Here is a 57,671-nt window from a genome sequence, read left to right as displayed (position 1 = left end):
CGGCCTGGCCGGCGAGACCATGCTCGTGCGCCACATGCACGACACGGTCCAGGAGCTGGTCGCCGAGAACCTCGCCGACTCCCCCGTCGCCGTGGTCTGGGCCGGGCCCATGGTCACCAACGCGACACTGTCGATGACGACCGAGCTCGCCGAGCAGCTCGGCCCGCCCCAGGACATCAGCCTGGACGGGCCCCGGGACGTCCACGACCGGGTGCGCTTCTACACCGGTGGCCGCGGCGGCACGTACGACCACGTGCGTTCCGTGCTCGACCAGGTGCTGGCCCGCCACCCCGACATGGGGGTCTCGGCCGTCCTCACCGCGTACTGCACCGACTTCGTATCGATCTTCCGCCACCTCTTCGAGGACGTCGGTGCGCGCAACATCTACATGAAGCCGGTCAACGCCACCCACGACAAGGACTACACGCTCAACGCCGAGACTCTGCCGGCCTTCCGCCAGGGCTACGCCGACCTCGTCGAGCACATCCTCGCCCAGCCCCCGGAGGGCATCCTCGCCCGGCTGCTGGCGCTGAACTCCGAGGACTTCTTCATGCGGTTCTTCTACCGCGTGAAGGACCGCGCGGCCCAGGTCTACCGGTGCGGGGCTGGCAAGAGCGGCACCTACCTGGACACCAACGGCAACCTCTACCCGTGCGCGCACTTCATCGGCAAGTCCGGCTGGCACATCGGCCACGCCTCCACCGGCGTCGAGGACACTGAGCGCCGCAAGTACCTCGACCTGGTCGTCGACCAACGGGACGAGTGCTCCTCCTGCCCGTCGCGGTACGTGTGCGGCGGCGGCTGCTACTACCAGGCGGTCCTCGCGAACGGCGACATCACCAAGCCCGACGGCGTGAAGTGCGACCTGATCCGGTTCCTCACTGACCTGTCGATCCGTCTGGTCGTCACCCTGCGCGAGCGGCATCCAGAGGTGCTGGACGCCCTGCCCTTGCCGTACGGACTCACCGCCGAGGCGCTCGCCTCCGCCCCTGAAGCCGCCTACCTCCCGGCGGCCCGCCTCGATGCCACGGCCGACGATCAGCGTGTGCCCATCCCGCTGGCCGGTCCGGGCCGGGTGCGAGGCGGACTGGCCAACCCTGCTGGACTCACCGTCACGCTCACCCGACGTGCCGAAGGGCTCGCAGCTCAGCTGGAGTTGGGCAGCATGCCGGATGCCTGCCAGGCAGTCCGCATCCGCCTGCAGCCGTTGGGCGAGGGCGTCTTCACCCTGCATGATCTTGCCGCCGGGCAGTGGCCCGGCGAGCGGTACCTGCGGTGCACCCGCGACGGTGCCTGGTGGCTCGCAGCACCCTCCGCCCGGTTCCGCCATGTTCCGCATCCCGATCCCGTCTGGGAGAACGCCCACGACGTCCGCCTCTCCTGGAAGGCCGATCACCTGGAGCTCCTGCTGCCTCTTCCCGAACCGGTCGGTTCCGGCCAGGGGCTTGGTGTGAACGTGTTCGCGGACTTCGCGGACGGCGGGTGGACGGCTTTGACGTTGCACGAGCCGTTCGCGGTCCTGGCTCCCGCAGCGGCGGGTCCGCTCCGTCTGTCCGGACCGGAAGCACCAGAGCGGCCGGAGCCGACGGGAGTCAACGGCCGCATGCCCGTTGAACTCACGCCGCTCGGTCGCTGGGCCGGGCTCCAGGGCAACACCTGCTGACGGGAGGCGAGGTGCGCATTCTTCTGGTCACCCACCGCTTCGCGGGCGAGCAGGCCGGCGGGACGGAGATCCTGGCCGACGACCTCGCCCGGGCCCTGACGGCGCGAGGCCTGGACGTCACGTGGCTGGCAGCCGGCGACCCGCCGTCGCCGCCGCGACGCACAGCGGCCGAGTACATCAGCGTGCCCGCGGTCTTCGCACACGACTACCCGGTCGGCTGGCGCGCCCAGGAGGTCCAGCAGGCAGCGCGCATCGAGCTGTTGCTCAATGGGCGACCTGCCGTTGACCTCGTCCACGTCCTGCACTTCAGCCGCATCGGCCTGGCGTTCCTCGACTCCGCGCCGCTGCGCGACGTGCCGGTCGTCGCAACGCTCACCGACTACACCGCCGTCTGTCCCGACCACCAGCTCCTCGTACGCTCCACCGGTGCGCAGTGCACCAGCACCGCGCCCTCCACCAGCTGTGTGGGATGCCTGGGCGCGCCGACCGTGGCGGCGGGGGACGTGGAGTCGTGGCGGGCCCGCAATGTCGCGTGGCTGAACGGGCGGGTGCGGGCGCTGTGGACGCAGACCCCGCACCAGGCCGCGGAGCTGGCGAAGGCCGGCGTCACGGTGGACAAGGTGGTCCGGGACCGGGCCTGCTACGGGCTGCCCGACAGCTGGCAGTCGCCGGCCGGGAGCGGCGGTGGTGGCGAGTACCTGCTGTTCCTGGGCCGGTGCTCACCCGAGAAGGGCCTCCAGGTCCTGCTCGACGCGCTCGCGCACAGCCCGACGACGCTGCCGCTCCTGGTCGCGACGGTGCCGGACGACGCCGCCTACGAGGAGCGGATGCGCCTGGTCGCCGCGGCCGATCCGCGGGTGCGCTGGCTTCCACCGCTCTCCCGCGCCGACGTGGGGCCGGTGCTGGCTGGCGCTCGGGCGCTGCTGGCGCCTTCGCAGTGGTGGGAGAACCATCCGATCGTGGCGCACGAGGCCCGGGCGCTCGGCGTGCCGGTGTGGTCCTCGGCGGTGCCGTCCATGCGCCACCTCGCGGACGACGACGGCGGCGTCCACCTCGTCGAGCAGTACACCGACCCGGCCTCGTGGAGGCAGGCGATCGATGCCGCGGCCGCATGCCAGGAGCCGCGAGTGCCGTCGTTCGGCCGCCGGGCATCCGCGTTCGAGGCGTTCGTCGACGAGATGGTCGGCGTCTACCGGAAGGAGGTGACCGGCTGATGGCCGAACAGGTGCCTGTGATCGTGGTGCCGGAGCGCTTCCAGCGGTTCCTCGTCACCGACGACTTCGACCGCTACGGGCTCGAACCGGGCCGGCCGACCCCGACTCCCCAGTACCTGCAGGTGGAACTCACCGACCTGTGCAACCTCGCCTGCGCCGGATGCGTACGGGCGGTGCACGAGAGCAGCGGCGGGCACCTGCCGCTGGACGCCTTCCTCACCCTGCTCGAGCAGCTGCCCGATCTCGGTCACGTCTCCTTCGTCGGCGCCGGTGAGGCGCTGATCGTCCGCGACTTCGCCGCCTACGTCCGGGCGTGCACCGACCGGTCCGTGTTCACCTCGACGAACACCAACGGCCTGCTCGTGCGCCGTCGCCTCCAGCCGGTCCTCGACGCGGGCCTGGGCCTGCTCGCCATCAGCGTCGACGGCGCCGACGATGCCACGCTGGGGCGTATGCGCTCCGGCCTGCGCCGATCCCAGCTGTCCACCGCACTGCGCGAGGCTGCGGAGATGACGCGACAGCGCGACACCGCGCTGTCGGCCGCGGTGACGCTCTCCACCGCCAACATGGACCAGTTCCCGGCGATCGTCGACTTCGTCGCCGACCACGGCGTCACGCGGATCAGTGTGGAGAGCCTGCACCACTGGGGCGACGACAAGGCCCTCAACGCCGAGTCCCTGTTCGCCGCGCCACCCTCGCAGGTCGTGCCACACCTGGAAGCCGGCCTCACCCGCGCCGACGAGCTGGGTCTGCAGCTGTCGATCTTCGACTACTCCCGGCTGGCCTCCCCGGCCGCCGCGGGTCAGGCCGTGTGCCCGTGGCCGTGGGACGCCGGCTACATCACCAAGGACGGCGACGTCACGCCGTGCTGCGTCCACATGGAGTCCACGCCCGGCAACGTGCTCGGCAACATCCACCAGGCGCCGATGGCCGAGATCTGGACCTCGGAGCCGTACGGGGCACTGCGGGACTCCTTCCTCTCCCGCAACCCTGCCTGGTCCTCGTGCGAAGGCTGCGTGTACCGAATGGAGTTCGGACGTGTCTGACACTCATCTACCCGCCCTCCTGGGCGACCGGCCGGCCGAGGACAGCTGGCGGCTGCTGCACCGGGCGGTCGATCTCGGACTCGACTTCACCTCCGGAGCGTTGCGTGACGGCCTGGTCCTGCGGCACGCGACGGTGAGCGAGCTCATCGACCGCTTCGCCGGCCCGCTCCCGCAGGACGGCGGGAGCGACGGGCAACTTCTGGAGGACCTGGCCGAGATCGCCAGGTGGTCGATCTCCCAGGCCGACCCGCGCTATCTCGCGTTCCCCGACACAGGCGACAGCATCGCCGCCCTTGCGGCCGACATCGTCGCCTCCTTCCTCAACCAGAATCTGATCGCCTTCGACCGCAGCGCTCCCGCAGCCAGCGTGATCGAGGCCCAGCTGATCACCTGGCTCCGGGAGATTGTCGGCTACCCGGTCACGCCCCTGGCCGACTACCGGGGACTCGCATCGCTCGGCGGCATGTGGACCTCCGGCGGCAACATGAGCAACCACATCGCCATCGCCGCGGCCCTCGCCCACACCTACCCCGAGATCCGCACCACCGGACTGCGGGCCCTGCCCGAGCAGCCCCTGATCCTGCTGGCCGGCGGCGTCGAGCACTTCTCCTACCTCGCCGCCGCCCAGGCCCTCGGCCTCGGCAGCGACGGACTCCTGTGGGCGGACGCCACCGCGGACTTCACCAGCGACCCCGACTCCGTCGCCCGCCTGCTGGCGTCGCCGCCTCCCGGAAAGCGGATCTTCATGGTCGTCGGCGTCGCCGGCAACTGCCGGACCACCGGCATCGACGACCTGCAGGCCCTCGCCGAGCTCAGCGGGCAGCACAACGTGTGGTTCCACGTGGACGCCTGCCACGGCGGCAGCCTGCTGTTCTCCGAGAAGCTCAAGGTGCAGCTCGCCGGCATCGAGCACGCCGACTCCGTCGCCCTCGATCCACACAAGGGCCTGTTCGTCAGCTACCCCTCCAGCTACGTCCTCTTCCGCGACCCCGCCGCGCTCGGCCGTTTCGCCCGATACCCGGACCGCGCCGATGCCCCCGACTGCCTCGACCTCGGACTGATCACCCCGTTCTACGGCTCCCGCGGCTTCGAATCGCTCAAGCTCTGGGCGCTGATGAAGCATCAAGGCACCAGTGGCATCGGCCGGCTCGTCGAGGACCGCCAGGCCACCTTCCAGGCGATGGTCGACCTGCTGGAGCGCACCGGCTGCTTCCGGATGCTCGGCACCTCCGACTTCTACCGGTGCGCCTTCGTTTTCTTCCCCACTCCGGTCGCCGAAGTCCTCGACCAGGCCACCCTGCCGGCCGCGCGCCACGCCGCGGTGCGCGACCTCATCTCCTGCTACACCGCCGCGTTCGCCGACCGCCTGTACCGCGCCGGCACGGTCGTCTTCGACCTGTTCGCGCTGCAGGACCTCGCCGACCGGATCGGTCTCGGAATCGGCGCCAAGTACCAGGTCATGGGGATGTGCGTCGGTCACCCCCACATCCCCGACCACGTCGAGCACGGAATCGAGCAGGACATCACCGAAGCCGCCCGCGACCTCACCGGCCGCATGCTGGACGACCTCCAGGCCCTACTCGCGTCCGCGGACCCGGCCGCCGGCACCTCCGGGCCGGACGTGACTGGACCAGCGGGGTGGTGACCGCCGTGACCTACCCGCCCGCGTTCACGATCGCCTACCTCGTCCACAGCGACGTCGAACTCCTTCGCCGCACCATCCCCACCACCCTGGACGCCCTGACCCGCGGCACCCGCCACCTGTACGACCTGGTCCTCGTCGTGGACGGCGCCGAGAGCGCCCCGACCGCAGAGATCCTCGAACTCGCCCACACCACCTGGGGGTTCGACGAGGTTCGGCTGCGCCGGCGTACCCGCCACCGGGCTTCCGGTGACCAGGCGAACAACATCCACACCCACTTCGTCAGCGACAAGAGCCGCTTCCTGATCACCATCGAAGGCGACGTCGTCGCCTTCCGCGACCCCAACGCCGACGATGTCCTCGGCGAGATCGCCGAGACGTTCGACCGCTGCCCGCAGCTCGCGCTCGCCCAGCGCATCGACGACCACGACTGCTGGCAGTGGAAGCTCGAAGAGGCCGGCCCTCCGCTGAGCGACCAGGCCCGCTCGGTCAACCGCGTCTCCTCGCACTTCCTGATCTACGACACCCACCGGGCCCGCCCCGTCATGGCCGATGCTGGCGGCATCCCCGGCGACGGGTTCCACGACGACGGCCAGAGCTGGATGAACTACGAGGACTGGCTCTCCCACACCTTCGCCCAGCCCGTCGGCCCCGGCATCGGCTACCTGCACCGTCTCCCTCTCCGCGTCTTCCACTGCGACGAGAAGACCGCCCCCGGTTCTGCCCACTACCGCCGCGACCGCGCCACCCGCCTGCGTGTCTTCGCCGAACGCGAGCACGCCGTGAAGGAGGATTTCGGTGCCTGACCACCGTCTTGTCCCCTCGCCCGTGTTCCTCCTCTCCCCGATCCGCTCCGGATCGACCCTGCTGCGCTGCCTGCTCGGCTCCCATCCCGAGGTCCACGCCCCGCACGAACTCCACCTCGCCGGCTATACCGTGACCGTCGACGACGAGTTCACCGACCTGTCCATGCGCACCCTCGGCCTCGAACCCACCGGCCTCGAACACCTCCTCTGGGACCGCCTCCTGCACCGCCAACTCGCCGAAGCCGGCAAGAGCGTGCTCGTCGAGAAGTCCCCGGGCAACGTCTTCATCTGGCAACGCCTCGCAGCCTGCTGGCCCCAGGCCCGCTACATCGTCCTGCGCCGGCACCCGGTCGCCATCGCCGACTCCATCCGCCGCGCCGGCGACGCCAACGACCTCGCCGAAGCCGCCGTCACCGTCGACAAGTTCGCCACCGCCCTCGACGAAGCCGCCGCCAACCTCCCAGACGCCATCCACGTCACCTACGAGCAGCTCACCGCCGATCCGGAAACCACCTGCAAAGCCCTGTGCGAGCACATCGCCATCCCCTGGGAACCGAGCATGCTCGACTACGGCCGCCACGACCACGGCCCGTTCGTCTACGGCATCGGCGACTGGTCACCCCAAATCGCCTCCGGACAGGTCCAAGCCGCCACCCCACCGCCCGCAGACCCAGACATCCCGCCGCTGCTCAACTCCTGGTGCCAGAAGTGGGGCTACGCCCCGTGAACCAGCCGCAATCATCGACCGTCTTCTGGCTCCTCGGGCTGCCGGCCTCCGGCAAGACCACCCTCGGCCGCCACCTCCTCGACCACCTCCGCACCGAGCACGGCGCCGACTGCGGGCTCTACGACGCGGACGAGCAGCGCGCCACCGGCGTCCTCCAAGATCTCGGCTGGTCACCCTCCGACCGCATCGCCACGATCCACGCCCTCGCACACGCCGCCAGCAGGCACCAGGTCGGCATCGTCACCCTCGTGACCTCCACCGAGGCGGAACGGCAGCTCGCAGCAGACCTCCTCGGAGAACGCCTCCACCTCATCCACGTCCACGCACCCGAACCACTGCGCCATGCCCGCGACGCCCTCCGCACCAATCGCGCCTACCGAACCAACCCGGCACCGGACGCGCCGGAACTGTCCTGGTCCGCCCCCGACCAGCCCGCACTGTCACTGGACACCACGGCCCCACTCAGCACCACGATGGGTGCCCTGTGCGCTTTCGCCGCTACCGCTCTCGGAAACGACGCCGGACCGTAGGCCGTCCCAGCGAGTCGGGCCAGGACCTCACCTTCTACTACTGCACGCGCCACTTCCGATAGATGCGGACGATGTCGGTGCCCGCGCCCAGACGGCCAAGAGCCGGCTCGCAGTGAATACCGTTCTCTTCGAGTGCGAGCTGAAGCTCCATGGCGTGCCCCTTGCTCAGGCGAGTCCGGGCCACCGTCATCAGCTCGGCCAATGGATCGGCCCCGGCGTCGGGCGTGCTCCTCTCGACAGAGCTGGAAGCAGTCCAGTCTTCCGCCAGTCTCTTGAAGCCCGCCGCCCGCCAGTTATTCGTCAAATCTCGGCGGGTCACCAGTACGGAATCGTTCTCGGCGAGGCGCCCACGAAGCACCTCCACCACATGATCAACCCGGACGTCGACAGACATGGCTCTCCCCATGAAGAATTTCCCCTGCGCCTTTCTGTAATTACAGGGCACTGCCTACAGGCCCGTCAACCGACTCGACGCAAAGCGTGAACCCGACCACATCCGAGCAGGTAGGAGCCTTCCCCGCCGACATGCCCATGTCCGATTTAACTCCACCGACGAAGGTTGCAATTCGTTTCCACAATTAGAGGAACGGCTTTTTTCTTCGTCAACAATTCGGGGAGGATTTAAGTCGGGCGCACGGCACCGGTCGATCACCGCCCCTGCCCTACTGCCGTCCCACGGCGAGGCAGCGAGAGGCCCCACCGCACCCACGCGCCCCATCGTCGCAGCGGGGCGCCCGACGTACCGGCTTCATGCTGCGACCGAGCCGCCTGGCACCCGGCTCCCGAGCTCCAGCGACATACCCGCCTCAGCCTGGCGCCGCCCAGTACCGCCGCCACGGTGCGCCCTTGAGCGCTCCGCAACTGCGATGAACGCCAGCTCGGAGAAGAAGAAACCGCCGGAGCGATCCGCCTCTCCCACTGCGGCGTACCACTCTTCAATCTCCTCGGGGCTGACGGAGCCGCGGCCGTGCCTGGCCGCGGACAACAGCGCCTTCCGGATCTGGCCGAGCCGGTCCTTCGCGTGCCCCGTGAACGCGGTCGACCACACCAGCAGCGGCTCCACATGGAGAAGACTTAGCGGACTGCCGGCCACAAGCAGCCCGAGCTTGCGGCCAATCCGGCCGTCCGCGTGGTCCATCCAGCTCTGCGCGTCGTCCGCGAACGCGTGGCAGACCCGCCGGTCGAGCTCGGCGTCCGCGCCGGCAATGACCATGGAGTCGAAGTCGACGTGCGCGATAATCGCCCGACCGCCCGGCCGCAGGACTCGTGCGACCTCCGCCAGCATCGCCTGCGGGTCCGGCAGGCACTCGATGGTGTTGTACGACAGGACGACATCCACGCTGCCGTCGGTGCACGGCAGGGGGGCGCGGAGATCGGCAACGATCGTCGCCGCCGCTCCGGCGTGATCCTTCAGGGCAGCGCCCGTCTGGAGCAGGAACTCTGGGGACCGGTCGAGTCCAATGAGAGCAGCTTCCGGCGCTATTCGACTGACGGCTTGCAGCGTCGGCCCCGCGCCGCACCCGAGGTCGACGACCTGCTCACCCGGCTGCGGGCGAGCCAGTTCCGCAATGCGCGCATGGATGGGTTCGGCACGGTCCGACACGGCATAGCCCTCCTCTGTGATTCGCGCCAGAGCCCGAGGTGGCGGTACCGATGGTTCAGTTTTGCACTATATGGCACATTTCAAGGTGATTCATCCCGAGGGTGAAGATGCCGATCACGGTGGCGGCCTTTGCGGACTGCCAAGGGAATACCCCTGGTCAGAGCCCTGGAACGACCCTGACGGTCGCGTGGTGGTCGCGAGCCATCGTCGGGAGACTGGAGATCGGACGAGCTCCGTTCCGGGAGGCGATCAGCATGCATTCCTCACCCGACCACGGTCGCGTCTACCGGCGCTGCGGCTGCCGCGACGACCACCGCCGCCAGTTCGGCACCCGCTGCCCCCACCTCGCCACCGACCCCCACCACGGCACCTGGGCCTTCGCCGTCGGCGCGCCCACCGCCGACGGCCGCCGCCGCCGAACCATCCGCCGCTCCGGCTTCCCCGACGAGACCGACGCCCGCATCGCACTGAGGCGCTTCAACGAGTCCCTGCCCCTCGGCGTCGTCACCGACCCAAGGCAGAGCACCGCCGACTACCTCACCAGCTGGCTCACCGAGAAGGAGCTCCACCTCAAGCCCACCACGATCGCCCGTTACCGCGACTACATCACCCAGGACCTCATCCCCGCCCTCGGCGCCATCCCCCTCGACGACCTCACCCGTCAGCACCTGGCCGCATTCGTCACCGACCAGCTGCGCCGGCACCGGGGCAGAGTCACCGTCCACCGGATCGTGTCCACGCTCTCCAGCGCCCTCGCCACCGCCGTCGACACTGAACGCCTGGCCCGCAACCCCGCAAAGCCCCCGCTCATCTCCAGGCCCGCCGCGGCCGAACGGCACCTGTGGACCGAGGAGCAGGCGGCTCGCTTCCTGCGCTTCACCCATCTCGTCGACCCGCTGTATGCCGACCTCGCCGAGCTGATGATCGGCACCGGCATGCGCAAGGGCGAGGTCCTGGCCCTGCGCTGGGACGACGTCCACCTGCCCGAGCGCACCCTGTTCATCCGCGCGACGCTCTCCGCGATCGACAACAACCAGCTCCTACTCACCGCCCCGAAGACCAAAGGCAGTCGCGCCTGGGTCGCCCTGTCCGATCGTGTCGTCGAGGCCCTCGAGGAGCAGACAGGGTCACGCGCGTTCGGCCAGATCACCCATGCCGGCGGCTACGTCTTCCACCGCCACGGCCGCCCCCTGCACCCCAAGACCGCCCTCGACCGTTTCCACCTGCTCTGCGACAAGGCCGGCGTCCCCCGGATCGCCCTCCACGACCTGCGCCACCTCGCCGCCAGCTTCGCCCTGGCCGCCGGCACGCCGCTCCCGGTCGTCTCCAAGACCCTGCGCCACCGCACCCTGTCGACCACCGCGAACATCTACGCCGAACTCACCCACCTCGCGGCGCGGGCGGCGGTCGACGCCATCTCTTGGACCCTCAACACAGCGGACCGCGCGGTTCGCGGCGAGGCCGCCTGCCGCGCCCGCCGCCCGTGGCACCAGAACCCGCGCCCCCACCAGCGCCTGGCAGCCCATCAGACGTCGCAAGAGATCGAACCGCCTACCGCGTGGCCGATGTGGCCTGGCGACCACACTGCGACCACCAGCCGACAGAACATCAAAAAGGCCGCTCCCGCCAGAAGCGGAAACGGCCTACGACCTGCGGTTAAGCAAGTCGGGACGACAGGATTTGAACCTGCGACCCCTTGACCCCCAGTCAAGTGCGCTACCAAGCTGCGCCACGTCCCGTGGTCTCGGTGCCGGGCGGCGGGGCCTGGGGGGCTCTGCCGGTCGGCTTCTCGACCTTGTCTCCGGTTGTCCCGGCGACGTGGAAAACAATACAGCACGTGGAGGGGTGCTCGCTGCCAGGTTTCGAGGTGGGATGGGTCGGGGGCGCGGGACAGGGCGTGGGTCAGGGAGTGGGGTGGCGGGCGTCGTACGTGAGGAAGGCGGGGCGGCGGGCGGCGAGGAGGAGGACGGCGGCGACGCACGCGAGGCCGCCGGTGATCACGGAGGTCGCGGGGCTGGTGAGGGCGGCGACGGCGCCGGACTCGAAGTCGCCGAGGCGGGGGCCGCCCACCACGACGACCATGAAGATGCCCTGGAGGCGTCCGCGCATCTCGTCCGGGGCCGCGACCTGCATCATCGTGCTGCGGAAGATCATGCTGACGGTGTCGGCGCAGCCGGCGAGGGCGAGCAGGAGGAGGCCGAGCCAGAGGTTGTGGAGCAGGCCGAAGGTGGCGATGGCGAGGCCCCAGGCAGCGACGGCGGCGAGGACGGCGACGCCCTGGCGGTGGATGCGGGAGACCCACCCGGAGAAGAGGGCGCCGATCAGGGCGCCGACGGCGGGGGCGGAGACGAGGAGGCCGACGGTGCGGGCGTCGCCGCCGTAGAACGTGACGGCGATGGCGGGGAAGAGGGAGCGCGGCAGGCCGAAGATCATCGCGGCGAGGTCGGCGAGGAAGCTGGTGCGCAGGTTGGGCTGCTCGCGCAGGAAGCGGAGGCCGTCGAGGACGGAGGCGCGGGCCTTGCCCTCGCCGCCGAGCGGGCGCATCGCGGGCAGGCGCCACATCGCGTAGAGGGTGCCGGTGAAGGCGACGGTGTCGACGAGGAAGGCCGACTGGGCCCCGTAGGCGCCGATGAGGAGTCCGCCGAGCATGGGGCCCACGGTCATGCCGAGGTTCATGCTGACGGTGTTCAGGGCGTTGGCCGCGGGGAGTTGGTGGGACGGGACGAGGCGCGGGATCATCGCCGAGCGTGCGGGCGAGCTGAGGGCGAAGAAGCAGGCCTGGGCGGCCACGGCGGCGTAGAGGACGGCGACCTGGCCGGGGCCTGCGATGGCCTGGACGGCGAGGACGGCGGAGACGACGGCCAGGCCGGCGGCGCCGATCAGGCCGAGCTTGCGCCGGTCGACGCGGTCGGCGATCACGCCGCCGTAGAGGCCGAAGGCGATCAGCGGGACGAACGAGAAGAGGCCGACCACGCCGGTGGCGAAGGCGGAGCGGGTCAGGTCGTAGACCTGGACGGAGACGGCGACGGCCGTCATCTGCTGGCCTATGGACGAGACTGCCTGGCCGACCCAGACCCGCCGGTAGTCGGCGTGGTCGCGCAGCGGGCTGAGATCGGCGAAGGCCCTCCGGTACCAGGGGGCGGCGGCCTCCGGGGCCGACGGAGCGGGGTCGGCGGGCGGCGAGGCCGCTGAAGGACGCGTTGGGGAATGGTGGTCGTTCGGCACAACCGTCCATGTTCCGCCCCGCCGTCCGCACACTCCCCACCGGGGCCCGAAACTCCCCACCGGGGCCGCAAGCGCCACCCGGACCGGCCCTCGCCACGGCTACCGGGTCAGGACCTGCTTCTCCCCCGCCTCCACCGCGAAGTCGAGCCGGTTGCCGGGCGGCGGGAACGGGCAGATGAAGTGGTCCGCGAAGGCGCACGGCGGCAGGTAGGCCCGGTTGAGGTCGAGCACGGTGCGGCCGTCTGCGTCCGGTGCGGGGAGGGTGATGAAGCGGAAGCGGTAGGTGTCGATGCCGCTCGTCGCGTCGGCGATGACGCCGCTGAGGCGGTCGCCCGCGCTGCTCACGGTCAGCGTGCGGTGCTCGCCGGCGACGGTGAACGCGATCCGCCCGGTGACGGCCAGCGGGCGCTCCTTGCCGTCCGCGTTCGGGACGACGACGGACTGCGCGTCGGCGGCATCGAACGGGGTGAAGACGGCGGGGACGGCCCACTCCGGCGAGTAGGGGTAGGCGGAGATGCCGGCGAAGGAGGCTCGGCGGGGCGCAGCGGGGTCGAAGACCCGCAGGGCGAGCTCGCCCTCGCGTTCGATCGGGACGAGCAGGACGTCGCCGAGGGTGGCGGTGGAGGCGGCCGGATCGGTGTCGGGGCGGAGCAGGACCTCGCCGTCGACGGGGGAGGCGGCGCCGCCGACCGTGATGCCGTCGGCCGCCGCCGCGCGCAGCCGGACGCCCTCAGCGTCGGTCCACCAGAGCCCGGGCAGGCCGGGGACCTCACCGGGCTCGGGCTCCAGCCAGTGCGTGCCGGTGAGTGCGAGCGGCCCGTGCGGCGAGCTCACCGACGCCGCCCGGTGCTCGCTCCAGTGCTTCCAGTCCTCCGCGGCCGTCTCCGTCATCGGCAGACCTTCCCAATCCGGTCCGGGGTCCGCCGCCCGGCGGACCGCCCGTCTCGGCGACCAGCCGTTCCGCGGGCCGCCCTTCTCGATCGCCCGGCGCGACACCGGTCTCGATCACCCAGCACAACACCGGCCACGCGGCCGGTTCATTCCCGTCTCCGCCGGCCGACCGGAAACGGAAACGCCACCGCAACGGAACGCAATCCGGCCTCCGCCCACCGGCCCCGCGCCAACCTCCTGACTCCCCTCACCCCTTCAGCCGCCGGAACAGGCCCTCCTGCACGACGGAGACGACGAGTTGCCCGTTCCGGTCGAAGATCTCCCCGCGGGCGAGCCCGCGCGCACCGTGGGCGATCGGGGATTCCTGCTGGTAGAGCAGCCAGTCGTCGGTCCGGAACGGGCGGTGGAACCACATCGCGTGGTCGAGCGAGGCCATGTCGAAGTGTCTGGTGCCCCAGAGCGGCTCGACGGGGGCCCGCACGGCGTCGAGGAGCGTCATGTCGCTCGCGTACGTCAGGGCGCAGACGTGTATCAGCGGGTTGTCGGGCAGGGCGCCGTTCGTCCGCAGCCAGACGCCGCTGCGCGCCTCGACGCCCGTCAGCTCCTCCTTCGTCCAGCGCAGGCGGTCGACGTAGCGGATGTCGAAGGGCTGTCGGCGGCTGATGAACGGGGGCAGTTCGCCGAGCCGGGCGCCGACCTCCTCCAGGGCGCTGGGCAGTTCCTCCGGGGCGGGGACGCCCGGCATGGGGAACTGGTGCTCGATGCCACCCTCCTCGGGCTGGTGGAAGTCGGCGGTGAGGGCGAAGATCGAGCGCCCGCCCTGGATGGCGAGCACCCGGCGGGTGGTGAAGGAACGCCCGTCGCGGATGCGGTCGACCTGGTAGACGATCGGCACGCCGGGCACCCCGGGGCGCAGGAAGTAGGCGTGCAGCGAGTGCACGGGCCGGTCGTCGTCGACCGTGCGCCCCGCCGCGACCAGCGCCTGGCCGGCGACCTGGCCGCCGAACGTGCGCTGCAGCGCCTCCTCGGGGCTGCGGCCGCGGAAGATGTTCAGCTCGATCTGCTCCAGGTCGAGCAGATCGACGAGGTCGTCGACGGGGGTACCCATGGCTGCGCTCCCTTTCCAGGCTCTCCGGGACGGCGGCCCGGACGGAGGTCTTCCGCCCGCCTGCCGGCGCCCGTTCCTCTCGAATTCTCCAGCTCACTCGAAGCCCCCGGCGACCGCTGGAATTCCCGCTCCCCGGGCCCGACCCCCCGATTCACTCGAACGAGTGCCCGACTGTCGCCCGCCACCCACTCCGGGCACCGCCACCCACTCCCCCGCACCGCACGCCGTCCGCCCCTGGCGCCGGGGCCGACCCGCCGGCCCCGCCCTACACCAGCCCCGACTCCCGGACGGTGATGTTGAGCCGCCCGACCAGCCCCAGCGCCGGATCCGCCGTCCCCGCGAGCGTCCGCACCACCCCGTGGTACGCGAACCGGGCCGGCCCGCCGAAGACGAGCAGGTCGCCGCTGCGCAGCTCCAGGTCGGTCCAGGGACGGGTCCTGGTCTCGGCGTTCCCGAGCCGGAAGACGCACGTGTCGCCGAGCGAGAGCGACACGACGGGGGCGTCCGTCCGCTCGTCGCGATCCTGGTGGAGGCCCATCTTGGCGCCGTGCGCGTAGTGGTTGACGATCGCGGTGTCCGGCTCGTACGACGCGGCGCCCGCGATCTGCGCGGTCCGCTCCCCGTACGCGTCCGCCACCGCGCGCCGGGCGAGGTCCCGGAGGAGCGGCGGGAAGGGCTTGACCGGCGCGCCGTCGGCGGTGGTCCGCCGGTAGCCGTAGGGGTACCAGTGCCAGCCGAGGCTCACCATCCGGACGGACATCAGCCCGCCGGTGGGCATCCGGACGGCGTGCAGGCCGGCCGGGCCGCGGGCCCACTCCCGGCAGGCGGTGACGAGGCGCAGTTGGGCGTCGGGATCCAGCCAGTCGGGGAGGAGGACGGCGCCGGGCGCCGGTTCGGAGCGCTCGCGCGGGGCGGGAGGCTCCGAAGGGTCACCGAACAGCTCGCCCTGGATCACGCCCCCATCCTCGCGCACCATCAGCCGGAAACCGACCGGAACCCGACCGACCGGAACCCGACCGACCGAACCCGACCGACCGGAACCCGACCGACCAGAGACCCCAACCAGAAACCCCAGCCAGAGACCCCCTCCGAAACCGGAGACGGACGCCTCACCCCACCAGCCCCAGCTCCCGCGCGCAGTCCGGCCACGCCTCCCACCCCTGCCGCCGGAGGATCTCCTCCCCCACCGTGGTCTGCTCGCGCCGGGTGGCGTGGTCCGGCCGGTCGGCGAAGCGGAGACCGCCCGCCTCCGTCCAGGTGGGTGCCCAGATCTGCAGGCCGCCGTAGTAGCCGTTGCCGGTGTCGGCCCGCCAGTCGCCGCCGCTCTCGCAGTCGGCGAGCTCGTCCCAGATGACGTCCGCGACCCGCACGGCCGACCAGGCGCGTCCCCCGGCCGGCACCAGCACCCCCGCGCAGAGCGCCGTCACGGCCAGCACCACCGCGACCGGCAGCGCAGCCATCGCCACACCCCACCCGGAATGCTCGTCACACGAATGCGGCACGGCAGCCGACCCTAGGCGCGCCGCGGCGACCCCCGCCCCGACACGCCGGACACGCCGACGGCCGCTCCCCCGCGCAGCGGAGAAGCGGCCGTGACGATGACGCAGGAACAGAAGCCGACGCGGGCGAAGCAGCGGACACCCTCAGAGACCGTCGCCGTCACCCGCCGTCGGACGACGTCAGATGCTCAGGACCTGGCCCGGGAAGATCAGGTCCGGGTTGCCGCCGACGACCTTGGCGTTGTTCTTGTACAGGTCGTGCCAGTCGAGGCCCTGCGCGGCGGCGATGGTGCTCAGCGTGTCACCGGACTTGACGGTGTAGCTGCCACCCTTGGCCGGAGCAGCCGGAGCAGCCGGAGCGGCCGGAGCGACGGGCTTGGCGTCGTTCGAACGGTTCCAGGACTGCGCGCCCTTGTCGGCCTTCGGCGCGGCGTCGGCCTTCGGGGCCTGGGTGGGCTTCGCGGCCGGAGCAACCGGCTTGGCGGCCGGGGCGGTGGGCTTCGCGGCCGGAGCAGCCGGCTTGGCGGTGTTCGCGCCCGCCGAGGTGTCGACGGCGGCCGGGGCACCGCCCTTGGTCAGGCCGGCCTTGACGGAGCACACGGGCCAGGCGCCCGGGCCCTGCGAGGCGAGGACCTTCTCGGCGACGGCGATCTGCTGCGCCTTGGTGGCCTGGTTGGCCTGCGAGGCGTAGGCGGTGCCACCGAAGGCGGCCCAGGTGCTGGAGGTGAACTGCAGGCCGCCGTAGAAGCCGTTGCCCGTGTTGATGGCCCAGTTGCCGCCGCTCTCGCACTGGGCGACGGCGTCCCAGGTGGAGACGGAGGCGGCGGAGGCCGAGGTGGCCGTGACGAGGCCGGCCACCGGCAGGGCCGCGACGGCGGCGCCCGCGACGACCGCCATGCGCACGCGGTTGCGCTTGGTGGCGGTGGAGGTGGTGGCAGCGGCGGTCTCGTGACGGAAGGTCATGGGGTTCCTCTCGACAGCCCCGGGCGGGCAGGCGGAACCAGGCCCCGGAGGGGGCCGCGTTCCTTGCCGCGTCCGTCGGACGGCCGTGCACGTGTCGGACGTGCCGCTGCCGCCCCGGCCACCCGGCCGCTCGCCGACGACCTGTTCGAGCGGTCCTGTCGGCGGGCACGTGCCACTGCCGGTGCGGGACCGGCGGGCTGTGCGTCGGGGGTGAACCCGGGTGGCGCTCGTTGCGCCGTCCAAGAAGCTACGAGTCGGTCGGCGGGGAAACCAAAACCCGAACGGTCTGCCCAGCTCACGCCCGGGTTACCAGCGGTAATGGCACCACAATTCTGCCCGAATTGCCCGTTTTGGCCACTAAATCCAAGATCAAACATCCTGGCCGGGTGACCCACCTCACGGTTTCATTCCGGCAGGCCCGCCCATGACATCGACACATTGCGACCACAGGAACACGTGCTGCGGTCGGATCCGGGGCAATTCCCGTCAGCCTCGGCGCCCACCCGTGACGCCTGGCACAGGGGTCCGTTGGTTATGGCGATCTCCCCGTAACCGCAATCAAGACCCACTCCAGGAGACCCTGTGCCGCGCATGCTCGACGTCAGCGACGAGGTCCGGTCCGAGATCGGCGACGACGAGGCCGACCGCCTCCTCGGCGGCGATCGCGCCCCGGACAGTTACGAGTGCACCTCCTGCCGCACTCCCGGTGACACGTACTCGGACCCCACCAGCACGGTGCTGTTCGTGGGCGACGAGACCGCCGTGCTCGCCTTCGCCCACGCCCGCTGCATCCCGTCGCAGGTGGTGCCGGTGGCGGAGGAGCAGCTGGCCGGGGCCGTCCGCAGCATCAACCAGGCCCAGACCGACACCCCGGGCTTCCCCGCCGTCGCCGCGCCCGCGCCACCCGCCGTCGTCACGCCGACCGCCCCCGCCCCCGTCTCCGCCTCCACGGCGACCTCCCCCTCCCCCGCCCTGGCGGCGACCGCCCCGGCGCTCGGCGCCCCGGTCGCCGACGAGCGGCCCGGCACCCCCGGCCAGGCCGCCATCCTCGGCATCACCTGCGGCCTGGTGCTGCACGGCAAGGTCGGCCACGCGTCGCTCGTGGTCGAACCGACCGGACCGGTCGGCCGGCCGGGCAACACCACCGGCGAGGACGAGTTCCTCGACCTGCTCCAGGACGCCGGCTTCCAGCCCGTCACGGACCTCGACGAGACGCCCGATCAGCTCCCGGGCTGGTCGGTCCTGGTGGCCATGGGCAAGCTGCACGCGATCCTCCAGCCCGCGGCGGCCGGCGGCAGCACCGGCTGGTGGCAGGCGCACCAGCCGCTCCAGGTGACGGACGCGTGGCGGATGGCCGCGAGCCAGCTCTCCGAGGTGACGATGTACGCCGTGCCGGTCGGGACGGTCGGCCGGCAGCCGCGCGAGGACCTGCTGCGCCAGGCGCTGGAGCGCGCGGTGGCGATGGGCCAGGTCGTCGCCGCGTCCCTCCCGCTCGCCGGCACCTGAGCCCTACGGCGCCGCGCCCCCGCCGTACCCCCGCCGCGCCCGGCCTGACCCCGGCCACGCCCGGCCCGCACCCACGCCGTCCACACGCACAACGCCCCCAGCCCGACGCCCCCACGGCCGGAAGGCGGCCCTCCGATCGGCATAGGCCACCTTCCGGCCGGGTCCCCGCACCCGCATCCCCTGACGACTTCGCTCGTTGGCCCCTGTGTGTACAGCTACGACGTCTCCGCGACCCCCGGCAGGACCGCCACCGTCCCCCGCTCGATCCCGGGCATGCGCCCGTCGTACGACGCCGAGCACCCCCACTCGACGACGCCGATCTACGACGAGCTGTACTCCGAGTACCGGCGGCTGTTCCGCGCGCTGCCGGGCGACCGGTCGGGCGAGGAGGACCTGAAGTTCACCGGCTTCGCGATCCGGGAGGGGTACCCGATGCCGGTGGACCCTCGGTCGTACCCGCAGCAGCAGGCGTTCCAGACGTACGGGGGCCAGGCGGCGGCCCTGTCGCCCTTCATGCCCGCCCAGCAGGCGAACCCGCACCCCGCCAACCCCACGAGCGACGGCTACGGCCAGGCGATGCAGCACCCCACGGGCCACCACCCGACCGGTCCGCACACCACCGGTGCGCACACCACCGGCCACCACCACATCACGAACCACCAGCCGAACGGCCACCACCCGAACGGTAACCAGCCGAGCGGTAACCAGCCGAACGGCCACCAGGCCCCGCCCGCACCGCAGTTCACCAACGGCCAGGGCTGGGTGGCCGCCGGCTTCCTGGGCGCGCCGGGCCCGATCCCCCACCCGATGCCCGCGCCGCCCCCGGTCCCGTCCCCCGTGATGGGCACGGCCCCGTCGGCCGCCGCCGGCGGACGGCACCGCCAGATGCTGTCCCTCCCCCCGGGCCGCACGGGCGACCACCACTGAGTGGGACGACCGAGGGTGAGTGGAACGACCGAGGGCCTCGCCGCCGAAGCGACGAGGCCCTCACCCGTGCAGGGCGCAGCCACCTGCCCCCTGCCCATGAGCCGTACTGCTACTGCTACTTCTTCTTGCGCTTCTCCCGAACACGCACCGAGATCGAGATCGGCGTCCCGACGAAGCCGAACTCCTCGCGCAGCCGGCGCTCGATGAAGCGGCGGTAGCCCGCCTCCAGGAAGCCCGAGGCGAACAGCACGAAGCGCGGCGGGCGGGTGCCCGCCTGGGTGCCGAACAGGATGCGCGGCTGCTTGCCGCCGCGGATCGGGTGCGGGTGGGCGGCGACGAGCTCGCCGAGGAAGGCGTTCAGGCGGGCGGTCGGGATGCGGGTCTCCCAGCCGTCCAGCGCGGTCTCGATCGCCGGGACGAGCTTCTCCATGTGCCGGCCGGTCTTGGCCGAGACGTTGACGCGCGGGGCCCACTGCACCTGGACGAGGTCGCGCTCGATCTCGCGCTCCAGGTAGTAGCGGCGCTCCTCGTCGAGCTGGTCCCACTTGTTGTAGGCGATGACGACGGCGCGCCCGGCCTCGACGGCCATCGAGATGATGCGGGTGTCCTGCTCGGCCAGGGTCTCGCTGGCGTCGATCAGGACGACCGCGACCTCGGCCTTCTCCAGCGCGGAGGCGGTGCGCAGCGAGGCGTAGAAGTCGGCGCCGGCGGTGAGGTGGACGCGGCGGCGGATGCCGGCCGTGTCGACGAACTTCCAGGTCTTGCCGCCGAGTTCGATCATCTCGTCGACCGGGTCACGGGTGGTGCCGGCCAGCTCGTTGACGACGACGCGCTCCTCGCCGGCGACCTTGTTGAGCAGGCTGGACTTTCCGACGTTCGGACGCCCGATCAGCGCGACGCGGCGCGGGCCGCCGGGGGCGGCGCCGCCGAAGGTCTGCGGCGGGGCCTCGGGCAGGGCGGCCATGACGGCGTCGAGCAGGTCGCCGGAGCCACGGCCGTGGAGGGCCGAGACGGGGTACGGCTCGCCCAGGCCGAGGGACCACAGGTAGGCGGCCTCGGCCTCGGTGGACTGGCCGTCGACCTTGTTGGCGCACAGGACGGTCGGCTTGCCGGCCCGGCGGATGATCTTGATCAGGGCCTCGTCGGTGTCGGTGGCGCCGACGGTGGCGTCGACGACGAACAGCACCGCGTCGGCCTGCTCGATGCCGAGCTCGGCCTGGGCGGCCACCATGGCATCGATGCCGAGGACGTCGATCTCCCAGCCGCCGGTGTCGACGACCTTGAAGCGGCGGCCGTTCCAGGTCGCCTCGTAGCTGACCCGGTCGCGGGTGACGCCGGGCTTGTCCTCGACGACGGCCTCACGGCGGCCGATGATGCGGTTCACGAGGGTCGACTTGCCGACGTTCGGGCGGCCGACGATGGCCAGCACCGGCAGCCGGACGTGCTCGGCGGCGTCGAGGCCGTCCACGTCGTCGAGGTCGAAGCCCTCTTCGGCGGCGAGGGCCATGAACTCGGCGTACTCGGCGTCGTCCAGCTCACCGTGGCCGGTGGCGTGCTCTGCGGTCATGTTCGTCTGTTCCGTTTCCCGGCCCGGCCCTTCCCAGGGGCGCGCCGTGCGTACCTGCCCCGCTCGGGGCAGCGCTAGTACTACTTCTCCTGCGGCACCTCGGCGGTGCCACAGGTCGTTCAAGGCCGGAGCCCGGCGGGGTCACCCCCCGGGGAGGATCACACCGACGACAGGCCGGCCCGCTCCTCCACCAGGGCGGCGATGCGCCCGATCACCTGCTCCAGCGTGAGGTCGCTGGTGTCGACCAGGACCGCGTCGGCGGCCTGGGTCAGCGGGGCCGTCTTCCGGGAGGAGTCGGCGGCGTCGCGGCGGGCGAGGTCGGCGGCCATCGCGGTGATGGTCGCCTCGTCGACGCCCTTGGCGCGCAGCTCGGCCGCCCGGCGCTCGGCGCGGGCGGTCTCGGAGGCGGTGAGGAAGATCTTGACGGTGGCGTCCGGGAACACCACGGTCCCCATGTCCCGGCCCTCCGCGACGATGCCGCGCTCGGCGACCCCGGCGCAGCCGCGCTGCAGCTCGACCAGCCGGGTGCGCACCGCCGGCACCGCGGACACGGCGCTGACCCGCGCCGTCACCTCGGGGCCGCGGATCGGGCCGGACACGTCCTGCCCGTCCACGGTGATGGTGGGCCCGTCGGCGTCCGTGCCCGACACGATCACCGGCTTGCCGCACGCGACGGCCACCGCCTCCGCGTCGTCCGTGTCGACGTCGTTGGCCAGCATCCACCAGGTCATCGCCCGGTACATGGCACCGGTGTCCAGGAAGCTCAGGCCCAGCCGGGCGGCCACGGCGCGCGAGACGGTCGACTTGCCGGATCCGGAGGGTCCGTCGATGGCGACGACGACCGGGGCGTGCGCTCGGTCGGCAGTGTCCACGGGGTCGAACCTCTCTCTGAGCATGGGACCCGGCGCCTGGGCTGCCAGTGGGCAGGCGTTGAACAGGCACACGACCGGGGATTGTCTCCCTCAAGGTTAATGGACCGCCGCAGCACCCCGCCCCGCCAGGTCCGGCCGCCCCCACGGCCCACCCCCTGCCCCGCCTCCCCTATCCGCCCGACCGGCTCCGCCACCGCGTTCCCCGGCCGGGGCCGGACGTGCTCGCCGTCCCGCTCGGTGCCGAGCTCGGCGCCCGGGAAGGCCATCGCGAACTGCCCGTCCGGCCGGTCCCACCCGAAGGGCACCGTCGAGAGGGGCGACGGGAAGCGCTCTCCTCGATCCGCTGCCCCCCGCCGCCCGAAGGCCGTCCGCGGTGCCGGCCCGGACGGCCTTCGGGTGTGCGCGAGGAACACCGTGATCCACAACTCCCCGCCTCCGACGGCCGCCAGGAACACGTCGTTCCCGACGACGTCCAACTCGCCGCCGTCACCCGGCCCTTGGCCTCACCGAGCGGCATCTCGACGATCCCGACGGTTTTCTCTCCCCCTGGGGCCCTCAGTCCCGAACGCTCCACCCGCTCGTCCGCAGCGCCGCCGTCAGCGGCTTCACGGCCGCCGGGGCCACGGACAGCTGGACGAAGCCGACCTGCTGACCGTCGGAGTGCTCGATGACGACGTCCTCGATGTTGACCCCGGCCGCGCCGACCTCGCCGAAGAGCCGGCCGAGCTCGCCGGGCTGGTCGCCGAGGACGACCGAGACCGTCTCGTACCGGGTGGGCGGTGCGCCGTGCTTGCCCGGGATGCGGGCCTGCCCGGTGTTGCCGCGCCGCATGACGGCCTCGATCCCGGCCGCGCCCGAGCGGCGTTCGGCCTCCTCGGCGGCGTCCAGGGCGCGCAGCGCGGTGACGGTCTCGCCGAGGTCCGCGGCGACCTCCTCCAGGATGTCGGCGACGGCGCCCGCGTTGGCGGAGAGGATGTCGACCCACAGGCCGGGATTGGAGGCGGCGATCCGGGTGACGTCCCGGACACCCTGCCCGGAGAGCCTTATCGCGGTCTCGTCGGCGTGCTCCAGCCGGGCGGCTACCAGCGAGGAGACCAGCTGCGGGGCGTGCGAGACGAGCGCGACCGCCCGGTCGTGCGCGGCGGCGTCCATCACGATCGGCATCGCCCCGCACAGCGCGACGAGCTCCAGGGCGGCGTTGAGCGTCTCGGTGTCGGTGTCGGCGGTGGGCGTGAGCACCCAGGGCCGGCCCTCGAAGAGGTCGGCGCGGGCGGCCAGCGGGCCGGAGCGCTCGCGGCCGGCCATCGGGTGGCTGCCGATGTAGTGGACGGTGTCGCAGCCGAGCGCGGTGACCTCGGCCCGCGGGCCGGCCTTGACGCTCGCGACGTCGGTGTACCAGCGGGCCAGGTTGCGGCGCTGGCAGTCGGCGAGCACCTTGCCGACCAGCGCGGGCGGGACGGCGATGACCGCGAGGTCGACCGGGCCGTCGGCGGGCTCGGTGGTGCCCGCGCCGAGCGAGGCTGCCGTGCGGGCGGCGTCCGGGTCGGCGTCCTCCAGGTGGACGGTCAGCCCGCGGCCGGTCAGGGCGAGGGCGGCGGAGGTGCCGATGAGTCCGGTGCCGACGACGACGGCAGTGCGCATGGCGGGTCGCTCTCCTTCTGACGGGCCCGTTCACGCTGACCGGCCTGGTCACGGGCCTGGCCGGCGGGCCGGGGTGTACTCGGCCCCATCCTCTCGCATGGCGCCCGCACTCGCGCCCACCGCCCACCCCACGAGCCCACTGCCCACTGCCCACCCCGACGAGCCGCCACCCCCACGAGCCCGCCACCCCACCCCACCAGGAGACAGAACCACCGGCGCCCCGCCCCCGTCCCACAGAGTGCACACGCCACCGCGCGGGCGAAATCCTCAGACGCCCGCCCGGAGGCGGGGCAGACTGGCCGCCCGAGGCAGGGACCGTCGGCGCAGGCGGCAGGACGCGAGCGAAGGGGTTGCGCATGGACGATCAGCACAGCGGCGAGGGCGGGCGGCGGAAACCGGCGGCCGTACCGGCACACCCGTCGGCCCTCGACTCGGTCGTGGTGTATGCCGAGGGCGCGGTCTGCCGTCGCCGGGCCACCGTGCCCGTCCCGGCCGGCGGCCGCCTGCGGCTGACGGGCCTGCCCCGCACGCTGGACGGCCGGTCGCTGCGCGCCCGGGTGCTCGCCGGCCCGGCGGGCACGGCCGTGACCGAGGCCCGGGTGGAGCAGCTGGCCGAGATCCGCGACGAGTCCGAACTCCCCGCCCTCCGGCGTGAAGTGGACGAGGCCAGGGAGCGCCTGAGCGCCCTCGTCGAGCGCCACCGCCTGGTGCTCGCCTCGATCGCCGAGACGAGCGCCCTGCGCGCGGTGCCGCCGCAGCGGCGCCGGCCCGACGAAGCCCTGCGCCGCACCCCCGCCGACGCGTGGCTCGAGCTGGCCGAGTTCGTCGACGAGCGGCTGGCCGGGCTCCAGGCCCGCGCCGAGCAGCTCACCCGGGAGATCGAACTCGCCGACCACGCGTGCGAGTCGATCAATGACCGGCTGGAGCGCGCGTCCACCGCGGGCCCCTCCCGCCCGGTGGAGACGGCCACCACCGTCCTGCTCACCCTGACGAGCGCCCCGGCCCCCGCCGGCGAGCCGGACACCGCCTCCACGCCCACCACCCCCACGTCCACCGACGACCTGAACACCGACGCCCTGGACACCACCCCCGCCCACCTGGAGATCGAGCTGGAGTACGGCGTCGCCGCCGCCCGCTGGATCCCCGCCTACCGGCTGTCGTACCGCCACGGCTCCGACAGCGGCCGCCTCGTCCTGCGCGCCTCCGTCGCCCAGCAGACCGGCGAGGACTGGACGGGCGTGCGCCTCGCGCTGTCCACCGCCGACCTCGACCGCCGCACCGACCTGCCCAAGCTGCGCTCGCTGCGGATCGGCCGCAGCCAGCCCGCGCCGCCGCCGTCCGGCTGGCGCGAGCCCCCGAGCGGCCTGTCCGACCTGTTCACCGGCTACGACGCCGCCGACGAGCTGCCCGGCAAGCCCCGGCCCCGTAGCGGACCGATCGCCGTCTCGGCGCCGACGCCCAACCCCCCGGCGTGGCCGCACCAACCACTCGCCGCCGGTCCCCACCCCGCAGCACCCGGCCGCCCGGGGCGCGCAGGCCGCCCCGGCGGAAGGCCGTACGGCGTGAGCGGCCGCGGCGGCGGCACCCTGGACTCCGCCGACGACGAGTACCCGCTGCCCTCGCCGCCCCCGCCCGGCCCCGGCTTCGCCGGCTACGGCGGCGCACCGGGCCCCCAGGCGATGCCCCCTGCACCCGGTGCACCCGCCGCCCCCGGCGGCCCCACCCCGGCCGCGTACGGCGCAGCACCCGCACCCGCGCCCTCGGCAGCCCCGATCGCGCAGTCCGGCCCGCCCGAGGCCATGAAGCGGATGGCCCACCGCAAGCGCGCCGGCGCCGTCGAATCCGCAGACCTCTGGAGCGACGGCCCCCCGGGCACCCCCGGCACACTCACCCCCGCCGCAGCCCTGCTCGACTACCCCGAGCTCGTCCTGGCGGGCCCCGACGAGCCCGCCAACCGCCGCGGCACCCTCCACCCGCCCACCGCCACCCCGGACACGGGCCCCGGCAGCCCCGGTGCCCTCGGCGGCCTCGGCCGCGTGCGCGGCCTGCGCCTGCCCCGGCACGCCGTGGCGCCGCGCGTCTCGGCCGGCTCCTTCGACCACCGCTTCGACGCCGCCGCCCCCGCCGACATCCCGTCGGACGGCACCTGGCACACCGTCACGGTGGACGAGATCCCGCTGTCCGTCCGTCCCGAGTACGTCACCGTCCCGGCCGTCGAGGAGAAGGTGTACGCGACGCTCGTCCTCGCCAACCGCACCGACCGCGCCGTCCTGGCCGGCCCGGTCGAGGTCACCGTCGACGACGAGTTCCTGCTCACCGCCGCCCTGCCCACGCTCGCCCCCGGCGGCGCGCGGCGCGTGGGCATCGGCGTCACCGAGAGCATCGAGGTGGCGCGCCGCACCGAACTGCACGAGGCCGCCGCGGGCAAGCTGAACGTGCTGAACAACAGCACCGTGCTCGACCACCGGGTGCACGTCGAACTGGCGAACCGGCTCGGCCGCGCCGTCACCGTCGAGGTGCGCGAGCGCGTGCCGGTCTCCTCCGACGCCGAGATCCGGATCGAGGAGCGCGCCGACTGGCACGCCCCGACGGTCCCGACCCCGCAGTGCCCGCCCAGCACCCGGCTCTGGCGGGTCGAGCTGCCCCCGGGCGGGCGCGCCGAGCTCGACGGCGGCTACCAGATCAAGATCCCGGCCGGAAAGGCCATCGTCGGCGGAAACCGGAGGAACTGAGAATGACCGGCCCCATCCCCCTCCCCGTCACCGCCGTCACCTGCCTGGAGGACCGCAGCCAGGTCGAGCGCACGGCGACGGTCGACCTCGTCGCGGGCGTCCAGCGCCTGCGCCTCGGCCCGCTCACCGCGCTCGCCGTGGACCGCACCCTGCGCGCCGAGACGAGCGCGCCCGGCAGCCGCGTCCTGGACGCCCGCCTGGTGCGCAGCTGGACCCCGCGCTCCCCGCTGCCGCCGGGCCCGGACGACTCCGAACTGCGCCACCGGCTGCACCGACTGGACGCCGAGACCCGGCTGACCGACCAGACCCGCGCCCGCCTGGAGGCCCGGCTCGCCCTGCTCGCCCAGCTCTCCGCCGACCTCCTGCGCGAGATCGGCGAGGGCGCGGGCGTCGGCGAGGTCGAACGCGCCCGCTGGACGCGCGAGCTGGACCGCGTGGACGCCGAGCGCGAGCGCCACGGCGAGGAGCTGCGCGCCACCCGCTCCCGGCTGCGCCGCCTGGAGGAGGAGCGCTCGCAGGCGCTGACCGCGCTCGACGAGGCCGAGGAGGAGCCGGCCGAGCTGGTCGCCCACCTGGACCTCACCGTCGAGGCCGCCTCGGCCGGCCCCGGCGCGCTGACCGTCACCCACCTGGTGCCGTGCGCTCTCTGGCGCCCGTCCTACCGCGCCACGCTCACCGGCGGGAGCCTGCGCCTGGAGTCGGAGGCCGTCGTCTGGCAGCGCACCGGCGAGGACTGGACGGGCGCGCGGCTCACCTTCTCCACCGCCCGCTCCGCCCTCGCCACCGATCCGCCCGCGATCACCGAGGACGTCCTGATGCTGCGCGAGCGCACCACCGAGGAACGCCGGACGGTCGAGGTCGAGCTGCGCGAGGAGGCGGTGAGCACGCTCGCCCCGGACGCGGCGGTGCCGGGCGTGGACGACGGCGGCGAGGTCCGGGTGCTGCCCGCGCCCGCCCCGGCCACCGTCCCGTCCGACGGCCGGGCGCACCGGGTGCCGCTGGGCGGCTTCGACGCACCGGCGAGCAGCGAGTACGCGTGCGCGCCGGAGCTGTCCCCACTGGTCACCCAGGTGGTCCGGTTCCGCAACGCGGCCGGGCACCCGCTGCTGGCCGGCCCGGTCGAGCTGGTCCGCGGCAGCGGCTTCACCGGCCGGGGCGAGCTGCGCTTCACCGCGGCGGGTGCCAAGGCCGAGCTGGCGTTCGGCAGCTCGGACGGCTACCGGGTGGTCCGCGAGACCGAGGAGCGCCAGGCCACCGCCGGGCTCACCGGCCGCCAGACGACCACCCGGAAGGTCCGGCTGCACCTGTCCCGCTTCTCCGGCCCGGAGGAGCGGGACGAGCAGGTCGTCACGGTCCGCGAGCGGGTGCCGGTCTCGGAGGTGTCGGCGGTGGAGGTGCGGCTGCGCAAGGAGGAGTGCACCCCGGCCCCGGACGCCTTCGACGCCGAGGGCATCGTCCGCTGGGACGTGCCGCTCGGCCCAGGCGCCCGCCGGACGGTCACGCTGGTGTACGAGGTCTCGGCGTCCTCGAAGGTGGCCGGGCTCTGACACCCGCACCGCAGTGACACCGGATCAGCACCGGCCCGCACAGCACCAAAGGGACCGAACCGGGTACAAAAGGAACATGATCCTCCACCTCGCCCCCCTGGACGACTGGCTGGCCGACCCCGGCCGCCCGTACGCCGCCGCCTCGCTGCTCACCGACGGGTTCATCCACTGCTCGGCGGACGAGCGGACGGCGCTCGCGGTGGCCAACCACTTCTTCGCCGACACCCCCGATCCGCTGATGGTGCTGCTGATCGAGGAGTCGCTGGTGGAACCGATGGTCAAGTGGGAGGCCCCGCACGGCGCACCGCCGCCCGGGGCCACCCCCGGCGTGCAGTTCCCGCACATCTACGGCCGGCTGAACCGCTCCGCCGTGGTGGGCCTGGAGAAGGTCCTGCGCGGCCCGGACGGCCGCTGGGCCTCCCTCACGCCCTGGAGCTGAGCGTCCAGGAGCCGAGCCCCGGAACCGAGCCCGGAACCAGAGCGAGGGCTCACAGCCACCCGCGCTCCCGCGCCGCCATGCCGGCCTGGAAGCGGGTGGTGGCGCCCAGCGCCCGCATGAGGCTCTGCAGCCGGCGCTGGGTGGTGCGGGCGCTCCAGCCAAGCGAGCGGGCGATCGACTCGTCGGTCAGGCCGGCCGCCAGCAGGCCCAGCAGCTTGCGGTGGTCGGCCGCCGGCTCCAGCGCCGTGTCCGTCGCGCCGATCGCGGCCTGGAGCTGGACGGCCCGCTCCCACTCGGCCTCGAACAGGGTGTCCAGCGCCTGGAGCAGCGCCGAGGGGTGGATGACGTAGGCGGCGTCGAGGACGCTGTCGCCGACGCTGATCGGGATGATCGCCATCCGGTCGTCCGAGATGATCATCTTCATCGGCAGCGTGGGCCGGACCCGCGCCTCCTCGCCGTCCGCGACGCCGACCAGGATGTTCTTCTCCAGCCGCCCCGGCCAGGCCACCGCCTCCCGGTCGTAGATGGTCCGGAAGCGCAGCCCCTCGCGAAGCCGGTCCCGCTGCGTGGGCATGAGCCCGACCGGGTCCTGGATGTACGGCGGGCAGTCGAAGCCGCGCACCTGGTACTGGCTGGTCTCGGTGATGTGCTCCAGCCGCTGGGCGATCGCCTCGCCGCCGGTGAGCACCTCGACCGAGTGCGCGGGGTCGGTGTAGCGCGACGCCTCCCGGAAGGCGTCCATCAGCCGGTGCATCTCGGCCCGCGCGTGGCGCAGTTCGGACTCGCGGTGGCCTATCAGGGTCCCGATCGCGACGTCGGGGGCGACCGGCAGGTAGCGCTGGCGGTCCACCGGCGCGCGGGTGGCCATGCCCTGCTGGGCGAGCCGGTCGAGCGCGCGCACGCTCTGCTGGAGGGTCAGGCCGCAGCTCTCGGCCAGGTCCTCCGCGGTGGACTGCGGGTTGGCCACCAGCGCGGCGTAGACCTGTCCGTCCGGCTCGGCCAGTCCCAGTGCGCTGAGTGGTGCATCGGACACGACGCCGTCTCCCCCTTGTCGCCCCCACCGGCGCCCGCCCTGGCGCACTCCCGCCACGTGGCGCGGCGGTGGTCGGGTGGCCATCCTCTGCCACGGATCATGGCGCTGACAAGGCCGTGACCAGCGGGTGCGTCCCGGCTCACACGCACGCCGGAGGGTCCCCCGCCACCACGGGCGGGAGACCCTCCGGAGAACAGTCGGTGAAGCGGGGGCCTACAGGCCGACCTCGTGCATCAGCCGGCCGACCTCGGGGTTGGTGAGGCGGCGCAGCCAGCCCGACTTCTGGTCGCCCAGCGCGATCGGGCCGAAGTGGGTGCGCACGAGCTTCTCGACCGGGAAGCCGACCTCGGCCAGCATCCGGCGCACGATGTGCTTGCGGCCCTCGTGCAGGGTCACCTCGACCAGGTAGTTCTTGCCGACGTTGGAGATGACCTTGAAGCTGTCGGCACGGGCGTAGCCGTCCTCCAGCTCGACGCCCTGGGCGAGCTGCTTGCCCAGGTCGCGCGGGATCGGGCCCTGGATGGCGGCCAGGTAGGTCTTGGTCACGCCGTACTTGGGGTGGGTGAGGCGGTGGGCCAGCTCACCGTGGTTGGTGAGCAGGATGATGCCCTCGGTCTCGGTGTCCAGGCGGCCGACGTGGAACAGCCGGGTCTCCCGGTTGGTCACGTAGTCGCCGAGGCACTGGCGGCCCTCCGGGTCCTCCATGGTGGAGACGACGCCGGCCGGCTTGTTGAGCGCGAAGAACAGGTAGGACTGGGTGGCGACGGTCAGACCGTCGACCTTGATCTCGTCCTTCTCCGGGTCGACGCGCTTGCCCTGCTCGGTCACGGTCTTGCCGTTGACCTCGACGCGCCCCTGCTCGATCAGCTCCTCGCAGGCCCGGCGGCTGCCGATGCCGGCCCGGGCCAGCACCTTCTGCAGGCGCTCGCCCTCGGGCTCGCCGAAGGTCTTGGGCAGCTTGACGGCGGGCTTGTCGTGCCGGGCGAGGACGGCGTCCTCGATCCGGGCCTGGAGCTCGCGCGAGCGCTGCGGCTGGCGGCGCGGGTCGCCCGGGGCGCCCTGGCCCTCGCGGCGCGGGCGCGGGGCCGGGCCGGGGCGCCGGCCGGCGAAGCTGCCGCGGGCGGGGGTGGCGTTGGGGCCGCCGCCGAACTCGGGGCGGTCGTAGCGCCGCTCCTCGGGCCGCAGCGGGCGGTCCGGGTAGCGCCGGTCGTCCCTGCGGTCGTCGCGCCGGTCGTCACGGCGGGAGTCCCGGCCGGAGGAGCCGGAGCCGCCGCGCGAACCCGAACCGCCGCCGTAGGAGCCGCCCCGCGAGCCGCCACCGTACGAACCGCCGCCGGACGAACCGCCCCGCGAGCCACCGCCGTACGAACCGCCGCCGGACGAACCGCCCCGCGAGCCCGAGCCGCCGCGGCCGCCGCCGCCCCCGTAGGAGCCGCCGCCCCGGCCCCCGCCCTGTCCGCCGCGACCGCTTCCGCCGCCGCTGCTGTTCCTGCCGTTGCCACTGCTACGCATCAAAGTGTCCGTACGTCGTTCCGTCTGGGATGTGCGGTCGTTTCGGCCGACCTCACCGCCCCCTGCCGATCGTGCTCAGCCCGACCGGCCTCGCCACTGCCGTCCGCGGCCTGCGCGGCAGCGGCGGCGACCGCCTCCGCGATCATCGTGCCCTCCAGGGACTCCGCTTCCACGTCGTCGACCTCGGGCAGGAAGGGAGCGAGCTCCGGCAGCTCGTCCAGGCCGCGGAGCCCCATCCGTTCCAGGAAGTAGTTCGTCGTCCGATACAGGATCGCACCTGTTTCGGGCTCGGATCCGGCCTCTTCCACCAGTCCTCGCTGTACCAGGGTACGCATCACGCCGTCACAGTTCACACCGCGGACGGCCGAGACGCGGGATCTGGACACCGGCTGACGGTAGGCGACGACCGCCAGGGTCTCCAGCGCGGCCTGGGTGAGCCGGGTCTGCTGGCCGTCCAGGACGAAGCGGTCGACGGCCGGCGAGCAGGCGGCCCGGCTGTAGAAGCGCCAGCCGCCGGCGACGTGCCGCAGGTCGAAACCGCGCCCCTGGGCGGTGTACTCGGCGGACAGCCCGCGCAGGGCGTCGGCGATCTCGGCCCGGGGCCGCTCCAGCACGCCGGCCAGGCGGTCCTCGGTCACCGGTTCCTCGACGATCATCAGGATCGCCTCCAGCCCGGCCCGCAGCCCGAAGCCGTCCTCCCGGTCCTCGCCGGGCTCCCCGTCCTCCCCGTGGCCCGCGACCGGCGGCACCTCGGCGGTCGGCGGAGCCGACTTCTGGTGCACCACGCGCGCCTCGGCGGCGGGGGCCAGGGACTCCGTCAACGGCTCCGGCTCGTCCAGCACGAGCTCGAAGGCCGGTTCCAGCCACTCCTCGGCCCGCGGCCGCCCGGGCAGCCCCAGCCGGCGGCGCTGCGGCCGCCCGCCGCCCTCCGCAGACGTCTCCGTCACCCGTCGTCCTCCTTCTGCCCCGCCGGCCGGTCGAACTCGTCCGTGACCTCCACCGCGCCGCGTCCGGGCTCGGCCACCCACCGCACGGTCAGCTCCCCGAGCGCCTCCGGCTGCTCGAAGGCGAGCGCCTGCTCGCGGTAGAGCTCCAGCAGCGCGAGGAAGCGGGCCACGACCACCAGGGTGTCCGGCGCGTCCGCGACGAGGTCCCGGAACGACGCCTCGCCCAGCTCCGTGAGCAGCGCCACCACCAGCCCGGCCTGCTCGCGCACGCTGACCGGCGGGGTGTGGATGTGGTCGACGTACACGACCGGCGCCGGCCTGGGCTCCATCGCCTTGGCCGCGAGCTGCGCGAGCCGCTCCGCACCGATGGTGAGGACCACCTCGGGCAGCAGCTCGGCGTGGTGCGGCTCCAGCCCCGCGGTGCGCGGCCGCAGGCGCAGCTCGGCGGCCCAGCGCTCCCCGAACACCTCGGCCGCCCGCTTGTACGCCCGATACTGCAACAGCCGCGCGAACAGCATGTCGCGCGCTTCCAGGAGGGCGAGGTCCTCCTCGTCCTCGACCTCGGCGGCGGGCAGCAGCCGGGCGGCCTTGAGGTCGAGCAGGGTGGCGGCGACGACGAGGAACTCGGTGGCCGCGTCGAGGTCCCAGTCCGGGCCCATGGCCCGGATGTGCGCGAGGAACTCGTCCGTCACAGTGGCCAGCGCCACCTCGGTGACGTCCATCCGGTGCTTGGCGATCAGGCCCAGGAGGAGGTCGAAGGGGCCCTCGAAGTTGTCCAGCCGCACCCGGAACCCGCCCCGCGACCCGTCGTCGGTCCCGGGGCTCGCGGCGGTCGCAGGCGGTTCGGCGGTGCTCGGCATGACGTTCCATCTTCACCCGGCCCCGGCGCCCGCCCCGCCCCGGGGCACTCGACACGCCGTGCGCCGGGACGCCGGGGCGCCCCGACACGCCCCGGTGACGTGGCGCTAGCGGCCGCGCAGGCGCCGCACCAGGATGGAGGCCTCGCCGCGCTGCTCCAGGTCCGCCAGGACGACCGCGATGGCCTCCCGGACGATCCGCCCGCGGTCCACGGCCAGGCCGTGCTCGCCGCGCAGCACCAGCCGGGTGTGCTCGAGGTCCATGAGCTCCTCGGCGGACACGTACACGGTGATCTTCTCGTCGTGCCGCTCGCGTCCGCTGGGCCGCCGCGGCGCGCGGCCGCGCGGGCGGGCCCGTCCGGCGGCGCCCGCCTGCTCCTCGGAGGCGCCGCCGACCCGGGCGGGCGCCGGGGCGCCGGCCGACGTGGCGGCGGCGGCGCGGCCGCCCTGGACCCCGGCGGAGCGCTGCACGGGCGGCTGCGCGGGCGCCGGGACGGTGGCGGCCGGCTGGTCCTGCGGGGACGGCCTGCGTCCCGTCTCGCCGGTGCTCTGGGCGTCCTGCGTGCCCTCGGCGCCCTCGGCGCCGTCCGTGCCGTTGCCGGTCCGCGCGGTCTCCGGTCTGGATGCCTCGGCGGCCGGACGCGGCGCGAGGGACGGCGACAGCGCCATCCCGCCGGTGGTCCGGAACAGCTCGTCGGCACCCGGGAGACTCACTCGGCGGGGCGGCACCGGTCGAGCACCTCCCTGGCGAGCTGGCGGTAGGCGGCGGCACCGACCGAGTTGGTCGCGTACGTGGTGATCGGCTCGCCGGCGACGGTGGTCTCCGGGAAGCGCACGGTCCGCCCGATGACGGTGTGGAAGACGTGCTCGCCGAAGGCCTCGACGACGCGTGCGAGCACCTCGCGGCTGTGCACGGTGCGCGAGTCGTACATGGTGGCGAGGATGCCGTCCAGGCGCAGCTCGGGGTTGAGCCGCTCGCAGACCTTCTCGATGGTCTCGGTGAGCAGCGCGACGCCGCGCAGCGCGAAGAACTCGCACTCCAGCGGGACGATGACGCTGTGAGCGGCCGTCAGCGCATTGACCGTCAGCAGGCCCAGCGAGGGCTGGCAGTCGATGATGACGTAGTCGTAGTCCGGCAGGAGGGGCTTCAGGGCGCGCGCCAGCGCGGACTCCCGGGCCACCTCGCTGACGAGTTGCACCTCGGCGGCGGAGAGGTCGATGTTGGACGGCAGCAGGTCCATGCCCGGCACGGCCGTCTTGAGGAGGACCTCATCGGCCGTCAGGCCGCGCTCCATGAGCAGGTTGTAGACCGTGACGTCGAGTTCCATCGGGTTGACGCCCAGTCCGACGGAGAGCGCGCCCTGCGGGTCGAAGTCGACGAGCAGCACCCGGCGGCCGTACTCGGCCAGCGCGGCGCCCAGGTTGATGGTCGACGTGGTCTTGCCGACGCCGCCCTTCTGGTTGCACATCGCGATGATCTGCGCGGGGCCGTGCTCGGCCACCGGCGCGGGAATCGGGAAGTAGGGCAGCGGACGGCCGGTGGGGCCGACCCGCTCGCGGCGCTGGCGCGCGGCGTCCGGGGCCAGCGTGGCGGCGTACTCCGGGTCCGGCTCGTACTCGGCGTCCGGGTCGTCGTAGGCGCCGTAGGCGAACTCGCCGTAGGCCAGGCCGTAGGCCGCCAAGTCGGTGTCGTGATCGGTCACCGTGGTCACCTGCGCTGTGTTCTGGCGTGCTTCGAAAGTACGGAGTGCGACCGAGCCGACCTCGGCCGAGCCCACGGTGGGCTGCCGGGCCCCGGGCTCCTCACTCGGCTGGCCGGCGGTGCGTTCCGCCAGTCCTGGCTGACCACCCCCGGGAGCAAATGTCGACTCATTCACAAGTCGTCTTACCTCCTTGGGCATCCAGGACTCTATGTCGATTCGTCAGCGTGGCAGCAGCCGACGGTTTGCGACTCTAGGCCGTTCAAGGCGTTCGCAGCAACACAATCCACGGTAGTGGGCATGATGTGTCGACTATCGGGCGGGCCGCTGTCAAGGGATGAGTGGCCTGTTGACCCTAACGTTTCTGCGCCGGGGTGCGGTGGGGTGACACGACCGACGGAAATTGACGACAGAGCGATCCGCCCGCGCCACCGACCGTTCACGCGCACGGCGAAGCCCCCGACCCGAGGGGAGAGGGTCGGGGGCGAACGACCGCCGTGCGGTCAGGGTGTTCAGGCGAGCACGCTCTCCAGGGACACCGACTCCAGGCCGAAGGCCTCGGCGACGGCCGGGAAGGTGATCTGGCCCTCGTGCACGTTCAGGCCCTTGGCGAGCGCCGGGTCACGGCGCAGCGCCTCCTTCCACCCGCGGTTGGCCAGCTCGACGACGTACGGCAGCGTCGCGTTGGTCAGCGCGTAGGTGGAGGTGTTCGGGACGGCGCCCGGCATGTTGGCCACGCAGTAGAACACCGAGTCGTGGACCTGGAAGGTCGGCTCGGCGTGCGTGGTGGGACGCGAGTCCTCGAAGCAGCCGCCCTGGTCGATGGCGATGTCGACGAGCACGGAGCCCGGCTTCATGCGGGAGACCAGCTCGTTGGTGACGAGCTTCGGGGCCTTGGCGCCCGGGATCAGCACGGCGCCGATGACCAGGTCGGCCTCGATGACGGCCTTCTCCAGCTCGAAGGTGTTGGAGACGATGGCCTTGATCTTCGTGCCGAAGATGCGGTCGGCCTCGCGCAGCTTGTTGATGTCGCGGTCGAGCAGGGTCACGTCGTAGCCCATGCCGATGGCGATGGTGGCCGCGTGCCAGCCGGAGACGCCACCGCCGATGACGACGGCCTTGGCCGGGTGGGTGCCGGGCACGCCACCGGGCAGCACGCCGCGGCCGCCGGCCGGGCGCATCAGGTGGTAGGAGCCGACCTGCGGGGCCAGGCGGCCCGCGACCTCGGACATCGGGGCGAGCAGCGGCAGGGCGCCGTTGCCGAGCTGCACGGTCTCGTAGGCGATCGCGGTGGTGCCGGACGCGACGAGCGCGTCGGTGCCGGCGCGGTCGGCCGCCAGGTGCAGGTACGTGAAGAGGGTCTGGCCCTTGCGGAGGCGGTGGTACTCCGAGGCGATGGGCTCCTTGACCTTCAGCAGCAGGTCGGCGGTGGCCCACACCTCGTCGGCGGTGGGGAGGATGGTGGCACCGGCGGCCACGTACTCCTCGTTGGGGATCGAGGAGCCGACACCGGCGTTGTCCTCGATGTAGACCTCGTGTCCGTTGCGGACCAGCTCATGCACGCCGGCGGGCGTGATGGCCACGCGGTACTCGTGGTTCTTGACCTCGCGGGGGATGCCGACCTTCACGGCTAAACACGTCCTCTTGCCATGGGGGTCCCTACCGGAGAAGACCGGCGGGCGACGCGCACGGGGGGAAGCCTCCGGGGGCAGCCCGGGGCATGGATCGCTGCGCGACTGAGTTCGAGTGTAATGAAGCCCAGTCGGCGTGTCAGCCTTCCAAAGTGACTAATTTTGCCGGACACATTGGCAGGTTCGTAGGCTTCCGCCCTGATGTTCCCATCAAAAATGTCCGAACCGGACAACTAAGACAATACCCCCGAACGGCCCATCATCACCCGGTCTGGAGGCGTTCGCGCAGGTCCGCCAGGCTGGCCCCGACGGCCTCCTGACCCCGCTCGTCGCCCAACCTGCGGAGCACCGCCAGGGCGGCGCGGTACTCGCGCTCGGCCTCCTCGAAACGGCGCTGGGCGGTGTGCGCCTCGGCCACCCGGGCGAGCAGCCGGGCCTCCGCCGCCTGCTCCCCCATCGCCTGCCGCAGCCCGAGCGCCCGGCCGTACCAGTCGGCGGCGCGCACCGCGTCCCCGAGCGCCCGGTGGCACCCGGCCGCGCCCTCCAGCGCCCGCGCGCAGAGCGGCTGGTCGCCGACGCTGCGGGCGTGCTCCAGGGCGGCCCGGTAGTGGGTCCCGGCGAGCTCCCAGCGCCCGGCGGCGGCCTGCAGGTCGCCCAGGTTGAGCAGCGCGGCCGAGGCTCGCCGGGGCCGGCCGTTGCGCTCGGCGACGGTCAGCACCAACTCGTGCAGGCGGTGCAGGTCGGCGGGGCCGGCGCCGCCGGTGAGCGGCAGCGCCCGCAACAGCGCGGTGACCAGCCGCCCGGCCGAACCGTCGAGGTCGCCCTGGCCGATCGCGTCGCCGACGGCGCCGAGCAGGAGGTCCCGCTCGCCGAGCAGCCACTCCCGGGCGTGCGCGGCCGAGCGCAGCCGCAGCGCGGCGGGCAGCGGCTCCGGCGCGGGCCCGGCGGCCGGGTCGAGCAGCGCCCGGGCCGACTCGGTGAGCCGGACCATCCGCTCCAGCAGCCGGGCCCGGGCGAGCTCGGTCTCGGCGGGCCGGTCCTCGTGCTCGCGCAGCCGCACGAGCCGCGGGTAGAGCCGCGCGGGCACCCGGTAGCGCGGCGTGCCGTCGGGAGCCGGCGGCTCCTCGGCGAGCAGCTCCCGCTCGGCGAGCGCGGCCAGCGTCGCGGCGGCGTCCGGGGCCGGGCAGCCGACCAGGGCGGAGGCGGTGCGGGGGTCGGCGGTCTGGGCGGGGGCCAGGGTGAGGGTGCGCAGCATCCGCGCCTGGGCGGCCGGCAGCGTGCGGTACACCAGGGTGAACGCGCCGACCAGCGGGTCGTTGTCCGGGACGGGCACCGGCTCGGCGGGCTCCGGGGCGGGCTTGACCCAGGCCGCCGGGTCCGTGGCCGGTTCGGCGGGCGGCTCCGGCGCCGCGACGGCGCCACCGGTCCCGGGCCCCTTCGCGTCCTTGACGCCGTTGGTCCCCTTGCCTCCCTTGGCGCCCCTGGCGGCCTTCGCCCCCTTCGCGGCCGCCGTCTCCTCTTCTCTCTTCCGCTCGTTCGGAACGCTCTTCACGACGCTCTGCGCGGCCCCCGTCGCCACGTCGTTCAGAACGTTCTTACCGGCGTCCTTCCCCACGCCCTTCTCGCCGTCGTTCGCGCCCTTGGTCCGGTCCGCCGCCGGCCGGGCCGCCTCCTCGCCGAGGACGCCCGCGAGCTCGCGGGCCGCCTCCGTGACGGCCGCCTTGGGGTTTTCGCGGAGCCACCCGGCCATCAGCCGCAGCGCGGCCGGCCGGGCGGCGCAGGCCTCGGCGAGGTCGGCGCCGCCGACCGGGTCGCAGGAGATCCGGGTGCCCCCGACCAGGTCGGCGAGCAGCTCGCCGGAGGCCTGCCGGTCGAGGCCGCCGAGGATGACGGGGTCGATGTCCTCGATGCCGGTGAGCGGCCCGGCGGTGGTGGCGAGCACCAGGCAGCCGGGCTCGTCGGCGAGCAGCGGCCACAGCTGCCCGGCGTCCCGGACGTCGTCGAGCAGCAGCAGGACCCTGCGCCCGGCCAGGGCCTCGCGCAGGGCGACGCAGGCCGGCTCGTCGCGCCCGTCCTCGGTGGCGCCGGGCAACGGCACGTCCGCGTCCGGGTCGAGCTGCTCCAGCAGCAGGCGGGCGGCGCGGGCGGGCGGCACCCGGAAGCCGTCGGGCGCGGACAGGCGGGTGAAGAGCACGCCGTCGGGGTAGTCCGGGGCCGCGGTGCGGGCGAAGCGCACGGCGAGCGCGGTGCGGCCCGAGCCGGGGCGCCCGGCGAGCACGAGCACCGGGCTGCGGCCGACGGCCGGGCGGGCCGCGGCGGCCCGCAGCGCGGCCAGTTCGGCGCGCCGCCCGGCGAACACCGCGGGGCCCGCCGGCAGCCGCTCCACACCGGGCACGACCCCGGCGGGCACTCCGGGGCCGGTGTCCATCGTCACCGTCTTCCTCGCCACCCGTGCCCACTCCCGACGTCGTCCGGCGCTCAGCTCACGCGGCCCGGGACGGACCGCCTGTCTGCGAAGCGTAGTTCGGCCGTCCGGCCCGGCCGAGGTGACATCCGGTCGTACGAACCGGCGAATCACCCCGCCGGATCAACGGGAGCGCCGGGACGGGCCGCACGGGCCCCGGCTCAGACCTCGAAGGGCCGGGCCGGCCAGGGCGCCTGCGGCGGGCGCAGCGCGTCCAGGCCGCCGGGGCTCGTCAGCGCGGCGTGCACGGCGAGGGTGCCGGTGATCAGCGTCGGGTTGTGGAGCTGCCCGGCCTGGATCAGCCGGATGAGCTCGGGCACCGGCACCCGGGCCGTCTCGATCTCCTGCTCCTCGCCCTCGGCCGAGTAGCGCTCGCCGCCGGCCTCGGACAGGTCGGTCGCGAGGAACATCCGCAGTGCCTCGTCGGTGCCGCCCGGGGAGGTGTAGTAGTCGGCGAGCACCCGCCAGGTGCGGGCCTCGACGTGCGCCTCCTCGTACAGCTCCCGCTTGGCCGCGTGCCACGGGTTCTCACCGGGCACGTCGAGCAGGCCCGCCGGCAGCTCCCAGAGCCGCTGGCGCACGGGGTGGCGGTACTGGCGCAGGATCAGCACCCGCTCCTTGTCGTCCAGGGCGAGCACCGACACCGAGCCGGGGTGGGTCTGGTAGTCGCGGCGGGCCCAGCTGCCGTCGGGCATCCGGACCTCCTCGCTGCGCACGCCCGTGACCCGGCCCTGGAACGGGGTGCGGCCCTCCCGGACCTCCCACTCCTCGGCCGTGTCGGCGATCACCCGGTCGCTGCTGTCGTCCATCGCTCTCCCCTTTTCGTCAGTACGACACAATCTAACGCCGGACGGCGGCCCCGCGGGAATCGCGGGACCGCCGTCCGGTGAACGACCGGGGCCGGAGAGGTCGTGACTACTCGGGCGCCGAGGTCTTGATCTCGATGGCCGCCTTGACCAGGCCCGCGAACAGCGGGTGCGGGCGGGTCGGACGGGACTTCAGCTCCGGGTGGGCCTGGGTGGCCACCAGGTACGGGTGCACCTCGCGCGGGTACTCGACGTACTCGACCAGGTCGCCCTTGGGCGAGAGGCCGGAGAACTGCAGGCCGGTCTTCTCCAGGTCCGCGCGGTAGGCGTTGTTGACCTCGTAGCGGTGGCGGTGGCGCTCCTCGACGTACTGCTCGCCGCCGTAGACCTCGCGGACGATCGAGCCCTCGGCGAGCTTGGCCGGGTAGAGGCCGAGGCGCATGGTGCCGCCCAGGTCGCCCTTGCCGTCGACGATCGCCAGCTGCTCGGCCATCGTCGAGATGACCGGGTGCTTGGCCGCGGCGTCGAACTCGGTGGAGTTGGCCTCCGGCAGGCCGGCCAGGTTGCGGGCCGCCTCGATGACCACGCACTGCAGGCCCAGGCACAGGCCCAGCAGCGGGACCTTGTTCTCACGCGCGAAGGTGATGGCGCCGACCTTGCCGTTGACGCCGCGGTCGCCGAAGCCGCCGGGGATGCAGATCGCGTCCACGTCGCCGAGCTGCTCGCGGGCGCCTTCGGGCGTCTCGCAGTCGTCGGAGGTGACCCACTTGATCTCGACCCGGGCGTTGTTGGCGAAGCCGCCGGCGCGCAGCGCCTCGGTCACCGACAGGTAGGCGTCCGGCAGGTCGATGTACTTGCCGACCAGGGCGACCTTGACGATGTGCTGCGGCTCGTGGACGCGACGCAGCAGGTCGTCCCAGGTGGTCCAGTCCACGTCGCGGAACGCCAGGTCGAGCCGGCGCACCACGTAGGCGTCCAGGCCCTCGCCGTGCAGGACCTTGGGGATGTCGTAGATCGACTTGGCGTCGATGGCCGCGACCACGGCCTCCTCGTCCACGTCGCACATCAGCGAGATCTTGCGCTTGATGGCCTGCGGGACCTCGCGGTCGGCGCGCAGCACGATCGCGTCGGGCTGGATGCCGATGTTGCGCAGCGCGGCGACGGAGTGCTGGGTCGGCTTGGTCTTCAGCTCGCCCGAGGGGCCGATGTAGGGCAGCAGGGAGACGTGCACGAAGAACACGTTGTCCCGGCCGACCTCGTGGCGGACCTGGCGGACGGCCTCCAGGAACGGCAGCGACTCGATGTCGCCGACGGTGCCGCCGACCTCGGTGATCACCACGTCGACGTCCTCGGTCGCCATGCGGCGGATCCGGGACTTGATCTCGTTGGTGATGTGCGGGATGACCTGGACGGTGTCGCCCAGGTACTCGCCGCGCCGCTCCTTGGCGATCACGGTGGAGTAGACCTGGCCGGTGGTCACGTTGGCCGAGCCGTGCAGGTTGGTGTCCAGGAACCGCTCGTAGTGGCCGATGTCCAGGTCGGTCTCGGCGCCGTCGTCGGTGACGAAGACCTCGCCGTGCTGGAACGGGTTCATGGTGCCCGGGTCCACGTTGAGGTACGGGTCGAGCTTCTGCATCGTGACGCGCAGTCCGCGGGCCTTGAGCAGGGCGCCGAGGCTGGAGGCGGTGAGCCCCTTGCCGAGCGAAGAGGCGACACCCCCGGTGACGAAGAGGTGCTTGGTCGTCACGGCGCGGCCGTTCGCTGCCTTGCCGGAATGGGGCTGTGCCAAGAGGGGGCTCCCGTGGGTCGCGAGTCGAAAGTGACGTGGGTGGGGGCTCACCGGCTCGCCGGGCGACGAGGGGGGCGGTGCGGGGCACGGCTCCCGAAGGGTCGTCGGTTCGGCTGGTCCGGGGCGTTTGATCCCACCGGTCCACGGGATACCAGGGTATCAGTGACCCGACCCGGACGCCTTCCGGGCCGCTCGCGCCACCGTGACGGCGCACGCGGGGCGCACCACCGGCGCACCATTCGCCGCATCCGTCACACCGGTCGCACCACCACCGGACCGGGCCACGGGAACACTCCCCGACCGGGCCATGGCGACTCCTCCCGGTGGACCCCCCGGAACTGATCCGTCCGGACCATCCTTCACGTCACCTCCGCGATGCACGGCATTTCCCCCGAATTGTGGCGCCACACGGGGCAGCGTCCGCGTGCTTCGCCCCTTTCGTCCGTCGTAAGCTGCACGGACGCATCGCCGACAACACGAGCACGCGGAGGGCGTGGGAGGGTCAGGACGCTCCCGGTCCCCGATGCGCGACCGGACACCTCCGTGATCCAGCTCCTCCCCACCCACCCCGGGGGCTCCACCGAGCCCCGCGCGGACACTCCGGCAAGGCCCGCCACCACCCACCGGCGGGCCGGACGTCCCGGGGTGGACCTCCGGCCCCGCAGACCGCTCGCTCCTCTCGGATCGCCGATGCGTCGTGACCACATTGCGAACTGGAGATCCACGTGGCCGGCCGTATCGAGGACTACGCACTCATCGGGGACATGCAGACCGCCGCCCTGGTCAGCAGGGACGGGGCGGTCGACTGGCTGTGCCTGCCCCGCTTCGACTCGCCGGCCGTGTTCGCCGGCCTGCTGGGCACCGATGAACACGGCTTCTGGCGGATCGGCCCCGCCGAAGCCGTCGCGACCGAGGTCCCCGCCCCCACCGCCGCCCCGGCCCCGGTGGCCGGCCGGGTCCGCTTCGCCGACACGGCCGACCTGCGGGTCCCCCCGCCCACCGCCGCCGCCCCGGCCGTGCCCGCCGACCGCCGCCGCTACCGGGGCGACTCGCTGATCCTGGAGCAGGAGTGGGACGCCCAGGGCGGCACCGTCCGGGTGATCGACTTCATGCCGCCGCGCCCGCTGGCCGGCCGCGACGCCGTCCCCCAGATGATCCGGATCGTCGAGGGCGTGACCGGCACCGTCCGGATGCGCTCGGCGCTGCGGATGCGCTTCTCCTACGGCCGGATCGTCCCCTGGGTGCACCGGGTCGAGCAGCCCGACGGCGGCCACCGCACCGTCGCCGTCGCCGGGCCCGACTCGGTCTGGCTGGACGGCGAGGCCGACACCTACGGCCGCAACCTCACCACCTACGCCGACTTCACCGTCCGGGCCGGCGAGCGGATCGCCTTCGCCCTCACCTGGCAGGCCTCCCACCTGGAGGCGCCCAACGTCCCCGACGCCGAGGGACTGCTCGACGCCACCGCCGACTTCTGGCACGAGTGGGCCGACCAGTGCACCTACCAGGGCCCCTACCGCGAGGCCGTCGTCCGCTCGCTGATCACCCTCAAGGGCCTCACCTACGCCCCCACCGGCGGCATCGTCGCCGCCCCCACCACCTCCCTGCCCGAGGACATCGGCGGCGAGCGCAACTGGGACTACCGCTACACCTGGCTGCGCGACGCCGCGATCACCCTCTCCTCGCTCCTGCGCACCGGCTACCGCGAGGAGGCCAAGGCCTGGCGCGAGTGGCTGCTGCGGGCCGTCGCCGGTGACCCGGAGAACCTGCAGATCATGTACGGCATCGCCGGCGAGCGCGAGCTCACCGAGTCCTCGCTGGACTGGCTGCCCGGCTACGAGAACTCCCAGCCCGTGCGGATCGGCAACGGCGCCGCCGGCCAGCTCCAGCTCGACGTCTACGGCGAGGTCGTCGAGGCCCTGCACCTGGCCCACATGACCGGCCTCGTGCGCAACGACCACGCCCACCACCTCCAGTTGCGCCTGATCGAGTACCTGGAGGACCACTGGCAGAACCCGGACGAGGGCATCTGGGAGGTCCGCGGCCCGCGCCGGCACTTCGTCCACTCCAAGGTGATGGCCTGGGTCGCCGTCGACCGCACCATCAAGCTGCTGGAGCAGACCCCCGAGGACGCCCCCTGCGACGACCAGCTGGAGCGCTGGCGCGAGCTGCGCGACACCATCCACCGGGACGTCTGCGAGAAGGGCTACGACCCGGAGCGCAACACCTTCACGCAGTACTACGGCGGCAAGGAGCTGGACGCCTCGCTGCTGCTCATCCCCCAGGTCGGCTTCCTCCCGCCGGACGACAAGCGCGTCATCGGCACCATCGAGGCGATCCAGCGCGAACTGTCCACCGAGGACGGCTTCGTGCTGCGCTACCCCACCCACGACGAGAGCGGCAACAACGTCGACGGCCTCTCCGGCCACGAGGGCGCCTTCCTCGCCTGCTCGTTCTGGCTTGCCGACGACCTCGCCATGATCGGCCGGGTCCAGGAGGCCCGCGAGCTGTTCGACAAACTGCTCGGGCTGCGCAACGACCTCGGCCTGCTCGCCGAGGAGTGGGACCCCCGCGCCAAGCGCCAGGTCGGCAACTTCCCGCAGGCCTTCAGCCACGTCCCGCTGATCGACACCGCGCTGCGCCTGACCGCCTGCGGCGGCGCCTACCTGTCGGCCCAGCCCGACGGCCTGGCCGGCGAGCGGATGGAGCAGGCGACCGTCTGACGGTGCGGGGGCCCTAGGCGCGCTGGACCAGCTCGTCGTAGGTGCTCAGCACCTGGGCGACGGTGGCGGCCTCGTCCGGCCAGGTCTCGGCCTGCTGACGGCCGGCCGCCACCAGCCGCTCCCGGCGTCGCGGGTCGGCCAGCAGGTCGCGCACGGCCCGGCCGAGCGCGACCGGGTCCCCGGCGGGCACCAGCTCGGCCGCGTCGCCGACCAGTTCGGGGATCCCGCCGACGGCGGTGGCGACCACCGGCACGCCGGCCCGCATCGCCTCCTGGACGACCAGCGAGCGGGCCTCCCAGCGGCTGGAGACGACCACGACGTCGGCGGCCGACAGCAGGTCGGGCACGTCGGTGCGGTAGCCGAGCAGCCGTACCGGCAGCTTCTCGGCGGTGACCCGCTCGCGCAGCGCGCCCGCCTCGGGGCCGTCCCCGGCGAGGAGCAGCAGCGGTTCCGGGTCGAGCGCGGACAGTTCGCGGGTGGCGTCCAGCAGCAGTCCGAAGGCCTTCTGCGGGACGAGTCGGCCCACCGCCAGCACCAGCGGCCGGTCCGGGCCCCCGCCGAGCAGCGCGGCCCGCGCCGAGTCCCGGTCGAGCCGGCCCTCGGGCATCGGCGGGGCGGCCACCGGGCCGAGCCGGGCGTCGGTGGCGCCCAGTTCGCGGGCCCGGGCGACGAGGTCGGAGGAGGCCCCGAGGACGAGGTCGGCGGCGCGCGCCACCCGGCGCTCCATGAGCCGCTGGAGGCGGCGCTCCATGCCGGTGGCCAGCAGCGCGTGGTGGGAGGTGACCACCAGCGGCGTCTGCGGGCGCAGGCCCGGGAAGCGACCGGCGGTGCGCAGCGCGAGGTCGGAGAGCAGCCCGGCGCGCAGGCCGTGGGCGTGCACCACGTCGGCGCCGGTGAAGGCGCGGCGCAGTTCGCCGATCGCGGTGGCATCGCTGCGGGCGCCCGCGGTGGGGGTGATGTCGACGGTGTGGAACCGGGCACCGGTGCGGGAGAAGCCGAACAGCGCGTCCGTGCCGGCCGGGGCGCACACCGTGACGCCGACCCCGTGCGCGACCAGGCCCTGGGCGAGGGAGCGGACATGGGCACCGATCCCGCCGGTGCTGGCGGCCAGGACGAGCACCACGTGCAGCTGGCCCGGCTCGGGGGCGGCCGGGGTGACCCGGGCGGCGGAATGGTCCACGTCGTCTCGCATCCGACTCGATCAGGTTCGCGCGCCCCGCTGCGGGGGTTGCCCGCCGGCGGCGCTCGGGACTGGAAAGCCAGTGTCCAGCCGCCACCATGCCAGGTCGGCGGCCCTCTTGGACAGTCGGCGCCACCGGGGCGCGTCGTCGTGCCGCGAGGGCCGCCGGACCCGGCGGAGGGGCCGGCTAGCGCTGGCGCGGGGCCCGGGCGGCGGCCAGCAGTTCCTCCGCGTGGGCCCGGCCCAGCTCGGAGTCCTCCAGGCCGGCCAGCATCCGGGAGAGCTCCCGCACCCGCTCCTCGTCGTTGAGCACCTTGACGCCGCTGCGCGTCACGGTGCCGTCGTTGGTCTTCTCCACGACGAGGTGCCGGTCCGCGAACGCGGCGACCTGCGGGAGGTGGGTGACGACCACGACCTGGGCGGACTCGGCCAGCTTGGCGAGCCGACGGCCGATCTCGACCGCGGCCTTGCCACCGACGCCCGCGTCCACCTCGTCGAACAGGTAGGTGGGGACGGGGTCGGCGTCGGCGAAGACCACCTCGACGGCGAGCATCACCCGGGACAGCTCACCGCCCGAGGCGCCCTTGGCGATCGGGCGGGGCTGGGCGCCCGGGTGCGGGGCGAGCAGCACCTCGACCTCGTCCACGCCGTGCGGGCCGTAGGCGACGGTGCGCCCGTCGACCTCGATCCCGGCGAGGTCGTCGACCAGGGAGAGCGCGAAGGTCACCCGGGCGTGCGGCATGGCCAGTTCGGCGAGTTCGGCGGACACGGCCTCGGCGAAGCGCCCGGCGGCGGCGTGCCGGGCCGCCGACACCTCGGCCGCGAGCTCGGCCAGCTCGGCGCGCAGCTCGGTCTCCCGGGCGCCGAGCTCGTCGATGCGGTCGTCGTCGCCGTCGAGCTCGGCGAGCCGGGCCGATCCGGCCTCGGCCCAGGCGAGCACCTCGGCGAGGGTGTTCTCCGCACCGCCGTACTTGCGCAGCAGCTGGGCCAGCGCGCCCCGGCGGTCCTCGACGGCGGCCAGGCGCACCGGGTCGGCGTCCAGGTCGTCCGCGTAGCCGGCCAGGTCGCCGGCCACGTCGGCGAGCAGGTAGCCGACCTCGTTGAGGCGGTCGGCCAGGGCGGCCAGCCGCTCGTCGTGGTGGCGGACGGCGTCCAGGGCGCGGCGGGACTGCGCGAGCAGGGTGCCGGCGTCCAGCGCCTCCGGGTCGGCCGGGTCGCCGGCCAGGGCGGCGTGGGCGAGGGTAGCGGCGGAGGACAGCGCGTCGGCGTGGCCGAGGCGCTCGGCCTCGGCGGCCAGCTCGACGTCCTCGCCGGCCACCGGCTCGGCGGCGGCGATCTCGTCCAGGCCGAAGCGCAGCAGGTCCGCCTCCTGGGCCCGTTCGCGGGCCCGGGTGGTCAGCTCCTCCAAGGTCGCCGAGACCTCGCGCAGCGCCCGGTAGGTCTCCCGGTAGCGCGCCAGCGGCTCGGCGACGCTCTCGCCCGCGTACCGGTCGAGCGCGCCGCGCTGGCGGGCCGGGCGCAGCAGGCGCTGCTGGTCGGTCTGGCCGTGCACCGCGATCAGGTCCTCGCCGAGTTCGGCGAGCAGCCCGACCGGCACGCTCCGGCCGCCGACGTGCGCCCGCGAGCGCCCCTCGGCGGAGACGGTACGGCTGATCAGCAGGGCGCCGTCGTCCAGTTCGGCCCCGGCCTCGATCGCGCGGGCCGCCGCCGGCGAGCCGGGCGGCAGTTCGAGCCGGCCCTCGACGACGGCGCGTCCGGTGCCGCCCCGCACCAGCCCCGGGTCGGCCCGGCCGCCGAGCAGCAGGCCGAGGCTGGTCACCACCATGGTCTTGCCTGCACCGGTCTCACCGGTCACGGCGGTGAAGCCGGGGGCCAGTTCGACCACCGCGTCGTCGATGACCCCAAGATCCCGTATCCGCATCTCGTCCAACACGGAGACGACCTTACGAGGTTCCACCCCCGCCGCGCGACGAGCGGCAACGACGCGCGGCAACTCCGCGCCCGGAAGTTCATCCCTTCCGGGAGGTTTGCCCCGGGCCGGGCACGGTGCACCAGGGCAGGAAGAACTGCACCAGCGGGCCGATGGCCAGTGCGTACGCGACGGTGCCGACCCCGGCGGTACCGCCGAGGAGGATCCCGGCGGCGAGCACGGTCAGTTCGATGCCGGTGCGGATGAGCCTCAGCGAGCGGCCGGTGCGCCGGTGCAGGCCGGTCATCAGGCCGTCGCGCGGGCCCGGACCGAGGCGGGCGCCGATGTAGAGGCCGCCGGCCAGGCCGTTCAGCAGGACCGCAGCGGTCATCAGGGCGATCCGGGCGGGCAGCGCGCCGACGCCGCCGACGAGGGTCAGGGTGAGGTCCATGGCGGCACCGATCACCAGCACGTTGGCGACGGTACCGACGCCGGGCCGCTGGCGCAGCGGGATCCACAGCAGGAGGACGAGCGCGCCGCAGATCGTCACCCAGGCGCCGACGGTCAGGCCGAGCGCGCGCTGGAGGCCCTGGTGCAGGACGTCCCAGGGATCGAGGCCGAGGCCGGAGCGGAGCATCAGGGCCATGCTCGCGCCGTACAGCGCGAGGCCGCCGAAGAGCTGCGGGAGGCGGCGGCCCAGCGCGTGGGTGTCGCCGAGCACGCGGACGGCGAGGGAGGTCCGCCCGGACGGGACGGCGGTCGGGGGCGCGGTGGTGGCCAACGGTGCTCCTGCGGTGGTGCCGCACCCCGGGGAACGGCCCCGGCGGTGGCGGCTCCGAGGGCCGCACTGTCATGATGAGCGGGCCAAACGGGCCCCTTCCAGGGCCAATCCCGAGCAAGTGGACTGATCACCCATGGCCGACTGGCACACCACCGTCACTCCCCCGGCACTCGCCCGGCTGCTCTCCACCGCGCGACTGCCCGACCCGGCCACCGCCCGCCGACCCGCCTACCGCACCCTGGCCGGCCAGATCCGGTTGCTGGTCACCGAGGGCCGCCTGCCGGTCGGCGCCCGCCTGCCCGCCGAACGCGAGCTCGCCACCACCCTGGAGCTCAGCCGCACCACCGTCGCCACCGCGTACGAGGCGCTGCGCGCCGACGGCTACCTGCGCAGCCGCCGCGGCTCCGGCAGCTGGACCAGCTTGCCCGAGGGCGCCCCGCCGCCCAGCGACGCCCTGCACCCCGTCCCGCCGGACGAGCAGAACCGCACCCTGGACCTCGGCGTCGCCGCCCTGCCCGCCCCGCAGCCCTTCCTCGGCGAGGCCGCCGCCCGCGCCGTCGAGCAGCTGCCCCGCTACGCCGCCGGGCACGGCCACTACCCCACCGGCGTCCCGGTGCTCCGCGAGGCCGTCGCCCGCCGCTTCACCGAGCGCGGCCTGCCCACCACCCCCGACCAGATCCTGATCACCACCGGCGCGATGGGCGGCCTCCACCTGCTCCAGCGGGTGCTGATCGGCCGCGGCGACCGCGTCGCCGTCGAGGCGCCCACCTACGCCCACACCCTCCAGGCCCTGCGGCTCGCCGAAGCGCGGCTGGTGCCCGTCCCGTACGCATGGCCGGACGGGCCGCTGCGCGGGCCGCGCTGGGACCTCGCCGAGTGGCGCCGGGTGCTGCACGGCGCCGCGCCCCGGCTCGCCTACGTCCTGCCGGACTTCCACAACCCGACCGGCGCACTGATCCCCGAGGAGCAGCGCCGCGAGCTGCTCGCCGCGGCCCGCACGGCCGGCACGGTCGTCCTGGTCGACGAGACCACCGCCGAGCTCGGCTGGGGCCTGCCGCGCGGAACGCCGCCGCCGCGCCCGACGGCCGCACTGGACCGCACCGCCCAGGTGGTCACCGTCGGCTCGGCGGGCAAGCTGCTCTGGGGCGGCCTGCGGATCGGCTGGGTGCGGGCCGCGCCCGCGCTGGTGCGCCGGCTGGCCTCCGAGCGCGTCTACAGCGACGTCGGGACGCCGGTGCTGGACCAGCTGATCGCCGCCGACCTGATGGGCGATCCCCTCCCCGCCGTCCGCGCCCACCAACTCGACCGGCTGCGGGCCACCGCCGACGCGTTCGGCGCGGCACTGCCCCTCCACCTGCCCGGCTGGAGCTACGCGCCGCCGCCCGGCGGCCTCTCGCTCTGGGTCTCCACGGACGGCCTGTCCGGCGCGGCGCTCGCACTCGCCGGGGAGCGCGGCGGCGTGCGGATCGCCTCCGGCAACCGGTTCGGCGCGGACGGCGCGTTCGAGCACCACGTCCGGCTCCCGCTCACCGTGCCCGCGCCCGCCGTGCCCGCCGCCGTCGAACGGCTCGCCGCCGTCGCCGCGCAGGCGCGCAGCGGCGGCCGGTTCGGCACGGCGGACGACGGCCAGCCGCTGGCCGTGTGACGCCGCCCCCGGGTGCCCCGGGTCAGCAGGACGTGTTCGAGCGCCCGCGCCAACCTGTCACCGGGAGTGCGAACTTGGCGACCAGCCGGTCGGTGAACGGCGCCCGGTGCAGCCGTGCCAGCCGCACCGGCGTCTGCCCCCGGCGCACCTCCACCCGCGCGCCGGCGGGCAGTTCGACCGAACGCCGCCCGTCGCACCACAGCACGCCGTGCGGGGTCTTCGGCTGCACCTCGACCGCCAGCACCGAGTCCGGCGAGGCCACCAGCGGGCGTGCGAACAGCGCGTGCGCCGAGATCGGCACCATCAGCAGCGCCTCCACCTCCGGCCACACCACCGGGCCGCCGCCCGAGAACGCGTACGCCGTCGACCCCGTCGGCGTCGCGCACACCACCCCGTCGCAACCGAAGTTGGAGACCGGCCGGCCGTCCACCTCGGTCACCACCTCCAACATCCGCTCCCGGGACGCCTTCTCGATCGAGGCCTCGTTCAACGCCCAGTCCTGGTGCACCACGTCGCCGTTGGTGCGGACGATGACGTCGAGCGTCATCCGCTCCTCGACCTCGTAGTCGGCCTTCACCACGCGCTCGACCACGACCGCGAGGTCGTCCCGCTCGGCCTCCGCGAGGAAGCCCACCCGGCCCAGGTTGATCCCGAGCATCGGCAGCCCGTGCTCGCGCGCCAGCTCCGCCCCGCGCAGCAGCGTGCCGTCCCCGCCCGCGACCAGGATCAGCTCGCAGCCGTCCGCCGCGCCCGGCCCGCCGCCGACCTTCTCGGCGCCGTCCGGCAGGTCCAGGCCCACCGCCTCGGCCGCCAGCAGCCTGATCCGGATGCCCGCTTTCAGCAGCCCGTGCACCAGGCCCTCGACGCTGCGCAGCGCCGCCTCCCGGCCGGTGTGCGCGATCAGGAAGACCGTACGTTCTTCGTCGCTCATGCCGCTGCCCTCTCCCTCACGCCTGCCGGGTCGCCCTCGGCCCGGTGCGGTCGCGTCACACAGCAATCACACAGCATGACGGACCCGACGTCCCCCGAGCACCTTATCGGGGGCCCTCCGCGACGGCCCGGTCCGCCTCCGCCGGATCCAGCGGCGGGGCGTCCCGCCGCATCCACAGGAAGTACTCGACGTTCCCGGACGGCCCCGGCAACGGGCTCGCGGTGACCGCCCGCACACCCAGCCCCAGCTGCCACGCCTGGGCGGCGACCTGGCGCACCATCTCGGCGCGCAGCTGCGGGCTGCGCACCACGCCGCCACTGCCCAGCCGCTCCTTGCCGATCTCGAACTGCGGCTTGACCATCAGCACGAGGTCCGCGTCCGCGGCCGCGCACCCGGCCAGGGCCGGCAGCACCAGGCCCAGCGAGATGAACGACAGGTCGCCGACCACCAGGTCGACCGGGGTGCCGCCGATCATCTCCAGGGTCAGCTCGCGGACGTTGGTGCGGTCCATCACCGTCACCCGGTCGTCGCTCTGCAACGACCAGGCGAGCTGTCCGTAGCCGACGTCCACCGCCAGCACGCCGGCCGCGCCGGCCCGCAGCAGCACGTCGGTGAACCCGCCGGTGGACGCGCCCGCGTCCAGCGCACGGCGGCCCTCGACCACCAGACCCTGCGGCACGAACGCCGCGAACGCCCCGGCCAGCTTGTGGCCGCCGCGCGACACGTAGTCGGGGTCGTTGTCGTCCTTGGCCACGACGACCGCCGCCGAGGTCTCCACCTGGGTGGCCGGCTTGGTCGCGGTGGTGCCGCCGACGGTCACCCGGCCCGCCGCGATCAGCTCGGACGCGTGCTCGCGCGACCGGGCCAGCTTGCGGCGGACCAGCTCCGCGTCGAGACGGCGTCGTGCCACTGCCACTGGTGTTTCAGCTCCTACGGGTCGTGCGGGTCGTCAATGCGGGTCAGTCCTGGTCGAGCGCGGCCAGCGCGTCGGCCAACCGCCGGTGAACATCTTCGTACACCGCGACGTGCGCCTCGGCCGGCACCCCGTCCAGCGCCTCCAGCCGGGCCAGCCCGGTGTCCACGGCGGGGTGGCCGGTCGGTGTCAGGTCGACGCCGAGCGGCTCGGGAGCGGCGCCGGGAGCGGCGCCGGGGACGGTTCCCGGCGCGGGGGCGTCAGGCATCGGGCTTCTTCGTGCTGGTGGCCTTGCGGACGGTGGTCTTCTTCGTCGCGGTGCGCTTGGCGGGCACATCGGCGGCGGCCGTCTTCCTGGCCGTGCTCTTCGCGGTGGCGGTCTTCTTGACGGCCGTCTTCTTCACCGCCGGGGTCTTGGCGGTCGTGGCCTTCGCAGCCGTCTTCTTCGCCGCCGTCTTCTTCGCCGCCGTCTTTTCGGCAGCCGTCGTCTCGGCAGCGGCCTTCTTGGCGACGGCCTTCTCGACGGGCTCGGACCCGGACGGCCCGGCGGGCGCCTCCCTCACCGGTGCCACCGGCGGATCGACCTCGACCGGCTCGTCCACCTCCACCCGCTCCGCCGCTACCGGCTCGCCCACCGCACGGCCCACCGGCGGCTCGTCCCGCTGCTCCCAGCCACGGCCGAACAGGCCGTCCGCCCGCGGCGCCGGCACCGGCTCCTCGTCCCGCGCCCCCGCCGCGGGCCGCGCCGCCGGGACGGCGTCCTCCTCGACCTCGCGCAGCTTGCTCTCCAGGTACGCGAGCACCACGCCGACCTTGGTCACCTGGTCGCCGACCCTCTCGAAGGCCTTCTCGACCTCGCCGCGCGCCACGCCGACAGCCAGGTCCACCCCGGCCCGCCCGGCGGTGACCGCCTCCTCGGCGAGGGTCTGCAGCTGTTTGGCCGACGGCGGGAACTGCCCGCCCAGTCGGCGCTCGACCTCGGCGACGTCGACCCCGGTCCGTTCCAGGATCGTGGCCGCCGTCCCGACGACCCGCTTGCCGACCTCCTCCACCACCACGGCCGCGGCCTCGACCACTCCCCGCACCGTCCTCGGCAGCATCCGGGTGCCTCCTTAGCGCCTGCGCGCATCGCTCCGTCGCCGTCGGCCCCCGGCCGGTACCGGGCGCCACACTGACGACGCTACCGCCAAAACCCGCCTGCGGTACCGTGGCCCCGCGCCGACCACCGCCGTCGGCCACCGGAACCGGGACGCCCAGGGAGGGGATCCACCGCCATGGCCGACGCCGAGGAGTGCCGCGAGGCACTGGAACAGCTCAGCCGGAACATGGCGAAGTCCACCGGCGACGTCCGCAAGGCAGCCGCCCTCGACCGCTCCCTCTCCTGCCGGATCACCGACCTCGACCTGACCTTCACCGGGCGCCTGCGCGACGGCCGGATCCAGGACGTCGTCTCGACACCCGGCGCCCCCGCCGAGAAGGCCGAGATCCGGCTCACCATGGCCAGCGACGACCTGGTCGCCCTCGTCGCCGGCGGGCTCAACTTCGCCTCCGCGTGGGCGAGCGGCCGGGTCAAGCTGGAGGCGGGCTTCCGCGACCTCCTGCGGCTGCGCACCCTGCTCTGACCCCGGCCGCCGCGGCCCGGCGCCCTGGGGCAGAAGCCCCGCTCGGGCCCGCCGCCCTGGGTCAGAAGCCCAGCTCGGCGAGCGCCTTCCGCCCGTCGGCCGGCTCGCCGTCCGCGTCCAGCGCCGCCCAGGCCGCCGCGCACAGCGCCCGCAGGCCGTCCCAGCGGTCCGCCCCGGCGCCCTCCAGCCGCAGCACGCCCTCCTCGGCGCGCGCGAGCCGGCCGCGGCAGGAGAAGCCGCCGTCCACCGCGTCCACCGCCGGGTGCGGCTCCAGCAGGCCGCGCAGGTCCGCCGCGAGGTACGTCGGACGGTGCTCGACCGGAGCCGTCAGCAGCTGCGCCGCCGTCGTCACCCCGGTGAAGACCAGCAGGCTGTCCACGCCGCCGTTGAACGCGCCCTCGATGTCGGTGTCCAGCCGGTCCCCCACGACCAACGGCCGCTCGGCCCCCGTCCGCAGCACCGTCTCGCGGTGCATCGGCGGCAGCGGCTTGCCCGCCACCTCCGGCTCCACCCCGGTCGCCGCGCGCACCGCCGCCACCAGCGTCCCGTTGCCGGGCGCGATGCCCCGGGCCGTCGGCACCGTCAGGTCGGTGTTGGACGCCACCCACGGCAGCCCGCGCTGCACCGCGTACGACGCCTCCGCCAACTGCGCCCAGCCGACCGACGGGTCGTAGCCCTGGACCACCGCGAGCGGCTCGTCGTCGAGCGACCGGACCGCCACCAAACCGCGCTCGGCCAGCGCCTCCTCCAGCCCGAGACCGCCCACGACCAGCACCTTCGACCCGGCCGGCACCTTCTCGGCGACCAACCGGGCGGCGGCCTGCGCCGAGTTGATCACGTCGGCGGGCTCGGCCGGCACGCCCAGCTCGGTCAGGTGCTCGGCCACCACCCGGGGCGGCCGGGAGGCGTTGTTCGTCACGTACGCGAGGCGCATCCCGGCGGCGCGGGCGGCGTCCAGCGCGTCCACCGCGTGCTCGATCGCGTGCGGACCGGCGTACACCACGCCGTCGAGGTCCAACAGGGCCGTGTCGTACGCCTCGGTGAGCGGGCGCTCGCTGCTCCCGGGGGCGGTCCGTCGCACGGGGGTGGCCGTCTCGGTCATGCCTGCTCTACCTCATTCACTGCATCGTCGTTCCACTGCGTTCACTGCACCGTCGTTCACCGCGTCCGCCGCTTCGTCCCCCGCGGTGGACCGGCCCGCCGCTCACGCGCCGTCGTCGCCCCCGGCGGACCCGCCCACCGGGGGCTCCAGGTACCCGGGCGCCCCGGGCAGCAGCGGGCCGAACGCCCCGGCACGGGCCGCCAGGGTGGCCCGGGTCTGCCGCAGCGCCGCCCGGTAGTGCTCGGTCTGCGGCCGCATCGCCACCGCCAGCGCCAGGTGCTCGGCGGACGTCTCGAAGTCGCCCAACCGGGCCGCCGCGACGCCCCAGCCGAACTGAGCGTAGTCGTCGGAGGGATCCGCCAGCGCGACGGCCTGGAAGTTCTCCAGCGCCGCCGCGTACGACCCCGCGTCGAACTGCGCCCGCGCCAGCGCCTCCCGGATGCTCCGCGAGTGCGGCTCGGCCGCCGCCGCCCGGGCCAGCAGCTGCTCGGCCGCCGCCGGGTGCCCCTGGGCCAGCAGCTGCCCGCCCCGGCGGAACCACTCGTACACGTCGCCGGCGGGCTCGCCAGGCCGCTGAGCCGGGACGCCGCCCACCCCGGCGTCGCCGCCACCGATGGCGCCGTCCCCTCCGCCCGGCTCGACCGGAGCGCCGTCGTCCACCTGGTTCCACCCGTCGTTCATGTCGTACCTCGCCCTCGTTCGCCCCGCAGTCGCCCACCCGTCCCACTGATCGGCACAGGTGTTCCGATCTCTCAACAACGCGTACCCGGTTACGATGCCCAGAATGAGCACCTCCAGTGCAGAAGACGGAGCCGAGACTCCGCAGGGCGGCCCCGGCGATCCCGGGCACGTCGCCACCGCAGGTCTGTCCCTGTCCCCGTTCCGGGGCCTGCGCTACGTCCCCGACCGGGTCGGAACGCTGGCCGCGGTCACTTCACCCCCGTACGACGTCGTCGACCCCGGCCGCCGGCTCGACCTGGAGACCGCCGACCCGCACAACGTGGTCCGGCTGATCCTGCCGCGCCCCGAGCCCGAGGACAGCGGCGACCGCCCCGACCGCGACACCCGCTACCGGCACGCCGCCCGGCTGCTGCACGACTGGCAGCGCGAGGGCGTCCTCGCCGCCGACCCCGAGCCCGCGCTCTACGTCTACGAGCAGCGCGTGCCCGCCACCGCCGAGTCCCCCGAGCTGCTGCAGCGCGGCCTCATCGGCGCCCTCGCGGTCAGCGGCCGCGAGACCGGCGTGGTGCTCCCTCACGAGGACGTCATGCCGCGGCCGGTCGCCGACCGGGTCGGCCTCATGCGCACCACCCGCGCCAACCTCGAACCGCTCCTGCTCACCTACCGCGGCAACGGCGGCGCGGCCGACGTCATCGAGCGCACCGTCCGCGACGAACCGCTGCTCGCCACCGCCACCAGCGACGGCACCCACCACCGCCTCTGGGCCGTCACCGCCCCCGACGACATCGCCGAGATCGGCCGCGACCTCGCCCGCTGCCGGGCCCTGATCGCCGACGGCCACCACCGCTGGGAGATGTACCTGCGCCTCCAGCGCGAGCACCGCCACCTGCCGCGCAGCCCGTGGGACCGCGGCATGGTGCTCCTCGTGGACACCGCCCGCTACCCGCTGCGCGTCCGGGCCATCCACCGGGTGCTCTACCGGCTGCCGGTCGCCGAGGCCCTGGAGCGGCTGGGCGACCAGTGGCAGGTCAAGGAGGTCCCCGGCCCGCTGGCCTCCGCCCTCCAGGCGCTCGCCGAGCAGAAACGACACGGCGGCAACGGCTTCGTCCTCACCGGCGGCGACGACGTCTTCTGGCTGGTCGGCGAGCCCGAGGAGGCCCTCCTCGACGCGACCGTGCCGCGCGACCGCCCCGAGGAGTGGCGCCACCTGGACGCGACCGTCCTGCACGCCACCCTGCTCGACCACACCTGGCACGTCCAAGACGGCCCCGACGACATCGGCTACCTGCACACCGCCGTCGCCGCCGAACGGGAGGCGGCCCGCACCGGCGGCACCGCCGTCCTGCTGCACCCGGTGCGCGAGAGCGTCGTGCGGCGGCTCGCCGAACAGGGCGTCACGATGCCGCGCAAGTCGACGTCCTTCGGCCCGAAGCCGGCCACCGGGCTCGTCCTGCGCAACCTCGAACTGGGCTGACCCGGCCGGGCCCTGACGCAGTGAGGCCCTGCCGCGCTCCGGAATCTCCCGGGGTGCGGCAGGGCCTCACTCGTTGGGTCGAGCGTCAGCTCTTGGTGTCGGCCTCGGCGCCGGCGGCCTCGGTCTTCTCCGTGTCCTTCGCGTCCTTCGCGTCCTTCGCGTCGTTCGAACGCTCGGGCACCACGCCGTCGAAGTCATCGTCGATCTCGAGGTCGTCCTCGTCGTAGTACTCCTCGACGTCCTCCTCGTCCTCGAAGATCACGCGGTCGTCGGACACGTCGCCGCCGCGCTTCTTCGCCGGGGCCTCGGCCTCCTCGGCCTCGTCCTCCAGCTCGGGGTCGAGCGCGTCCACGAACTCCACGCCATCGATCTCGGCCAGCCGCTCGGAGGCGTTGGTCGAACCGTCGGTGTCGGCCTCGACCGCCTTCACGAACCACTCGCGGGCCTCGTCCGCCCGGCCGGCCGCGATCAGGGCCTCGGCGTAGGCGTACCGCAGGCGCGCAGTCCACGGGTGCACGGCGCTGGAGGCCAGCTCCGGGCTCTGCAGGGTCACCACGGCGGCGTCGAACTGCTCCATGTCGGTGCGCGCGCCGGCCGCGACCAGGCGCATCTCGACCTGGCCGGCCTTGTCCAGCTGCTTCACCTCGGGCTCGCCGGCCATCGCCAGCGCCCGCTCCGGACGGCCCAGACCGCGCTCGCAGTCGGCCATGACCGGCCACAGGTCCGCACGACCGGTCATCCGGCGGGCGGCGCGGAACTCGGTCAGCGCCTCGGAGTAACGCTGGGTCATGTACGAGGCGAAGCCGGCCGCCTCGCGGACGGCCGCGACGCGCGAGGCCAGGCGGAGGGCGACGCGGGAGTACTGGTAGGCCTCCTCCGGCTCGCTGTCGAGCAGGCGGGCGACCATCACCAGGTTGCGGGCGACGTCGTCGGCGAGCGTCTTGGGCAGGCTCTTGAGCTCCTGGCGCACGTCCGCGTCGATCTCGAAGCCGGTGACGTCCTCCGGGATCGGCAGGCGCTTGACGGGCTCGTAGTTGCCCCGGCGGTCGTCGTAGTCGCGGCCGCCGCGGTCGTCGCGACGGTCGTCCCGACGGCCCTCGAAGCGGCCACCGCGGTCATCACGGCGGTAGCCGCCGCCACCCTGGCGGTCGTCGCGGCGGTAGCCACCGCCGGACGGGCGCTCGCCACGGTCGTCACGGCGGTAGCCGCCGCCCTGGCGGTCGTCGCGGTCGCGGTTGAAGCCGCCGGAGGGGCGGTCGTCGCGGCGGAAGCCACCGCCGGAGGGGCGCTCGCCACGGTCATCGCGACGGAAACCACCACGGTCGTCACGGTCGCGGTTGAAGCCGCCGGAGGGGCGGTCGTCGCGGCGGAAGCCACCGCCGGACGGGCGCTCGCCACGGTCGTCACGACGGAAACCACCACGGTCGCCGCGGTCGTCACGGTTGAAACCACCCGAGGGACGGTCATCACGGCGGAAGCCACCACCGGAGGGGCGGTCGTCGCGGCGGTAGCCACCGCCGGAGGGGCGCTCGCCACGGTCATCACGACGCGGACGGTCGTCGCGGTCACGGTTGAAGCCGCCGGACGGGCGGTCATCGCGGCGGAAGCCACCACCGGAGGGGCGCTCGCCACGGTCGTCACGACGCGGACGGTCGTCGCGGTCACGGTTGAAGCCGCCGGAGGGGCGGTCGTCACGACGGAAGCCACCGCCCGAGGGGCGCTCGCCACGGTCATCACGACGGAAACCACCACGGTCGCCGCGGTCGTCACGGTTGAAACCACCCGACGGACGGTCATCACGGCGGAAGCCACCGCCCTGACGG

General features: G+C 73.7%; 48 protein-coding genes and 1 tRNA gene (1 of these 49 running past the window's edge). 17 read left to right on the top strand and 32 right to left on the bottom strand.

What is annotated here, in order from left to right:
• The 7 genes in view from PUR71_RS01880 to PUR71_RS01850 are tightly spaced (at most 11 nt apart) and all read left to right on the top strand, a layout consistent with a single transcriptional unit that may run on beyond the window.
• Positions 1–1,663 carry the 3' portion of a radical SAM protein gene (locus tag PUR71_RS01880; protein ID WP_329924515.1) on the top strand. It extends 350 nt beyond the left edge of the window, so 1,663 of the gene's 2,013 nt are visible here — the last part of the coding sequence; its start codon lies beyond the left edge, outside the window; it ends in the stop codon at positions 1,661–1,663.
• Between the two features lie 11 nt (positions 1,664–1,674).
• On the top strand, positions 1,675–2,877 hold the full coding sequence (locus tag PUR71_RS01875) for a glycosyltransferase (protein ID WP_329924514.1): 1,203 nt from the start codon (positions 1,675–1,677) through the stop codon (positions 2,875–2,877).
• Positions 2,877–3,923, top strand: a complete 1,047-nt coding sequence (locus tag PUR71_RS01870; RefSeq protein ID WP_329924513.1) for a radical SAM/SPASM domain-containing protein — start codon at positions 2,877–2,879, stop codon at positions 3,921–3,923. Before PUR71_RS01875 ends, PUR71_RS01870 begins: the two co-directional genes overlap by 1 nt.
• Complete coding sequence (locus tag PUR71_RS01865; RefSeq protein ID WP_329924512.1) at positions 3,916–5,568, top strand: pyridoxal phosphate-dependent decarboxylase family protein; 1,653 nt, start codon at positions 3,916–3,918, stop codon at positions 5,566–5,568. Before PUR71_RS01870 ends, PUR71_RS01865 begins: the two co-directional genes overlap by 8 nt.
• A 5-nt stretch (positions 5,569–5,573) precedes the next feature.
• Positions 5,574–6,371, top strand: coding sequence for a hypothetical protein (locus PUR71_RS01860; RefSeq protein ID WP_329924511.1), 798 nt, complete (start codon positions 5,574–5,576; stop codon positions 6,369–6,371).
• Positions 6,364–7,098 (top strand): sulfotransferase family protein, encoded by a 735-nt coding sequence (locus PUR71_RS01855; RefSeq protein WP_329924510.1) that lies wholly within the window; start codon positions 6,364–6,366, stop codon positions 7,096–7,098. Before PUR71_RS01860 ends, PUR71_RS01855 begins: the two co-directional genes overlap by 8 nt.
• A complete protein-coding gene (locus tag PUR71_RS01850; protein ID WP_329924509.1) occupies positions 7,095–7,628 on the top strand; it encodes an adenylyl-sulfate kinase in 534 nt (177 codons plus the stop codon). The genes PUR71_RS01855 and PUR71_RS01850 overlap by 4 nt, the downstream gene beginning before the upstream one ends.
• 37 nt (positions 7,629–7,665) lie before the next feature.
• On the opposite strand, the gene PUR71_RS01845 is transcribed toward PUR71_RS01850, so the two are convergent.
• Both PUR71_RS01845 and PUR71_RS01840 read right to left on the bottom strand, forming a co-directional pair.
• Positions 7,666–8,022 (bottom strand): hypothetical protein, encoded by a 357-nt coding sequence (locus PUR71_RS01845; protein WP_329924508.1) that lies wholly within the window; start codon positions 8,020–8,022, stop codon positions 7,666–7,668.
• 354 nt (positions 8,023–8,376) lie between these two features.
• Positions 8,377–9,231: a methyltransferase domain-containing protein gene (locus PUR71_RS01840; protein WP_329924507.1), complete on the bottom strand. Its 855-nt coding sequence runs from the start codon at positions 9,229–9,231 to the stop codon at positions 8,377–8,379.
• A 254-nt stretch (positions 9,232–9,485) separates the two neighbouring features.
• Here PUR71_RS01840 and PUR71_RS01835 point away from each other — a divergent pair, with 254 nt between their 5' ends.
• A complete protein-coding gene (locus PUR71_RS01835) occupies positions 9,486–10,931 on the top strand; it encodes a tyrosine-type recombinase/integrase (protein WP_329924506.1) in 1,446 nt (481 codons plus the stop codon).
• On the opposite strand, the gene PUR71_RS01830 is transcribed toward PUR71_RS01835, so the two are convergent.
• From PUR71_RS01830 to PUR71_RS01800, 7 genes are all read right to left on the bottom strand, one after another.
• Positions 10,897–10,970, bottom strand: a tRNA-Pro gene (locus PUR71_RS01830). The genes PUR71_RS01835 and PUR71_RS01830 overlap by 35 nt on opposite strands.
• Before the next feature lie 163 nt (positions 10,971–11,133).
• On the bottom strand, positions 11,134–12,456 hold the full coding sequence (locus PUR71_RS01825) for an MFS transporter (RefSeq protein WP_329924505.1): 1,323 nt from the start codon (positions 12,454–12,456) through the stop codon (positions 11,134–11,136).
• A 99-nt stretch (positions 12,457–12,555) separates the two neighbouring features.
• Entirely contained in the window at positions 12,556–13,347 is a 792-nt protein-coding gene (locus PUR71_RS01820) for a DUF1684 domain-containing protein (RefSeq protein ID WP_329924504.1), read from the bottom strand.
• Between the two features lie 247 nt (positions 13,348–13,594).
• Entirely contained in the window at positions 13,595–14,455 is an 861-nt protein-coding gene (locus PUR71_RS01815; RefSeq protein ID WP_329924503.1) for an acyl-CoA thioesterase, read from the bottom strand.
• Positions 14,456–14,720: 265 nt separating this feature from the next.
• Positions 14,721–15,407, bottom strand: coding sequence for an alpha-ketoglutarate-dependent dioxygenase AlkB family protein (locus tag PUR71_RS01810; RefSeq protein ID WP_443077319.1), 687 nt, complete (start codon positions 15,405–15,407; stop codon positions 14,721–14,723).
• Positions 15,408–15,564: 157 nt separating this feature from the next.
• Complete coding sequence (locus PUR71_RS01805) at positions 15,565–15,915, bottom strand: transglycosylase family protein (RefSeq protein WP_329924501.1); 351 nt, start codon at positions 15,913–15,915, stop codon at positions 15,565–15,567.
• Between the two features lie 219 nt (positions 15,916–16,134).
• Complete coding sequence (locus PUR71_RS01800) at positions 16,135–16,917, bottom strand: transglycosylase family protein (RefSeq protein WP_329924500.1); 783 nt, start codon at positions 16,915–16,917, stop codon at positions 16,135–16,137.
• A gap of 582 nt (positions 16,918–17,499) precedes the next feature.
• Here PUR71_RS01800 and PUR71_RS01795 point away from each other — a divergent pair.
• Both PUR71_RS01795 and PUR71_RS01790 read left to right on the top strand, forming a co-directional pair.
• Entirely contained in the window at positions 17,500–18,423 is a 924-nt protein-coding gene (locus PUR71_RS01795; RefSeq protein WP_329924499.1) for a hypothetical protein, read from the top strand.
• Positions 18,424–18,630: 207 nt separating this feature from the next.
• Positions 18,631–19,350, top strand: coding sequence for a hypothetical protein (locus PUR71_RS01790; protein ID WP_329924498.1), 720 nt, complete (start codon positions 18,631–18,633; stop codon positions 19,348–19,350).
• Positions 19,351–19,465: 115 nt separating this feature from the next.
• Here PUR71_RS01790 and der read toward each other — a convergent pair whose 3' ends face one another.
• The 3 genes from der to PUR71_RS01775 form a co-directional block, all read right to left on the bottom strand.
• A complete protein-coding gene (gene der / locus PUR71_RS01785) occupies positions 19,466–20,917 on the bottom strand; it encodes a ribosome biogenesis GTPase Der (protein ID WP_329924497.1) in 1,452 nt (483 codons plus the stop codon).
• Between the two features lie 158 nt (positions 20,918–21,075).
• Positions 21,076–21,813, bottom strand: a complete 738-nt coding sequence (gene cmk / locus PUR71_RS01780) for a (d)CMP kinase (protein ID WP_329924496.1) — start codon at positions 21,811–21,813, stop codon at positions 21,076–21,078.
• Between the two features lie 531 nt (positions 21,814–22,344).
• The gene (locus tag PUR71_RS01775; protein ID WP_329924495.1) at positions 22,345–23,430 is read right to left on the bottom strand and encodes a prephenate dehydrogenase; all 1,086 of its coding nucleotides are present in this window, start codon (positions 23,428–23,430) and stop codon (positions 22,345–22,347) included.
• Between the two features lie 356 nt (positions 23,431–23,786).
• On the opposite strand from PUR71_RS01775, the gene PUR71_RS01770 reads away from it, so the two are divergent.
• The 3 genes from PUR71_RS01770 to PUR71_RS01760 all read left to right on the top strand — a co-directional run bounded on the left by PUR71_RS01770 (position 23,787) and on the right by PUR71_RS01760 (position 28,148).
• Complete coding sequence (locus tag PUR71_RS01770) at positions 23,787–26,162, top strand: DUF4139 domain-containing protein (protein ID WP_329924494.1); 2,376 nt, start codon at positions 23,787–23,789, stop codon at positions 26,160–26,162.
• Positions 26,163–26,164: 2 nt separating this feature from the next.
• Positions 26,165–27,709 carry a mucoidy inhibitor MuiA family protein gene (locus PUR71_RS01765; protein WP_329924493.1) on the top strand — a complete coding sequence of 515 codons (1,545 nt, stop codon included), beginning with the start codon at positions 26,165–26,167 and terminating at the stop codon, positions 27,707–27,709.
• A 76-nt stretch (positions 27,710–27,785) separates the two neighbouring features.
• The gene (locus PUR71_RS01760) at positions 27,786–28,148 is read left to right on the top strand and encodes a DUF952 domain-containing protein (RefSeq protein ID WP_329924492.1); all 363 of its coding nucleotides are present in this window, start codon (positions 27,786–27,788) and stop codon (positions 28,146–28,148) included.
• A 49-nt stretch (positions 28,149–28,197) separates the two neighbouring features.
• Here PUR71_RS01760 and PUR71_RS01755 read toward each other — a convergent pair whose 3' ends face one another.
• From PUR71_RS01755 to PUR71_RS01710, 10 genes are all read right to left on the bottom strand, one after another.
• On the bottom strand, positions 28,198–29,181 hold the full coding sequence (locus tag PUR71_RS01755) for a helix-turn-helix domain-containing protein (RefSeq protein WP_329924491.1): 984 nt from the start codon (positions 29,179–29,181) through the stop codon (positions 28,198–28,200).
• Between the two features lie 213 nt (positions 29,182–29,394).
• Positions 29,395–30,693, bottom strand: a complete 1,299-nt coding sequence (locus PUR71_RS01750; protein WP_329924490.1) for a pseudouridine synthase — start codon at positions 30,691–30,693, stop codon at positions 29,395–29,397.
• Positions 30,693–31,349 (bottom strand): SMC-Scp complex subunit ScpB, encoded by a 657-nt coding sequence (gene scpB, locus PUR71_RS01745; RefSeq protein ID WP_443077318.1) that lies wholly within the window; start codon positions 31,347–31,349, stop codon positions 30,693–30,695. The genes PUR71_RS01750 and scpB overlap by 1 nt, the downstream gene beginning before the upstream one ends.
• 287 nt (positions 31,350–31,636) lie before the next feature.
• Entirely contained in the window at positions 31,637–32,500 is an 864-nt protein-coding gene (locus PUR71_RS01740) for a segregation and condensation protein A (protein ID WP_329924489.1), read from the bottom strand.
• Between the two features lie 105 nt (positions 32,501–32,605).
• On the bottom strand, positions 32,606–33,211 hold the full coding sequence (locus PUR71_RS01735) for a hypothetical protein (protein WP_329924488.1): 606 nt from the start codon (positions 33,209–33,211) through the stop codon (positions 32,606–32,608).
• Positions 33,208–34,275: a ParA family protein gene (locus tag PUR71_RS01730; RefSeq protein ID WP_030290161.1), complete on the bottom strand. Its 1,068-nt coding sequence runs from the start codon at positions 34,273–34,275 to the stop codon at positions 33,208–33,210. The genes PUR71_RS01735 and PUR71_RS01730 overlap by 4 nt, the downstream gene beginning before the upstream one ends.
• Before the next feature lie 434 nt (positions 34,276–34,709).
• Positions 34,710–35,825: an alanine dehydrogenase gene (gene ald / locus PUR71_RS01725; RefSeq protein ID WP_329924486.1), complete on the bottom strand. Its 1,116-nt coding sequence runs from the start codon at positions 35,823–35,825 to the stop codon at positions 34,710–34,712.
• A gap of 265 nt (positions 35,826–36,090) precedes the next feature.
• Positions 36,091–38,277: a tetratricopeptide repeat protein gene (locus tag PUR71_RS01720; protein ID WP_329924485.1), complete on the bottom strand. Its 2,187-nt coding sequence runs from the start codon at positions 38,275–38,277 to the stop codon at positions 36,091–36,093.
• Between the two features lie 176 nt (positions 38,278–38,453).
• Positions 38,454–39,101, bottom strand: coding sequence for an NUDIX hydrolase (locus PUR71_RS01715; RefSeq protein WP_329924484.1), 648 nt, complete (start codon positions 39,099–39,101; stop codon positions 38,454–38,456).
• A 106-nt stretch (positions 39,102–39,207) separates the two neighbouring features.
• Positions 39,208–40,887 (bottom strand): CTP synthase, encoded by a 1,680-nt coding sequence (locus tag PUR71_RS01710; protein ID WP_443077316.1) that lies wholly within the window; start codon positions 40,885–40,887, stop codon positions 39,208–39,210.
• A gap of 725 nt (positions 40,888–41,612) precedes the next feature.
• Here PUR71_RS01710 and PUR71_RS01705 point away from each other — a divergent pair.
• On the top strand, positions 41,613–43,610 hold the full coding sequence (locus tag PUR71_RS01705; RefSeq protein WP_329924483.1) for a glycoside hydrolase family 15 protein: 1,998 nt from the start codon (positions 41,613–41,615) through the stop codon (positions 43,608–43,610).
• A 13-nt stretch (positions 43,611–43,623) separates the two neighbouring features.
• Here PUR71_RS01705 and PUR71_RS01700 read toward each other — a convergent pair whose 3' ends face one another.
• The 3 genes from PUR71_RS01700 to yczE form a co-directional block, all read right to left on the bottom strand.
• Positions 43,624–44,802: a glycosyltransferase family 4 protein gene (locus tag PUR71_RS01700; RefSeq protein ID WP_329924482.1), complete on the bottom strand. Its 1,179-nt coding sequence runs from the start codon at positions 44,800–44,802 to the stop codon at positions 43,624–43,626.
• A 175-nt stretch (positions 44,803–44,977) separates the two neighbouring features.
• Positions 44,978–46,711: a DNA repair protein RecN gene (recN, locus tag PUR71_RS01695; RefSeq protein WP_329924522.1), complete on the bottom strand. Its 1,734-nt coding sequence runs from the start codon at positions 46,709–46,711 to the stop codon at positions 44,978–44,980.
• 88 nt (positions 46,712–46,799) lie between these two features.
• Positions 46,800–47,420 (bottom strand): membrane protein YczE, encoded by a 621-nt coding sequence (gene yczE / locus PUR71_RS01690; protein ID WP_329924521.1) that lies wholly within the window; start codon positions 47,418–47,420, stop codon positions 46,800–46,802.
• Positions 47,421–47,613: 193 nt separating this feature from the next.
• Here yczE and yczR point away from each other — a divergent pair, with 193 nt between their 5' ends.
• Positions 47,614–49,125 carry a MocR-like transcription factor YczR gene (yczR, locus tag PUR71_RS01685; RefSeq protein WP_329924481.1) on the top strand — a complete coding sequence of 504 codons (1,512 nt, stop codon included), beginning with the start codon at positions 47,614–47,616 and terminating at the stop codon, positions 49,123–49,125.
• A 22-nt stretch (positions 49,126–49,147) separates the two neighbouring features.
• On the opposite strand, the gene PUR71_RS01680 is transcribed toward yczR, so the two are convergent.
• The 4 genes from PUR71_RS01680 to PUR71_RS01665 form a co-directional block, all read right to left on the bottom strand.
• Positions 49,148–50,056: an NAD kinase gene (locus tag PUR71_RS01680; protein ID WP_329924480.1), complete on the bottom strand. Its 909-nt coding sequence runs from the start codon at positions 50,054–50,056 to the stop codon at positions 49,148–49,150.
• 103 nt (positions 50,057–50,159) lie between these two features.
• Complete coding sequence (locus PUR71_RS01675; protein WP_329924520.1) at positions 50,160–50,966, bottom strand: TlyA family RNA methyltransferase; 807 nt, start codon at positions 50,964–50,966, stop codon at positions 50,160–50,162.
• A 49-nt stretch (positions 50,967–51,015) separates the two neighbouring features.
• Positions 51,016–51,237 carry a hypothetical protein gene (locus PUR71_RS01670; protein WP_329924479.1) on the bottom strand — a complete coding sequence of 74 codons (222 nt, stop codon included), beginning with the start codon at positions 51,235–51,237 and terminating at the stop codon, positions 51,016–51,018.
• Positions 51,230–52,069 carry a hypothetical protein gene (locus PUR71_RS01665; RefSeq protein ID WP_329924478.1) on the bottom strand — a complete coding sequence of 280 codons (840 nt, stop codon included), beginning with the start codon at positions 52,067–52,069 and terminating at the stop codon, positions 51,230–51,232. The genes PUR71_RS01670 and PUR71_RS01665 overlap by 8 nt, the downstream gene beginning before the upstream one ends.
• Positions 52,070–52,243: 174 nt before the next feature.
• Here PUR71_RS01665 and PUR71_RS01660 point away from each other — a divergent pair, with 174 nt between their 5' ends.
• The gene (locus tag PUR71_RS01660; protein WP_329924477.1) at positions 52,244–52,591 is read left to right on the top strand and encodes an alkyl sulfatase C-terminal domain-containing protein; all 348 of its coding nucleotides are present in this window, start codon (positions 52,244–52,246) and stop codon (positions 52,589–52,591) included.
• Positions 52,592–52,652: 61 nt separating this feature from the next.
• On the opposite strand, the gene PUR71_RS01655 is transcribed toward PUR71_RS01660, so the two are convergent.
• Both PUR71_RS01655 and PUR71_RS01650 read right to left on the bottom strand, forming a co-directional pair.
• The gene (locus PUR71_RS01655; protein ID WP_329924476.1) at positions 52,653–53,693 is read right to left on the bottom strand and encodes an HAD-IIA family hydrolase; all 1,041 of its coding nucleotides are present in this window, start codon (positions 53,691–53,693) and stop codon (positions 52,653–52,655) included.
• A 102-nt stretch (positions 53,694–53,795) separates the two neighbouring features.
• The gene (locus PUR71_RS01650; RefSeq protein WP_329924475.1) at positions 53,796–54,374 is read right to left on the bottom strand and encodes a tetratricopeptide repeat protein; all 579 of its coding nucleotides are present in this window, start codon (positions 54,372–54,374) and stop codon (positions 53,796–53,798) included.
• Positions 54,375–54,477: 103 nt separating this feature from the next.
• Here PUR71_RS01650 and PUR71_RS01645 point away from each other — a divergent pair, with 103 nt between their 5' ends.
• On the top strand, positions 54,478–55,848 hold the full coding sequence (locus tag PUR71_RS01645; protein ID WP_329924474.1) for a DUF1015 domain-containing protein: 1,371 nt from the start codon (positions 54,478–54,480) through the stop codon (positions 55,846–55,848).
• Between the two features lie 85 nt (positions 55,849–55,933).
• Here PUR71_RS01645 and PUR71_RS40955 read toward each other — a convergent pair.
• The coding region (locus tag PUR71_RS40955) for a tetratricopeptide repeat protein (RefSeq protein WP_443077315.1) at positions 55,934–57,671 on the bottom strand (1,738 nt) is incomplete at its 5' end.

The organism is Streptomyces sp. SP17BM10 (assembly GCF_036322405.1).
GTDB lineage: Bacteria > Actinomycetota > Actinomycetes > Streptomycetales > Streptomycetaceae > Kitasatospora.
This window is presented reverse-complemented; position numbering and strand designations above follow the sequence as displayed.

Coding starts and splice junctions, on each gene's coding strand:
- PUR71_RS01815 (WP_329924503.1), bottom strand. CDS start 14,455: ATGGGTACCCCCGTCGACGACCTCGTCGATCTGCTCGACCTGGAGCAG.
- PUR71_RS01750 (WP_329924490.1), bottom strand. CDS start 30,693: ATGCGTAGCAGTGGCAACGGCAGGAACAGCAGCGGCGGCGGAAGCGGT.
- PUR71_RS01670 (WP_329924479.1), bottom strand. CDS start 51,237: ATGCCTGACGCCCCCGCGCCGGGAACCGTCCCCGGCGCCGCTCCCGGC.
- PUR71_RS01775 (WP_329924495.1), bottom strand. CDS start 23,430: ATGCGCACTGCCGTCGTCGTCGGCACCGGACTCATCGGCACCTCCGCC.
- cmk (WP_329924496.1), bottom strand. CDS start 21,813: ATGCTCAGAGAGAGGTTCGACCCCGTGGACACTGCCGACCGAGCGCAC.
- PUR71_RS01845 (WP_329924508.1), bottom strand. CDS start 8,022: ATGTCTGTCGACGTCCGGGTTGATCATGTGGTGGAGGTGCTTCGTGGG.
- PUR71_RS01715 (WP_329924484.1), bottom strand. CDS start 39,101: ATGGACGACAGCAGCGACCGGGTGATCGCCGACACGGCCGAGGAGTGG.
- yczR (WP_329924481.1), top strand. CDS start 47,614: ATGGCCGACTGGCACACCACCGTCACTCCCCCGGCACTCGCCCGGCTG.
- PUR71_RS01680 (WP_329924480.1), bottom strand. CDS start 50,056: ATGAGCGACGAAGAACGTACGGTCTTCCTGATCGCGCACACCGGCCGG.
- PUR71_RS01800 (WP_329924500.1), bottom strand. CDS start 16,917: ATGACCTTCCGTCACGAGACCGCCGCTGCCACCACCTCCACCGCCACC.
- PUR71_RS01665 (WP_329924478.1), bottom strand. CDS start 52,069: ATGCTGCCGAGGACGGTGCGGGGAGTGGTCGAGGCCGCGGCCGTGGTG.
- recN (WP_329924522.1), bottom strand. CDS start 46,711: ATGCGGATACGGGATCTTGGGGTCATCGACGACGCGGTGGTCGAACTG.
- PUR71_RS01870 (WP_329924513.1), top strand. CDS start 2,877: ATGGCCGAACAGGTGCCTGTGATCGTGGTGCCGGAGCGCTTCCAGCGG.
- PUR71_RS01765 (WP_329924493.1), top strand. CDS start 26,165: ATGACCGGCCCCATCCCCCTCCCCGTCACCGCCGTCACCTGCCTGGAG.
- PUR71_RS01660 (WP_329924477.1), top strand. CDS start 52,244: ATGGCCGACGCCGAGGAGTGCCGCGAGGCACTGGAACAGCTCAGCCGG.
- scpB (WP_443077318.1), bottom strand. CDS start 31,349: ATGATCGTCGAGGAACCGGTGACCGAGGACCGCCTGGCCGGCGTGCTG.
- PUR71_RS01645 (WP_329924474.1), top strand. CDS start 54,478: ATGAGCACCTCCAGTGCAGAAGACGGAGCCGAGACTCCGCAGGGCGGC.
- PUR71_RS01820 (WP_329924504.1), bottom strand. CDS start 13,347: ATGACGGAGACGGCCGCGGAGGACTGGAAGCACTGGAGCGAGCACCGG.
- PUR71_RS01835 (WP_329924506.1), top strand. CDS start 9,486: ATGCATTCCTCACCCGACCACGGTCGCGTCTACCGGCGCTGCGGCTGC.
- der (WP_329924497.1), bottom strand. CDS start 20,917: ATGACCGCAGAGCACGCCACCGGCCACGGTGAGCTGGACGACGCCGAG.
- PUR71_RS01760 (WP_329924492.1), top strand. CDS start 27,786: ATGATCCTCCACCTCGCCCCCCTGGACGACTGGCTGGCCGACCCCGGC.
- PUR71_RS01650 (WP_329924475.1), bottom strand. CDS start 54,374: ATGAACGACGGGTGGAACCAGGTGGACGACGGCGCTCCGGTCGAGCCG.
- PUR71_RS01655 (WP_329924476.1), bottom strand. CDS start 53,693: ATGACCGAGACGGCCACCCCCGTGCGACGGACCGCCCCCGGGAGCAGC.
- PUR71_RS01805 (WP_329924501.1), bottom strand. CDS start 15,915: ATGGCTGCGCTGCCGGTCGCGGTGGTGCTGGCCGTGACGGCGCTCTGC.
- PUR71_RS01740 (WP_329924489.1), bottom strand. CDS start 32,500: ATGCCGAGCACCGCCGAACCGCCTGCGACCGCCGCGAGCCCCGGGACC.
- PUR71_RS01700 (WP_329924482.1), bottom strand. CDS start 44,802: ATGCGAGACGACGTGGACCATTCCGCCGCCCGGGTCACCCCGGCCGCC.
- PUR71_RS01770 (WP_329924494.1), top strand. CDS start 23,787: ATGGACGATCAGCACAGCGGCGAGGGCGGGCGGCGGAAACCGGCGGCC.